Annotated in this window: 50 protein-coding genes (2 of these 50 only partly in view); 38 read left to right on the top strand and 12 right to left on the bottom strand. The window is 48.6% G+C overall.

The window, feature by feature from the left end; translation table 11 throughout:
• From QGP82_RS34860 to QGP82_RS34800, 13 genes are all read left to right on the top strand, one after another.
• Nucleotides 1–657, top strand: the end of a protein-coding gene (locus tag QGP82_RS34860) for a WD40/YVTN/BNR-like repeat-containing protein (protein ID WP_499062353.1). It extends 1,650 nt beyond the left edge of the window; the window shows 657 of its 2,307 coding nt (coding positions 1,651–2,307); the start codon falls outside the window, past its left edge; the stop codon is at nt 655–657.
• A gap of 42 nt (nt 658–699) precedes the next feature.
• Nucleotides 700–1,323 (top strand): DJ-1/PfpI family protein, encoded by a 624-nt coding sequence (locus QGP82_RS34855; RefSeq protein WP_163695907.1) that lies wholly within the window; start codon nt 700–702, stop codon nt 1,321–1,323.
• A gap of 121 nt (nt 1,324–1,444) precedes the next feature.
• On the top strand, nt 1,445–1,612 hold the full coding sequence (locus QGP82_RS34850) for a PCP reductase family protein (RefSeq protein ID WP_163659691.1): 168 nt from the start codon (nt 1,445–1,447) through the stop codon (nt 1,610–1,612).
• Between the two features lie 66 nt (nt 1,613–1,678).
• Complete coding sequence (locus QGP82_RS34845; RefSeq protein WP_163659689.1) at nt 1,679–1,882, top strand: hypothetical protein; 204 nt, start codon at nt 1,679–1,681, stop codon at nt 1,880–1,882.
• A 537-nt stretch (nt 1,883–2,419) separates the two neighbouring features.
• Entirely contained in the window at nt 2,420–2,773 is a 354-nt protein-coding gene (locus QGP82_RS34840) for a YlcI/YnfO family protein (protein WP_499062351.1), read from the top strand.
• 1,212 nt (nt 2,774–3,985) lie between these two features.
• Entirely contained in the window at nt 3,986–5,923 is a 1,938-nt protein-coding gene (locus tag QGP82_RS34835; RefSeq protein WP_499062350.1) for a phage tail sheath C-terminal domain-containing protein, read from the top strand.
• 15 nt (nt 5,924–5,938) lie between these two features.
• Entirely contained in the window at nt 5,939–6,460 is a 522-nt protein-coding gene (locus tag QGP82_RS34830; RefSeq protein WP_499062349.1) for a phage tail protein, read from the top strand.
• Nucleotides 6,461–6,467: 7 nt separating this feature from the next.
• Nucleotides 6,468–7,202 (top strand): T4 family baseplate hub assembly chaperone, encoded by a 735-nt coding sequence (locus QGP82_RS34825; protein WP_499062348.1) that lies wholly within the window; start codon nt 6,468–6,470, stop codon nt 7,200–7,202.
• Entirely contained in the window at nt 7,199–8,050 is an 852-nt protein-coding gene (locus QGP82_RS34820; RefSeq protein WP_499062347.1) for a hypothetical protein, read from the top strand. Before QGP82_RS34825 ends, QGP82_RS34820 begins: the two co-directional genes overlap by 4 nt.
• Before the next feature lie 3 nt (nt 8,051–8,053).
• Complete coding sequence (locus tag QGP82_RS34815) at nt 8,054–9,286, top strand: Pvc16 family protein (RefSeq protein ID WP_499062346.1); 1,233 nt, start codon at nt 8,054–8,056, stop codon at nt 9,284–9,286.
• Nucleotides 9,283–11,283: an ATP-binding protein gene (locus tag QGP82_RS34810; protein WP_499062344.1), complete on the top strand. Its 2,001-nt coding sequence runs from the start codon at nt 9,283–9,285 to the stop codon at nt 11,281–11,283. Before QGP82_RS34815 ends, QGP82_RS34810 begins: the two co-directional genes overlap by 4 nt.
• Nucleotides 11,280–11,672, top strand: coding sequence for a hypothetical protein (locus tag QGP82_RS34805; RefSeq protein WP_163695922.1), 393 nt, complete (start codon nt 11,280–11,282; stop codon nt 11,670–11,672). The genes QGP82_RS34810 and QGP82_RS34805 overlap by 4 nt, the downstream gene beginning before the upstream one ends.
• Complete coding sequence (locus QGP82_RS34800) at nt 11,665–13,593, top strand: eCIS core domain-containing protein (RefSeq protein WP_499062343.1); 1,929 nt, start codon at nt 11,665–11,667, stop codon at nt 13,591–13,593. Before QGP82_RS34805 ends, QGP82_RS34800 begins: the two co-directional genes overlap by 8 nt.
• A 77-nt stretch (nt 13,594–13,670) precedes the next feature.
• On the opposite strand, the gene QGP82_RS34795 is transcribed toward QGP82_RS34800, so the two are convergent.
• The gene (locus QGP82_RS34795) at nt 13,671–14,114 is read right to left on the bottom strand and encodes a DoxX protein (protein WP_163668127.1); all 444 of its coding nucleotides are present in this window, start codon (nt 14,112–14,114) and stop codon (nt 13,671–13,673) included.
• Between the two features lie 135 nt (nt 14,115–14,249).
• Complete coding sequence (locus QGP82_RS34790) at nt 14,250–14,783, bottom strand: TetR/AcrR family transcriptional regulator (RefSeq protein WP_499062342.1); 534 nt, start codon at nt 14,781–14,783, stop codon at nt 14,250–14,252.
• Nucleotides 14,784–15,024: 241 nt separating this feature from the next.
• Between QGP82_RS34790 and QGP82_RS34785 the strand changes: the two genes are divergently transcribed.
• The 14 genes from QGP82_RS34785 (at nt 15,025) to QGP82_RS34720 (ending at nt 33,662) form a co-directional block, all read left to right on the top strand.
• The gene (locus QGP82_RS34785; protein WP_499062340.1) at nt 15,025–17,007 is read left to right on the top strand and encodes an eCIS core domain-containing protein; all 1,983 of its coding nucleotides are present in this window, start codon (nt 15,025–15,027) and stop codon (nt 17,005–17,007) included.
• Nucleotides 17,008–17,279: 272 nt separating this feature from the next.
• On the top strand, nt 17,280–17,936 hold the full coding sequence (locus QGP82_RS34780) for a CIS tube protein (RefSeq protein WP_499062339.1): 657 nt from the start codon (nt 17,280–17,282) through the stop codon (nt 17,934–17,936).
• Nucleotides 17,936–18,256, top strand: coding sequence for a LysM peptidoglycan-binding domain-containing protein (locus QGP82_RS34775; RefSeq protein ID WP_163698195.1), 321 nt, complete (start codon nt 17,936–17,938; stop codon nt 18,254–18,256). Before QGP82_RS34780 ends, QGP82_RS34775 begins: the two co-directional genes overlap by 1 nt.
• Nucleotides 18,249–19,391 carry a hypothetical protein gene (locus tag QGP82_RS34770; protein ID WP_499062338.1) on the top strand — a complete coding sequence of 381 codons (1,143 nt, stop codon included), beginning with the start codon at nt 18,249–18,251 and terminating at the stop codon, nt 19,389–19,391. Before QGP82_RS34775 ends, QGP82_RS34770 begins: the two co-directional genes overlap by 8 nt.
• Entirely contained in the window at nt 19,391–19,924 is a 534-nt protein-coding gene (locus QGP82_RS34765; RefSeq protein WP_163668115.1) for a phage baseplate assembly protein V, read from the top strand. The genes QGP82_RS34770 and QGP82_RS34765 overlap by 1 nt, the downstream gene beginning before the upstream one ends.
• A 39-nt stretch (nt 19,925–19,963) precedes the next feature.
• Complete coding sequence (locus QGP82_RS34760; protein WP_163668113.1) at nt 19,964–20,287, top strand: PAAR-like protein; 324 nt, start codon at nt 19,964–19,966, stop codon at nt 20,285–20,287.
• Nucleotides 20,287–20,646 (top strand): GPW/gp25 family protein, encoded by a 360-nt coding sequence (locus tag QGP82_RS34755; RefSeq protein ID WP_006514835.1) that lies wholly within the window; start codon nt 20,287–20,289, stop codon nt 20,644–20,646. The genes QGP82_RS34760 and QGP82_RS34755 overlap by 1 nt, the downstream gene beginning before the upstream one ends.
• A gap of 1 nt (nt 20,647) precedes the next feature.
• On the top strand, nt 20,648–23,128 hold the full coding sequence (locus tag QGP82_RS34750) for a putative baseplate assembly protein (RefSeq protein ID WP_499062337.1): 2,481 nt from the start codon (nt 20,648–20,650) through the stop codon (nt 23,126–23,128).
• Nucleotides 23,125–25,794: a putative baseplate assembly protein gene (locus QGP82_RS34745; RefSeq protein WP_499062336.1), complete on the top strand. Its 2,670-nt coding sequence runs from the start codon at nt 23,125–23,127 to the stop codon at nt 25,792–25,794. The genes QGP82_RS34750 and QGP82_RS34745 overlap by 4 nt, the downstream gene beginning before the upstream one ends.
• Nucleotides 25,791–28,049 (top strand): hypothetical protein, encoded by a 2,259-nt coding sequence (locus QGP82_RS34740; RefSeq protein ID WP_499062335.1) that lies wholly within the window; start codon nt 25,791–25,793, stop codon nt 28,047–28,049. Before QGP82_RS34745 ends, QGP82_RS34740 begins: the two co-directional genes overlap by 4 nt.
• 42 nt (nt 28,050–28,091) lie before the next feature.
• Nucleotides 28,092–31,598 carry a DUF6519 domain-containing protein gene (locus QGP82_RS34735; protein ID WP_499062334.1) on the top strand — a complete coding sequence of 1,169 codons (3,507 nt, stop codon included), beginning with the start codon at nt 28,092–28,094 and terminating at the stop codon, nt 31,596–31,598.
• 12 nt (nt 31,599–31,610) lie between these two features.
• Nucleotides 31,611–31,904, top strand: a complete 294-nt coding sequence (locus QGP82_RS34730; RefSeq protein WP_163668103.1) for a hypothetical protein — start codon at nt 31,611–31,613, stop codon at nt 31,902–31,904.
• Nucleotides 31,905–31,925: 21 nt separating this feature from the next.
• Nucleotides 31,926–32,216 carry a hypothetical protein gene (locus QGP82_RS34725; protein ID WP_499062333.1) on the top strand — a complete coding sequence of 97 codons (291 nt, stop codon included), beginning with the start codon at nt 31,926–31,928 and terminating at the stop codon, nt 32,214–32,216.
• A gap of 666 nt (nt 32,217–32,882) precedes the next feature.
• Entirely contained in the window at nt 32,883–33,662 is a 780-nt protein-coding gene (locus tag QGP82_RS34720) for a DUF8692 domain-containing protein (protein ID WP_163668099.1), read from the top strand.
• A 98-nt stretch (nt 33,663–33,760) separates the two neighbouring features.
• Here QGP82_RS34720 and QGP82_RS34715 read toward each other — a convergent pair whose 3' ends face one another.
• Nucleotides 33,761–34,996, bottom strand: coding sequence for a hypothetical protein (locus QGP82_RS34715; RefSeq protein WP_499062332.1), 1,236 nt, complete (start codon nt 34,994–34,996; stop codon nt 33,761–33,763).
• 295 nt (nt 34,997–35,291) lie between these two features.
• Here QGP82_RS34715 and QGP82_RS34710 point away from each other — a divergent pair, with 295 nt between their 5' ends.
• The 5 genes from QGP82_RS34710 to QGP82_RS34690 all read left to right on the top strand — a co-directional run bounded on the left by QGP82_RS34710 (nt 35,292) and on the right by QGP82_RS34690 (nt 39,117).
• Nucleotides 35,292–35,720, top strand: a complete 429-nt coding sequence (locus tag QGP82_RS34710; protein WP_163700271.1) for a GFA family protein — start codon at nt 35,292–35,294, stop codon at nt 35,718–35,720.
• A 224-nt stretch (nt 35,721–35,944) separates the two neighbouring features.
• Complete coding sequence (locus QGP82_RS34705) at nt 35,945–36,370, top strand: hypothetical protein (protein ID WP_499062331.1); 426 nt, start codon at nt 35,945–35,947, stop codon at nt 36,368–36,370.
• Between the two features lie 105 nt (nt 36,371–36,475).
• Nucleotides 36,476–36,988 carry a GNAT family N-acetyltransferase gene (locus QGP82_RS34700; protein ID WP_499062330.1) on the top strand — a complete coding sequence of 171 codons (513 nt, stop codon included), beginning with the start codon at nt 36,476–36,478 and terminating at the stop codon, nt 36,986–36,988.
• Between the two features lie 575 nt (nt 36,989–37,563).
• The gene (locus tag QGP82_RS34695; RefSeq protein ID WP_163668089.1) at nt 37,564–38,451 is read left to right on the top strand and encodes a nucleoside monophosphate kinase; all 888 of its coding nucleotides are present in this window, start codon (nt 37,564–37,566) and stop codon (nt 38,449–38,451) included.
• Nucleotides 38,452–38,607: 156 nt separating this feature from the next.
• On the top strand, nt 38,608–39,117 hold the full coding sequence (locus tag QGP82_RS34690) for a DUF1993 domain-containing protein (protein ID WP_163668087.1): 510 nt from the start codon (nt 38,608–38,610) through the stop codon (nt 39,115–39,117).
• Between the two features lie 40 nt (nt 39,118–39,157).
• Here QGP82_RS34690 and QGP82_RS34685 read toward each other — a convergent pair whose 3' ends face one another.
• On the bottom strand, nt 39,158–39,298 hold the full coding sequence (locus tag QGP82_RS34685) for a hypothetical protein (protein ID WP_499062329.1): 141 nt from the start codon (nt 39,296–39,298) through the stop codon (nt 39,158–39,160).
• Between the two features lie 540 nt (nt 39,299–39,838).
• Here QGP82_RS34685 and QGP82_RS34680 point away from each other — a divergent pair.
• Nucleotides 39,839–40,180 carry a hypothetical protein gene (locus QGP82_RS34680; protein WP_163700246.1) on the top strand — a complete coding sequence of 114 codons (342 nt, stop codon included), beginning with the start codon at nt 39,839–39,841 and terminating at the stop codon, nt 40,178–40,180.
• Between the two features lie 121 nt (nt 40,181–40,301).
• Here QGP82_RS34680 and QGP82_RS34675 read toward each other — a convergent pair whose 3' ends face one another.
• Nucleotides 40,302–42,860 (bottom strand): CHAT domain-containing protein, encoded by a 2,559-nt coding sequence (locus tag QGP82_RS34675; protein ID WP_499062328.1) that lies wholly within the window; start codon nt 42,858–42,860, stop codon nt 40,302–40,304.
• 358 nt (nt 42,861–43,218) lie between these two features.
• Here QGP82_RS34675 and QGP82_RS34670 point away from each other — a divergent pair, with 358 nt between their 5' ends.
• Nucleotides 43,219–44,460, top strand: coding sequence for an SGNH/GDSL hydrolase family protein (locus QGP82_RS34670; protein ID WP_499062327.1), 1,242 nt, complete (start codon nt 43,219–43,221; stop codon nt 44,458–44,460).
• A 72-nt stretch (nt 44,461–44,532) separates the two neighbouring features.
• Here the strand turns inward: QGP82_RS34670 and QGP82_RS34665 are convergent, their stop codons facing one another.
• Nucleotides 44,533–45,396, bottom strand: coding sequence for a M23 family metallopeptidase (locus QGP82_RS34665; protein WP_490794937.1), 864 nt, complete (start codon nt 45,394–45,396; stop codon nt 44,533–44,535).
• Nucleotides 45,397–45,645: 249 nt separating this feature from the next.
• Entirely contained in the window at nt 45,646–45,849 is a 204-nt protein-coding gene (locus QGP82_RS34660; protein WP_163668076.1) for a hypothetical protein, read from the bottom strand.
• A gap of 278 nt (nt 45,850–46,127) precedes the next feature.
• On the opposite strand from QGP82_RS34660, the gene QGP82_RS34655 reads away from it, so the two are divergent.
• Nucleotides 46,128–47,315: a n-acyl-d-glucosamine 2-epimerase gene (locus QGP82_RS34655; RefSeq protein WP_163668074.1), complete on the top strand. Its 1,188-nt coding sequence runs from the start codon at nt 46,128–46,130 to the stop codon at nt 47,313–47,315.
• Here QGP82_RS34655 and QGP82_RS34650 read toward each other — a convergent pair.
• The gene (locus QGP82_RS34650; protein WP_163668072.1) at nt 47,312–47,521 is read right to left on the bottom strand and encodes a hypothetical protein; all 210 of its coding nucleotides are present in this window, start codon (nt 47,519–47,521) and stop codon (nt 47,312–47,314) included. The two genes, QGP82_RS34655 and QGP82_RS34650, sit on opposite strands and share 4 nt — an antisense overlap.
• A 1,452-nt stretch (nt 47,522–48,973) precedes the next feature.
• On the opposite strand from QGP82_RS34650, the gene QGP82_RS34645 reads away from it, so the two are divergent.
• Nucleotides 48,974–49,960, top strand: a complete 987-nt coding sequence (locus tag QGP82_RS34645) for an RNA polymerase sigma factor, RpoD/SigA family (protein ID WP_006514862.1) — start codon at nt 48,974–48,976, stop codon at nt 49,958–49,960.
• A 180-nt stretch (nt 49,961–50,140) separates the two neighbouring features.
• Here QGP82_RS34645 and fmt read toward each other — a convergent pair whose 3' ends face one another.
• The 4 genes from fmt to QGP82_RS34625 all read right to left on the bottom strand — a co-directional run bounded on the left by fmt (nt 50,141) and on the right by QGP82_RS34625 (nt 54,576).
• A complete protein-coding gene (gene fmt / locus QGP82_RS34640; protein ID WP_163700231.1) occupies nt 50,141–51,130 on the bottom strand; it encodes a methionyl-tRNA formyltransferase in 990 nt (329 codons plus the stop codon).
• A gap of 145 nt (nt 51,131–51,275) precedes the next feature.
• Nucleotides 51,276–52,292, bottom strand: a complete 1,017-nt coding sequence (locus QGP82_RS34635) for an OmpA family protein (protein ID WP_499062326.1) — start codon at nt 52,290–52,292, stop codon at nt 51,276–51,278.
• Between the two features lie 137 nt (nt 52,293–52,429).
• On the bottom strand, nt 52,430–53,971 hold the full coding sequence (locus QGP82_RS34630) for a DUF4335 domain-containing protein (RefSeq protein ID WP_499062325.1): 1,542 nt from the start codon (nt 53,969–53,971) through the stop codon (nt 52,430–52,432).
• Complete coding sequence (locus QGP82_RS34625) at nt 53,968–54,576, bottom strand: DUF3038 domain-containing protein (RefSeq protein WP_163664873.1); 609 nt, start codon at nt 54,574–54,576, stop codon at nt 53,968–53,970. Before QGP82_RS34625 ends, QGP82_RS34630 begins: the two co-directional genes overlap by 4 nt.
• 386 nt (nt 54,577–54,962) lie before the next feature.
• On the opposite strand from QGP82_RS34625, the gene QGP82_RS34620 reads away from it, so the two are divergent.
• Together QGP82_RS34620 and QGP82_RS34615 are read left to right on the top strand one after the other, a co-directional pair.
• Nucleotides 54,963–56,465 carry a DNA recombination protein RmuC gene (locus tag QGP82_RS34620; RefSeq protein ID WP_499062324.1) on the top strand — a complete coding sequence of 501 codons (1,503 nt, stop codon included), beginning with the start codon at nt 54,963–54,965 and terminating at the stop codon, nt 56,463–56,465.
• Nucleotides 56,466–56,564: 99 nt separating this feature from the next.
• On the top strand, nt 56,565–57,671 hold the 5' portion of the coding sequence (locus QGP82_RS34615; RefSeq protein ID WP_499062323.1) for a cyclic nucleotide-binding domain-containing protein. Its footprint extends 2,142 nt past the window's final position; only the first 1,107 of its 3,249 coding nucleotides appear in the window; its start codon is at nt 56,565–56,567; the stop codon falls past the right edge of the window.

Genomic DNA, 57,671 nt, shown 5'->3' with positions numbered 1-57,671 from the left:
ATTGAGATTTCGCCTGATTATCCCCAGGACCAAACCCTATTTGTCAGTAGCTACGATGGATTGTTTAGAACTACAGATGCAGGCGATAGCTGGCAGTCAGTTGAGATCGCAGATATTGCCCCCGACCGAGCCTTTTTAGAAGGCGTGGCGATCTCACCTAACTATGCCGCAGATGGCACCGTTATGGTGAGTTTACGCGGCAAAGGACTGTACAAAAGTGTGGATAAAGGAGAGTCCTTTGCCCCCATTGGCGATGCCAGCCTGGCATTTTCTCGGATGTACAATGTGCCCTGTGCTGGACGTCCCATCGAGTTTTCGCCTAACTATGCCCAAGACAACACCATCTTTGGCTTTGGGACAGCGAATACTGACATTTATCGCTCCATCGATGGGGGTAGCACCTGGGAGATTTTAGCAACCCCCGATGTGGAGGCCCCCACTGAGATTAGCACCCTTAAGACGGTCGCGATCGCAATAGAACTCTATCGAGGTAGAATCCTTAAGGTCTTGCTAGCCGTGATTGTAGCGATTGTGGCCTATTTTGCCGTCCGACTGTTGCGCATCAACAAAATAATTAAGCTGAATCGACGGTTACTACAATTGGGTACAGCGATGGTGAGCTTTGTAGTCGCTCTAGTCGTGTTACTAAAAATTTAGCCATCACCATGGTGCCAACGACGACGATAAATAGGAGAATCAGTGAAACAGCGTAATGTGGCAATTCTCGTTTTTGACGATGTAGAAGTTCTGGATTTCTGTGGTCCCTTTGAAGTCTTTTCGGTGACTGGCAAGCGAGATGGCTCGGACCCGTTTAACGTCTACACCGTGGCGGAGCATACGCCTATTGCCGCTAGAAATTCTCTCAGTGTTAATCCCACCTATACCCTCGATACATGTCCTCAACCAGATATTTTGGTTGTACCCGGTGGAGGGGGGAGACATGTTGATGGCACCCCCTTTGGCACTCGTAAGGAGATGCATAATGAGACGCTTTTGGCCTGGATAAATCAGTGTTATCCTCAATCTGAGCATATATTGTCAGTATGCACAGGGGCACTTGTTCTAGCTAAAGCAAGTTTAGTGGAGAATATGGCTGCGACGACTCACCATGGAGCCTTAGACGAACTGCAGCAGATTGCGCCGACTGCGGAGGTAAAGGCAAATGCCCGAGTGGTGGATAGTGGCAAGCTCATCTTTTCCGGTGGTATCTCAGCAGGAATTGATGCGGCCTTTTATCTAGTAGCCAAGCTTCTAGGTAAGGATGTTGCCTTAGAAACGGCCACCTACATGGAGTACGACTGGTCAGGAGAATCCTATGGCTAAGCTATCATCCCAGGTCATGACCTAGTTTATGAAAATTCTGATTCTTTCCTATTCAATGCTTTTCCGATGCAAAAGCTGAATTTATAGCTGTAAAGTAAAAAAGCACTGTATGCGATCGCCCATGAGTAACTCCATTGAATGGACCCCAGAAGCTAAAGCACGTTTGAAAGAAATTCCCTTTTTCGTGCGCCCTGCTGCCCGCAAAAAGATTGAGAAGCTAGCTCAGGAGTCAGGCGCTACCCAAATTACCATTGAAGTCTACGAGCAAGCCAAAAAGAAGTTCGGGTAATGCGATATTCAGAAATCTATATACGTTCCCTGGCCAATGTTGTTCTAAGCAATCTTAAAATTAAATATGCCTACCGTTGGAATTATTGGTGGAATTGCCCCTGCCTCGACAATTGAGTACTACCAATTCATTGTTTCTGGCTATCTTAAGCGAGAAAAGAGTGGCAACTATCCTCAAATTATGATCAAAGGAACAATCAAAGCTCTTCGAGTCACACTGGTCAAACCAGTAGCTTACCTCAGATATTCAGTTACAGCTGTGAGTGCCTGAATAGCCCTTGAAACGGACGCTTAGGTTAAGGCATAGCAAACTTTTCGGGATAGTTAGTCTCACGCCACTGAAGATGGGCGTTAGGCCTCTTCCCTCATCAAATATTTGAAAATTGCAGAGGTATTTTTTGATGTACTCCGAACAAAATCTCACAGCTTCATATTACTCGAATACTCAAGTGCTTAATAGCGTTCGGCTTAATCCAGGAAGCTCAAGCATTTTATGAATGCCTACAGAAAATTTATCAAGAAGACAGCGACCAGATTGGTGGTGAGACATTTCAATACTGGACAGGTGCGGTTAACTCTGCATAATGTGCTGGGCTGTATTGATTGTTGGATCGCTACATCGTTCCCTTTAAAAACATTAGCCATCTTAGCCTGCCCATTAAGAGCAACCTTAGGAATTATTTTCATGACTGCATAAATGCCATGACACTAAATACGGTGCTACAGTAGTGTCATAGCTACTGATTCATCTTTGCGAAATGACTCCAGTTGAATTGGTCGTCAAATTAGCAGGAAATGGAGGTGAAGCATGAGTAGATTAACCCTTCGATTACCAGAAACACTACACCAGCAACTGGCTAATTTGGCAGAAGGTGAAGGTGTTTCCTTAAATCAATATATTGTCTATGCTCTGACGCGACAGGTAACACTTGCCTATTCTGTTAGCTCAGTTCCTGAAGAAGAAATCCAGCAACAGAAGCTATCATTCAATTCTTTGTTGCAAGAACTAGGAAAAGCTTCTTCAGCTGAGATCACAACGGCACTGACTGAACGAGAAACGGTCTCGCCAGAGAAGGAACTGGACTCTGACACGGTTGATCTTCTTAAGCAAAGGATACAAGACGCTGCCAAAGCACCATCAAAAATAGACAGCGATGCCTAAAACTGCGTTGGTGCGGCAGAGCAAAGGCTATCAACTACAATCAAAGTGCTGACCGCCGCCCAATTCCACGTTATCAGCCTAAACATGAGCAAATTATTAAGTCTCGTAATCGTAACAGTATTTCTCGGTTGCCTTGGCTGTAGTCCTCATCAAGCGACAATATCTGATATCGCTGATCTACAGAGTCCATCCACGAATAAAGAAAGATCACTCTCTCTATTTTCAATCAACTCGTCTGATGGGACCATACTCATCACGACAAACAACATCGCATCATACGACTGGGAATCCCACACAATCACGTTGAAGCCAGGTGTGAAGGAACGGCTTTTAACAAGGCTAACCCCAGATCTTGTCGGTGGACATCCATTCCAACTTACAGCCAAAGGTCAGCCCATTTACCGCGGCAACTTCATAACATCCTTATCCTCAATTACTTTAAGCACCCCAGTCATTGATCTCCAACCGTTCGATAGAATCCCCCTTCGCGAAGATCAAATTCGAATAGATCTTGGATATCCAACAGAAGATTTTTTTCAAGGTCATGACCCACGAAATACGGATGCCATTTACGAATCGCTAAAAGAAGCAAACATACTCAAGGACTAAGCTGCGGCTGATAATAAGGCGAATGAACCGGACTGCATGACGTCCTCGTTACCGCCCGTGCGGCATACAGAAACGTCATCAAACTTGACTGGGCCACACAGAAACACAAGGCAGCCCAGAACCACAGAAAACAATCGCCCAAACTTATCAAACCCTTGGCATTGAAGAGATTTTAGTCCACACAGGGGCAAAAGAGGCAATTTTCGTTTCTTTTATGAAAATTTCCCTTCAAGCTGGAGATCACATCTTCATTAATGGAAGAATCATTAGTTAAACAAAAAATATTACGAGTCATTTAAAACTGATGCGATAAATTGCAAGTTCCTACAATTCAGTAGAGATGTGTGTCGCTATTTCTTAATGAGAGGTACTTCTTAAGATTAAAAGGTACATCAGCTTTTGAATGGGTTAACTATGGGGATTTTTGTCAGCTAAATTTATTAACTAGAGTAAATATCCCATAGAGTCACCTTCGTTACGCATAAAAGAAAACTACTGTAAGGTATCTTGTCGTAGATTTTTAATATTAGAGAGGGGTGCAATTGATACCTTTACCACGGTCACCACAATAATGCTGTAATTGAAATTCAAGGATTCCTTCCCATGCCAATTACGCCAACCTATCCAGGTGTCTATGTTGAGGAGCTTCCCAGTGGCATTCGCACAATTACAGGTGTCGCCACATCTATTCTGGCCGTTGTCGGCTACTTCACCAGGGGCCCTGTTGATAGCCCGGTTCAACTCTTTAATATAGGAGATTTTAATCGAGCGTTTGGCGGCTTAAACTCTAATAGCGAAGCCAGTTACGCTATTCAGCAATTTTTTCTGAATGGTGGGACAGAAGCATGGACTGTGCGGGTGACAACGGATGCAGCCAGTGCTTCAACGGCAGTAATTAATGCTCTCACTGTTGAAGCCATTAGCCACGGCACATGGGGAGATAATGTCCGGTTTCGAGTTGAACCAGTTGGTACGGTAGCCGATGAGTTTAACCTGATCGTTTCGGAATATCCAGCTGATGGGGGTCTGGTTCCCCTACGGCAAGAGATTTTCCAAAATCTTTCAATGACTGTAGATCAGAACAATTTTGTAGATGCCGTAGTCAATGATCCCAATACGGGCTCACAGCTGATACAGGTAACCGCATCCGGGGCATCGTTGCCTGAGACCAATGGCACCCTTTCTGCTGCCCATGGGGATGATGATCCGACCATTCCAGCATCACCAGCGGTCACGGTCACCATTACACGCCCCGACGGAAATGGCGGCACCATAACCTTGCCAGCTACTCCGGCAGCAGTTTCTCTTAATCTTGAAGTCGGTAGTCGCTCACTGTTAGAAGTTGCCCCTGCCTTAGAAGCTGCGATTCGGGCTACCGACCCGACTGAGCCAGCCTTTGCTGGCGCAACTGTAACAGTGGTAGGGGATCGCTTATTGATCCTAGCCGGACCAGGTAACCCCCGTGATGTAATCGGTTTCACGGCTGGTGCCACGTCAGATGCTCTGCTGTTGACAAGTGCGCCCACTGCCAGCGCCAATATCCAGGAATATGTTCTGGGTGGGGGTGCCATTGCTGGCAGTGGTCAGACTGCTGGGGCTGCTGGCGATAATGGAGCCTTACCCAGTAGCACCGAGTTGATTGGTGATCCGACGGCAAAAACAGGGATTCATGCCCTGGAAGATGTGGATCTGTTTAACTTGCTTTGTATCCCACGCAGTGCCATCGTTGACGGTACTGGCTCATTAACAGCAGAGCAGGCCGGGGCGGTGATGACGATGGCCGAAAGCTATTGTCGGAGACGGCGAGCCCTATTTCTGATGGATACGCCCAACAACCTGAGTACTCCCCAGGCAATTAAAGCCTGGCTAGGGGCCAACAACAACCTGAGGTCTGATCATGTTGCTCTCTATTTCCCTCAGGTCAAAATGCCTGATCCATTGAATAATTTTAAGCTGCGCACAGTGGGTGCCAGCGGTACAATTGCTGGGCTTTATGCCCGTACTGACAGTGAGCGTGGGGTGTGGAAAGCCCCCGCAGGAACTGATGCCACCCTCAGCAATGTGTTTGGGTTGGATGCCTCGCTGACGGATGCGGAAAATGGCACCCTGAATCCCCTAGCAATTAATTGTCTACGCACATTTCCGATCTATGGAACAATCTGCTGGGGAGCACGCACTTTAGATGGGGCCGATGCCATTGGTTCAGAGTATAAGTATGTGCCAGTGCGACGGCTAGCGTTGTTTATTGAAGAAACCCTCTTTAGAAGTCTCAAGTGGGTTGTTTTTGAACCCAATGATGAGCCGCTATGGGCACAAATTCGCCTCAATGTTGGCGCATTTATGAATAATTTATTCCGTCAAGGGGCCTTCCAGGGGCAAACGCCACGCCAGGCCTATCTGGTGAAATGTGACAAAGAAACAACAACTCAAAACGACATTAATCAAGGTATTGTCAATATTTTAGTGGGCTTTGCACCGCTCAAGCCTGCTGAATTTGTCTTTATTAAACTGCAACAGCTGGCTGGTCAAATTCAAACTTAATAGGAGGAGTTCACAATGGCACAGTTTAGTGTCAATGCTCAACGCTTTGACCCCTATAAAAATTTTAAGTTTCGCGTCAAATGGGATGGGCGATATGTAGCAGGTGTGAGTAAGGTGGGTGCCCTGAAACGCACCACCGAAGTGGTGGAACATCGTGAGGGAGGCGACCCGAGCACCGTGCGTAAGTCTCCTGGCCAGAGCAAGTTTGAGGCGATTACGCTAGAGCGTGGCGTGACCCACGATCTGGAATTTGAGCGGTGGTGTAATAAGGTGTGGAACTATGGTTCTGGCCTGGGGGCAGAGGTATCGCTGGCGGATTTTCGCAAGGATATCATTATCGAACTTATGAACGAGGCAGGACAGGTTGCGATCTCATACAAAGTCTACCGCTGTTGGCCCTCAGAATGTCAAGCATTGCCAGAGTTGGATGCCAGCGCAAATGCCATTGCCTTTGAAATGGTGACCTTACAAAATGAGGGATTTGAGCGTGACCTTGATGTGGTCGAACCATCTGAGCCTAGTTTTGTTGAACCATAGGTGACCCATGAAAGGGCTGACAGCGGCTAATTTGCTTACGGTATGGGAACAAGGAATCTCCCAAAGTACAGCTCAGCGTGGGTTGCTGTTGTTGATAGCAGCCTGCCCAGGGCAATCCCCTGAACAACTAGTTCAGTTAAGTATTGGTCAACGGGATAGTCATTTACTCACCTTGAGAGAACAAATTCTGGGGTCAAATCTGGTTAGCGTTGTAAATTGCCCTAGTTGCAATAATGCGTTAGAGCTTAACTTTGCCGTATCTGATATTCGGCAACCGTCGGTGTTAGAGTCAACATCAGGTCTACTGCTAACAACAGAAGACTATGAGATCAAGTTTAGGCTCCCCAACAGCCTGGATCTATGTGCAGTTGAACAGATGTCTAATGTTGCCCAGGCGGCACAGCAAATTTTAGAACGCTGTATTCTCTCTGTGCACTACCAGGGTCAGCCGGTTTTACCTAACCACATTCCACCTTCTGTCAATCAAGCCCTGCTTGAGAAAATGGAACAGGCGGATCAGCAAGCCGATATACAGCTTGCAGTCAGTTGTCCTGACTGTGGGCACCAATGGCAGGCCCCATTCGATATTTTGAGTTTTTTCTGGCAGGAGCTGACGGCCTGGGCACAGCGAATTTTACAAGATGTGCATCAGTTAGCATCTGCCTACGGTTGGCGAGAAGCTGACATTTTAGCCATGAGTCCTCAGCGTCGACAGTTTTATTTGGAGATAATCCATCAATGAGTCACTACCTCCAAACCATAGTCGCCAAAAATATGGGTCATCTATCCATGGTGCGTCCTCGTTTAGCGTCGAGGTTTGAGCCACCGGCGGACACTGTGTCGCTTCAGCCTCAGTTCCCCATGGAGGCTGAAGCTGAGACGTCTGAGAGTGGGCCAACCACAGCCAGCGAGCCTAATGTGCAGCCGCCTCAACCACATATGGTTACCTCTGCAGAGCAAGTTCCTTCCACGCTACTGCCTCAGCCATCTCAACCGCCTCAGTCATCGGTTGCTCCCTCTATACCTCCATCAATATCTGATGATTTATCAGTATCTTTGGTAAGACCTAGGCCTCTGCTAGCCCCCTTACAACCATCTGCACCCGCTCCAAAATTATCTGAAACAGATGTTCCTGTTTCAGGATCTGTTGTTGAGCCCGCAACCGAAACAAGTCTTCCTCGGCCCATAGCTGCAAGCATACCGATAACTCAACAGTCCCCACCATCGTTAGCCTCTTCTCAAGTGTTAGCTTCTCCTCAGGGCTCAACACCAACCAGGCAACAGTCTGCTGTTGAGCCTATTCAACCCTTGTTAGTTGGCCTTAGTCAGTCCCAAAACGTCGCTGATGACTCTTCTGCAAAATCGTTAGGTGCTCCTGAATTCTGTTCCTCACCTCGCTCTTTCTCTAGATCTTCTTCTCCTTTATCATCTGAGACCAGTGGTCCAACCATTCAGGTCACCATTGGGCGCATTGATGTGCGAGCTGTTATCCCAAAATCGGCTCCGCCTAAATCATCTAAGTCTCGCCCTGCGAAGCCGTCCCTACAGGATTATTTAAAGGCTCGAAATAGCTCGCGCCATGGAGTTTAAGCCATGAGTACTGCCCTTGCGATTGGTGCTGTTACAGCCGTTCTTAGAGGTGTATTAACCAATCGGCTGGCCAGTGTTTCGGGGAACTTGGGGGGAAGTACGCCAGATGTTTCTGTACTCCCACCTGACACTGTGCTGGCATCGAATGAAGTGAATGTGCCAGATACGCTGAATTTGTTTCTCTATCGGGTAATGCCCAATGTGGGCTGGCGAAATATTGGCTATCCAGCCAGGGATTCCCAGGGAGAACGGGTGAGTTGTCCACCGCTGGCTCTAGATTTACATTATTTGCTGAGTGCTTACAGTCAGGTGCCATTTCGCGCTGAGGTGATGCTGGGCTACGGCATGCAAGTGTTGCATGAAGCCAGTGTACTCCCCCGTGAGCTGATCAGTGCAAGGCTTTCGGACTTAGTTAATTTTCCTGAAAATATTCTGGCTGCATCTACCCTGGCAGAACAAATTGAAATGATAAAAATCACCCCTGAAGGGTTGAGTACAGAAGAGATTTCAAAACTGTGGTCAGCTTTTCAGACAAATTATCGGCCAACGGTGGCTTATCACGTCTCTGTAGTACTTATTGAAAGCGATCGCACTACTCGCTCAGCACTGCCTGTACGGGAAAGCCAGGTATTCGTTATGCCTTTGAAGCGCCCGGTAATCAATGCGGTACAACCTCAGTTGATTAATCCGAGTGGGACACTCACCATTCAAGGCTACAACTTGCAGGCAGATGAGCTCAGGGTACGAATTAATGGAGACACTCAGATAGCTCCAACAGCAGACAATATAAATGATACAGAGATTTCTGTTGAATTGCCCAATACGTTACAAACTGGCGTAAAAACCGTCCAGGTTGTTCACTACATTAATTACGAACCCAATGACGAAGATCCAGCAGACTTGCGAGAAGGCTTTGAGTCCAATACAGTTTCCTTTATTTTAAGGCCTGAGATTTTTAGCATTAATCCAGACCCAGTGGCACAAAATCAATCATTGACTCTAACCGTTGTTACCCCTGTCAGTGAGCGGCAACAGGTGCAGCTGCTTCTAGGCGATCAATCAATTTCTAATTTTCAGCTAGTGGGTGCTTTACCAACGACGACACTGACGTTTGATATTCCGGCTGATTTCACTCCAGGTGAATATTTGGTGCGGTTACGGATTGATGGTGCTGAAAGTGAATTACAACCAGAAACAGGTTCCTATTCTGCCCCAACCGTTACTGTAAGCCCATGATGCCAACTGACCAGGACTGGCAAACCACAAATCAACGCTTTCTAGCCACGGCGTTAGAGGATGTGTGTCAATGTTTGCGGACTTACATAAAACAGCGTCAGGGAGAATCGGTTAATCAGGAAACAGCGGCCCCTACAGAAATAGTGGAGAACTCTACAGCCAATCAGCCTGCATCTGCTCTGGATTATTTATGTGATGCCTTTGGGTTAACTCACTTTGAACGCCAGGTGTTGTTGCTCTGTGCTGGGGTAGAGCTGAGTGCGTCTTTGACCCAACTGTGTGGAGCGGCCCAGGGTGAACGATTTATGTACCCGACGTTTAGCTTGGCGTTGGCGGCCTTTCCAGAGGCTCGCTGGGACGCGCTGGCACCTGTGTCACCGTTGCGCCGTTGGCGGCTGATTGAGGTGGTTAACAGTGATAGTTTGACCCAGAGTCGCTTACGAATTGATGAACGGGTGCTGCATTATTTAACCGGAGTGCCCTACCTGGATAAGCGTTTAGATGGCCTGATCTATCGGTTGCAGGCTCCTGGTTATTTATTACCGTCTCAGCAACGGATCGCCCAAGAAATGGCTGATATTTGGTTGGAGAGTCAGCTATCGGTTCCGATCATTCAGCTATGGGGTGGACAGGATGTGGGTAGCGCGATCGCAACCACCGCCTGTCAAGCCTTAGGCACCGTCCTGTATCGTTTGCGGGCTATGGATATTCCGGGTGCGATCGCAGAGCGCGAAGCCCTGGCCAGACTGTGGGAACGCGAAGCCGTCCTCAGCCGGAGCATATTGCTTTTGGACTGTAGCCAGCTGCCCGCCACCACTTTAAAACAAACCGTTATTCCATTTGTAGAGAGTTTACAGACAGACCTGGTGATAGTCGGCACCGATCCAGTTGTCATCGGCGATCGGGCTATGATTCACCTGGAACTACCCAGGTCGAATTGGTCAGAGCAGCGACAGCTATGGCAGCAAGCCCTCAATACCCACGCCTTAGAGGTCAATGGCCACCTGGATAGTTTGGTCTCTCAGTTTCGGCTCAGTGCTGTGAATATCCAGTCTGTCTGTGCTGAAGTCAGTCGTTTACCTAAGCCTCATTTAACGAAGAATCTAGCTGAAAATCTCACCGAGAACCTAGCCGAAACCTTGAATGCAAGACTTTGGGAAACCTGTCGCCTACAGACCCGGCCCCAGTTAAATGATCTGGCCCAGCGGATTATCCCTAAAGCTACCTGGAACGAATTGGTACTGCCAGAGCGGGAACAACAAATGCTGCGAGAAATTGCCGCCCAGGTGAGGCAGCAGGCTAAGGTATACGACACCTGGGCCTTTACCACTCGGGGCTCCCATGGTCTGGGCATTACGGTTCTGTTTGCTGGCCCTAGCGGCACCGGTAAAACCCTGGCAGCTGAAGTGATTGCCCATGAGCTGCGGTTAGATTTATATCGCATCGATCTGAGCCAGGTGGTAAATAAATATATTGGTGAAACAGAGAAAAATCTGCGGCGGGTGTTTGATGGGGCCGAAGCGGGTGGCGCTATTTTGCTGTTTGATGAGGCCGACGCCCTGTTTGGTAAACGCAGTGATGTCAAAGATGCTCGCGATCGCTATGCCAATCTTGAGGTGAGTTATTTACTGCAGCGGATGGAAGCCTATCGAGGGCTAGCTATTTTGACAACAAATTTAAAGAAGGCCCTGGATACTGCATTTCTGCGCCGTCTGCGCTTTGTGGTGCAGTTTCCGTTTCCCAGTGTGGAACAGCGGCTGGAGATTTGGCGGCGAATTTTCCCGGAGCAGATGCCGACCCACGGGTTAGATTTTCATCAGCTGGCCCGCTTAAATATTACTGGGGGCAATATTCGTAACATTGCCTTGAATGCTTCATTTCTAGCGGCAGATGCTGATACACCAGTGACAATGCATCATTTATTGCGAGCAGCGAAAACTGAGTATTCTAAGCTTGAAAAGACACTGACAGATACGGAAGTGAAGGGATGGGTATGAGCGGAGACCACCAGGGGCAACAGCCGACCGTAGAGAATATGGGCAATATGGTTGACAGCTCCCATGGGTCTTCCTTTGAGTCGGTGCGGCAGCCAGTTGAATCACAGACGTTTAAGTCTCAATCCCTCCCTCCCTATTCTTTGAATCTGCATATTGATCGGCTCACGCTGCATGGATTTTCGGCTTTGGATCGCGATCGCATTGGGGCAGCGCTGCAAGCAGAATTGGCTCGGTTATTTGCTGAGCAAGGCATGCCGCGAGCGTTAGAGCAGGGAAGAAGCATGAATCAACTGAATGGGGGATCATTTGAAATGGCGACAGATATCCCTCCCCGAGTAATGGGGACTCGCATTGCGCAATCGATTTATCAGGGCTTGGGCCATGGGTAAGCAAGCACAAACACACATCAAGACAGAATTTCAGCCGTCCGTGACTTCAAAGTCATCGCATCTATTACAGCGCCAATGTGGGTGTGAAAGGTCTTCAGGGCTAGGGCATCGGGGTGGGTCTGGCGGTCAGTTACTGACACTGAAACAACAGGCAAGCGAGCGAACAGAAGCCAAAGAAGCACCACCAATTCTACATGAGCTATTAGGAACACCCATGCTAAAAATTCAGCCGAAGCTGAAGATTGGGGGACCGAATGATAAATATGAACAAGAAGCGGATCGCATTGCAGATCAAGTAATGCGGATGCCAGAACCTCAGATTCAACGCCAAGTTGACCTGGAGGAAGCTGATGAAGACATTGTTCAAGCCAAGCTCCGTTCTGCGCAAACGCCTCCTGCCATTCAGTGCAAATGTACTCAGTGTGAAGAGGAGGAAACGATTCAACCAAAAGCGACACCCTTAATGCAGAGGCAGGTCGAGTCTGAGGAGGAAGATGAAGAGACGCTTCAAACAAAAGAATTACCAGGCAGTACACCTGAAGTCACACCAAACACTCAGACTCAAATCAATACCCTGCGCAACCTTGGAAAACCTTTGCCAAAATCTTTACGGGCATTCTATGAGCCAAGATTCGGCATGGATTTTAGTGGCATACGAATTCATACCGAACCCTCTGTCAACAAAATTGCCAGTTCACTGAATGCGCGAGCATTCACACTTGGTCAGGATATTTTCTTCAGCCAACAAGAGTTTCAACCTGAGACAACTAGCGGGAAACAGTTATTAGCTCATGAATTGACCCACACAATACAGCAAGTTGGAGGACATTCTCGTCTGCGAGTGAGGCAATCTCGCGATGATGCCGCTTATGTGAATACCAATAACACTACGTCTGCAAACGATGAAGCCGCTTATGTGAATAACAATACCGCTACGCCTGCAAACAACACCACATTTCACCCACCATTATCTCATCATCCAACACTGTTGACAAAACCGATGATTATGCGGCTGTCACTAGAGCGCTTTAAGAAACGTCTTGATTATGCTGAGAAGAATGATGAGAATGAACTCGGCCAACAGAAACGTACAAAGCAAGAGCTTGTTATCAATGAGTTGTTTAACCATCCTACATTCCAAAATCTTTGGGACTGGTTAGGAAATTGTAAATGCCAAAGAGGAGATCACGGGCCAATCAAGCTGCGTATACGTCGTACATTCAGCGATAGTGCTCAGACGTTTGGTGGTTTCGATCAGAAACGTGGCATCCTGACGATTAATCCGAAGATACGGGCAGCCAGAGATAATCCTCTGGAACTGGTCGACACTATTGTGCATGAGGTAGTTCACGCTATATCTTGGGCCAGACGTAACCGGTTATGCCCTGGTCAGGCTCTACCGCTTCAAAAATTAGATATCATTAATCCACCGGGCGAGAAAACTCTACTAGAGAAGATTCAATCCCGTAGGGATCCCTGTAAAAGAAACCGATTTTCTACTGCTCAAGAACCTCCTAAAGAGCTTAATCTTGTGAATGTCAAAGGCAAAATAGCAGAATTAGATCAATTTGAGAGATCTGGACCGAGTGCAAGCGACCCATGTTATGGATTTCAAGACATTCGAGAAGAACCCCAAGTAAAAATTATTCAGATTATTGATGATATTCAGCAGCAGACCAATGTTGGAGAATCAACCAGAACAAAGGTCAATCAGATTCTTCGCGAAGATCTCCGGCAGGCAAGGCAAAAAGCTGATGCGTCTGCAGAATTTGCAAGTTTGACACAGAGAGGCGATCAGTTTTCCTGGATTCTTGAACGAGCACCAAAACTCCAAAAATTTATGCAATGTCGAGACAAAGAATGTAGTAAGCCGCGGCGCAAACGTGATACCGAACGCTGTTTTAACGAAGTGTCTGAATAAACAAAAGTGCCCTATTATTGTCTGTATAGACACTATCTGGCATTTTCAGGTGAATGCCAGATAGCATCCAATAAACTCTATAGAATTTGGCGAGATGCTGTATCCTCTTGAGACAGATGACGGCGACCTAAGACAAACAGCTGATCACGCTCACGCAATAGAAACAACGCAATTAACGCCGCCAATGTGGGAATGGCTGCCCAGAATAAATAATTAGGCGCTGTGTATGGATCAACCAAATTTTTGAGTGAAACGAGTACTGAAACAGCATGCATTCCCAGCAGCAAGCCATAGGTCCAGGTCTTCAATAAACCCGCCAAAAAAGTTAGAACAATCGCTAACTGTAGAATCCCTATAACAGCCGAAACAGATCCTGTCACAGGTGAGGAGTAGTAAGATTCAGCAACGGCTTGAGTGATTCCAGGCGCAATTATTTTTCCAATTGCCCAAACCAAGAAAAAGGCAGCAACACTAATGCGGATTAAGAACAGAGAGATTTCTAAAGGTTTGTCGGTTTTCATAATAGCCTCCTTTGGGCTCATAGAATTAGGGGGAGGTAGGGAAAAGATTTGAGGCCAGCTTTCAACAAAGTATGCGCCAAGTATGCGCCAAAGACTGACCTATATGTATGTAGATAAACGAGGCAAAAAAATCTATCAGTCGTAGATGAAACTCTTCAACGCTTGACCAACAATTTGAGGATCACCCTCAAGTCTTGCCAGCAACAAGGAGCCTTCCGCTGTGCTAACGAACCTGAGTGCCCTATTTTGAGCATCGGTTTCTCCCATTGCCACAAACTGCTTAGTGAGCCAGGCTTGAAGGTCCTTAAAATACAGAGTAAGGCGACTTCTCACGGCGGGACTCACTGATTGCAATTCTGCCGCCATCATTCCACACAAACAGAACTTCTCGTCCTGAATGTAGGCTTGAAAAGAATCGGCCACTGCTTGCAATCGTTGTTGTGGCGTATCGAGATTGTTATCGAAAGCATCAAGGGCGGTACTTTGGACTTCATAAACGCGCTCAACCAACGCCAAAGCCAGGTCAGCCTTAGCTTTGAAGTGGTAATGTATGCTTGAATTCTTGATGCCGATAGCATCAGCCAAATCAAGATAACTGAAGCCATTGAACCCCTTTAATTGGGTTAAGTGCTCCGCCACGTCCAAAATTTTTGTCCTCGTATCGCTCAAAGTGATTTCAGCATCTATCTACATGTATGTAGTTTACTGTGGATCACCAAAAAGTGCAAGGCAATAATTTGGGAGTGGTTTACTTTATCGTAGGAGCGACTTCTAGAGAAGTCACATTCCTGCCCATCCACAACTGGGCGGGATAGGCAAAGGTTTGTCACGAATGACGCGATCGCTCTACCTAACCTGATTTAATGGGGGAGGTTAGGGGATGGCTACAGATAGCCTGGAGGACTAGCCCATGCGATCGCTTGTTCAAGCTCAATCCTTACAACAACCATCTTTCACGCCTATGTCGCCAGGATTTCTGAAACGGAATTGTGGCTGTGATAAGTCAGTGGGAGTGTCCGAGAAGGAGAGCCAATTTCAGAGTCAGCAGCAGCATCGGCAACGTCCCTCTGTATGGCCCCCAGCGTTCTCTAAAATGTCACCTGTTTTGCATGAGGCGTTGCCATCACTCAGTCCTAAAACTCAGTCCAGACTGAAAATAGGACAGCCCAACGATAAATATGAACAGGAAGCCGATCGCATTGCTGATCAGGTTATACAGATGCCAGGACCTAGTTTGCAGCGGCAAATAGGCCCTGAGGAGGAGAAAGAAGCAACACTGCAAGCAACACCCATCGCTGGTCAAATTTCCCCTCTGATTCAAAGACAGGTTGATTCGGAGGAAGAGGAAGAGGAAGACGCAACCCTACAGACCAAACGTTCTTCTAACCCATCACTCAATGCTACACCTGCCATTCAATCTGGGGCTCAGGCTATACAGCAAAGTATTGGACAGCCCTTACCTTCTAAGGTCCGAACATTCATGGAACCTCGCTTCGGCCAGGACTTTTCAGGCGTCCATATACACACGACGGGGCGAGCTCCCCAACTCGCCCACAGCCTTAATGCTCGCGCCTTTACTGTGGGCAACCACATCGCCTTTGCGCAAGGAGCCTTTAACCCTCACACATCAGGTGGACAAAGCCTGATTGCGCACGAGTTAGTTCACACCCTACAGCAAGGCAAGGGAGCATCATCCCACAACACGTTACAGCGTGCCCCAGACAATACGAACGCCAGGCCAACTTGTACCCAAAGCGAAGAGGAAGAAACGGAGTTAAATCGTGCCCGCCGTCCCCTGATCCACTCCATTCTGACAGGATGGCTGCGCAAGGTTGAAAATAAAAACCTCAAAGTGGGCCCCTTACGCCGTTTACGAGCCAGACGTGCCCGCCGAATTTGCCTGCTATCTCTCTGTGGCGACTCAGACTTTAGCCTCACCGACAACGCATTAATCCAGAAACTACAAGCGTTTGATCTCGCAACGGATAAGGGCAAAGCCTACGGTGTCTGCAGCAGGCTCGGCAATGTCAGCGCACCCACAGACACTGCCACACCACAAGAAGATGCAGAGGAAACAGAGGAGACCATCTGCCCTGACTTCAAAATGCCACCAGCCAGCCAGGGCAAGACTCTCTGGGTTTTAGGAGATTTCAAAAAACCCGCTGTCTGGAACAACCAACATCGAGAAGCGAAAGCCATGGTGGGTGATCATACATGGAGCCCATCGACTGAGGATTTTCGAGCAGCAGCCGGTGGGAAAGGAGAGGTGATTGGTAGCGTTAAAGCGTTGGCAGATAAGATTAAGGCCCAGGGTAAAAAAGGCGTATCTGAACTCAACCTCGTCGGTCATGGCAATGACTCTTATCTGGCACTCAGCGGCAAAATCTTTCCCCCTGGGGAAGAAATTATTGACGAATATGGCGATGAAGATGAGAGGCCAATTAGTACAGCCAGGGTTAACTTTAATGAGACAGGTCTCGTAAATGGCTATGCGCTGAGCGTTGATGGTGCCGCTGGCATGGATTTGAAGCCATATTTTGCACCTGGGGCTGTCATTAATCTCTATGCCTGTAATACGGCAACTCTCTCAGTTCTGCCAGCTGGTATAGCCAAACAGCTCTGTACTGTGGTTTACAGGAGTGACGATACCATTAGTTACTGCCCCCACATCAACAACAAAAATCCGAAAAAGCTAAAAATTATAAGCCGTAATAAAGTTTATGTTGAAGGGACAGGCACTGAAACTAGTTCGAGCACCACTAGAACCTGCCAAAACAGTCAAAAAGACGGATTTGAGGCTTTAAAGCTCCGTCAGGTTAAGCCAGGAGCCTTAACACAAAAGAGACGAAAGCAGCCTATCAGTTTGGATTTTGATGATTTGAGTTCTCTGTAAAACTCTTCGAGAAAGGGGAAATCGACACCAGCAACAATGATTTGTTCTGCTTGATTAACGTAAGTTACGAATTTGTTCAATAAGTTTCATTTTTAGTCAAATTTGTAGCACTGTTTGTGGTTCTAAAGCAGATTCGGTAGCTTCTGAGTAAAGTTAAATCACACAGTTGTATGGCATTTTAGGTTTACACCTATAACTAGGATCATCAGCTCCCAGGGTTACATTTTCAGAGTCATTTGAGCAAGTTCTTGGCCCCTTAAGACAATCGTTTAATGACTACTCCAATCTCACCTCTCTTAAAAAAGGGCGGGCTTGCCCAGGTTGATGCAGATAATGGTCAACTGCTAAGGCTGATCAATTTTCAATTTAATCCCGAAACCTTCAGTCGTTCTTTGCAAGTGCTGCGGGTGGAGTCGGGGGATAGTAATCGGGCAGAAGCACTGCGATTAAAAGGCCCTGCTGCCGAAACCATTAACTTGGAAGTTGAATTTGATACGGCGGACCAGCGTGAATTTCCGCAGCAGAACCCGGATGCGGTTGAATTTGGCCTTTATCCGCAGTTAGCGGCGCTGGAAACATTGATTTACCCCAGCACCAGTCAACTTCAGGCTAATCATCGTTTGGCTCAGGCAGGAACGTTAGAAATTACCCCAATGCAGGCCCCGTTACTGTTATTTATTTGGGGAAAACAGCGTATATTGCCCGTCAACCTCACAGAGTTTAGCGTTACCGAAGAAGCCTTTGATTCTTTCTTAAATCCGGTACGAGCCAAAGTCAGTCTGGGTATGCGGGTACTCAGCATTTTTGATATTCCCGTTGAAAGCTATGGTGGGGGACTATTTATGAGCTATCTAGAACAAAAAGAACAGTTTGCAACCAAAATACCCCGTGGCAGTTTCAATAGTTCTGGCATAGGAGGCTTGCCCTAATGAATGACATATTTCCTCCCACCAGTCGATACCATACTATTGAAACCAAGACGCTTGAGGGTGAGACAGGCCAGTCTGTAGCGTATTTGTGTCGTCGATTTGTTCCGCCACCAGAACGATTTGCCCTATTGCAAGAACATACCGTCAGGGACGGAGAGCGACTGGATAATCTCACTGCCCAGTATCTAGGTGATCCGGAACAGTTTTGGCGAATATGTGATGCCAACGGTGCCATCCGTCCCAATGACCTGACCGCAACCACGGGGCAAACGCTGCGGATTACTCTGCCTGAAGGTATTCCAGGGGCAGCTAATGATTAGGGGTAGTCAGCACCTGCTTACCCTCATGGTGGGACCGGCTGTACCAGTACCAGTCCCACAAACTGTTTTGGATGCCTTAACAGAAGTCTCAATCAGCATTTCGGCACGCTCCGCCAGTGGATTTCAATTGAGTTTTGAAATTAGCAACAATTCCCCCTTGCAAACCCTTTTCTTGCTCTCTGGAGGAGCAACGATTCCATTGCTAAGAGTGGTTATTGTCGTCACAGTCAATGGCACACCTCAGGTACTGATTGATGGGGTAGTTAAGGAGCATTCAATTTCACCTGGCGTTGGCAGCCAGCCAGCCACATTGACGATTATGGGCAGCGATCTCACTGAAGTGATGAACTACCCCCGGTTTAGTAATCCGCCGGGTACGCCTTTTCCAGCGATGCCGCCATTTACCCGAGTGCTGACTATCCTGGCCAAATACGCTGCCTTAGGGATTATTCCTAAAGCATTACCCAGTGTTTTGTTAGATGTGCCGCTACCAACCGACCGGGTTCCCCAACAAAAAGGTACCGATCTGGACTATATTCAACAGCTTGCCGATGAGGTGGGCTATGTGTTTTACCTTGAGCCAGGACCAGCTCCCCTGACTAGCTGTGCCTATTGGGGACCTGAAATAAAAGTGGGTCAGCCTCAACCGGCATTGAATGTAGATATGGACGCTTACACCAATGTGGAATCTCTCAGCTTTCGATTTGATGATAGTGCAAAGATGTTGCCAATTGTGACAGTTCAAAATCCCACAACAAAAGTTCCGATTCCCATCCCTATTCCTGATATTACACCATTAAATCCTCTCCTGGGGGCCGTGTCGCCTATCCCTCAACAGTTTGAGGTGATTTCTGACTCAGCTAAATATTCGCCTGTACGAGCTACCATGATGGGTCTTGCCAAGGCAGCTCGTTCTGCCGAAGCGGTAACTGGCTCGGGCAGTCTGGATGTGTTGCGCTATGGCCGCTTGCTAAAAGCAAGAGAATTGGTGGGGGTGCGGGGGGCAGGTGTGGCCTTTGATGGATTGTATTACGTTAATAATGTTACCCACACCATCACCCGTGATGCCCACAAGCAAAGTTTTGAACTCTCTCGCAATGGTTTAGTATCCACTGTTTCCCAGGTGCCTGCATAATGAATGGACAGAAGTTTTATGGTAAATATCGCGGCACGGTGGTCAATAACGTTGACCCTGAACGACGGGGACGTCTTCAAGTATCAATAACGGATTTTTCGTTGTTGCCGTCTACCACCTGGGCCTTACCCTGTTTTCCCTGGGCTGGACCGCAAATGGGGATGTATTTTATTCCGCCAATTGGGGCTGGGGTATGGATAGAGTTTGAACAGGGTGATCCGGACTATCCGATTTGGGTGGGCTGCTGGTGGGGGTCTACACCGGAGGTGCCAACCACGGCGGCGGGACAAACGACGCCTGGAACTCCAGTAGCGGTGATGCAAAGTGTCACCCAGGGAGCTGTGGTGATTAGCGATGCTCCAGTTCCTCCGATGACGGCACCGGGGGTGATGGTCAATAGCGGACCGGCTTCTTTTATTACCGTTGATGCTAGTGGCGTGACGATTACAGCACCTACCATCACGCTCAAGGCGACGACGGTGAATATTACAGGCATTACGGATATTAATGCGGGGGCTTTAAAGGTGACTTAGCAGTACAGAAGGGAGTGTATAGGGAGGAATCAAAGAACAATGCCAGGATTTATTCTGCATCAAGGAGCAACGGTGTTGTGCAGCCATGCTGGACAAGCTCAACCCACATCGGTAAACCCTCGGGTGACGGTGAGTGGTCAGCCGATTGTGACTCAGCCGACGGTCTATGGAATTGCGGGATGTACGCTGCCGCCGCCGCCAGCGGCTAATGGTCCCTGTGTGACGGCCCAGTGGGTAACCGGTTCAACTCGGGTGACGTCCATGGGTATTCCTGTGTTGTTGTTGGATAGTCAGGCAATTTGTACCCCAACAGGCACTCCGTTGATCATTGCGGCCACCCAGGGGAGGGTAAGTGCGATCTGATGGTGACAGATTTTCCCTTCCACATTGATCGGAGTCGAGGGCGCACAGCTCTGACCGATGGGTCAGGTCACATTCGTGATCTAATCGAGCAGGTGTTGTTTACAGCGCCTGGGGAACGGGTAAATCGACCGGACTTTGGGAGTGGGTTATTACAACTTGTGTTTGCCCCAAACAGTGACATTTTGTCGGCGGCAACCCAGGCCACGGTGAGGGGGGGCTTACAACGGTGGTTGGGGGATTTAATCCAGGTGGATGAGGTGATGGTGGAAAACGAAGCGTCTACCCTGCGTGTCACCGTGCGTTATTTGGTACGCCGTACCCAACAACAGCAGGTTGCACAGTTTACGCGGGAGGTGTGACATGCTGCGGTATTTCTGTTGTGATCATCGCCGTCGCACTGCTGTTCTTGCCAGTGGTCTCAATGGCATTGATTATTTAGAGGTGCTTGATAATGATGCACCCAACAACAGTGATCGGCAGCTAATTTTATTGGTTTTTCTGTTAAAGCCGCTGGGGGCCAATGGTCTCGATGCTGACAATATTCAGATTGAGGGCGGCGAGCGAATCCGAGATATTCAGGTAACGGAGATTGTTACCGCTAATGACTCTGTAGAAATTCGACTGCGGGTTAATCAATGGGGAGATTATTCCACTTATACCCTCAAAATTGTTGAGGGTAACGGACCGCCCAACTGGCTAGATCCAATTTTGTCGGCGATTAATTTTTCGTTTAAGGTTGACTGCCCTAGCGATTTTGATTGCGAAACAGAACGAATTTGTTCTCCAGAACCAACGCCCACACCAGCCATTAATTACCTGGCCAAGGATTATGCTAGCTTTCGGCGGTTAATGTTGGATCGGCTGGCGGTGCTGATGCCCCAGGGATTTGAGCGGAATCCGGCGGATATCGGCATCGCCCTGGTGGAGCTAATGGCCTATGTGGGGGATTATCTTAGCTATGAACAGGATGCGATCGCAACCGAAGCCTATCTCGACACGGCCCGCAAACGCACCTCTGTGCGTCGCCATGCCCGCCTTGTAGATTATTTTATGCACGATGGCTGTAATGCCCGCACCTGGGTGCAGGTACAGGCCAGCGGCAACAACAGCATTAACCTACCCCAGGGCACCCAGGTACTCACCCAGGTGCCGGGACAACCCAGGCTGATTCCACCGGATTCCTCCCAATACGAAATAGCCCTCGGGCAACGGCCTGTCATTTTTGAAACCATGACGGAGGCCGTCCTATTTCCCACCCACAATCAATTAGAGTTTTACACCTGGGGAGATCAAGACTGTTGTTTGCCCAAGGGGAGCACCCAGGCCACCCTTAGCGATCATTATCCTAATCTGAATGCGGGCGACATTTTAATTTTTGAAGAGATACTGGGACCGCGCACGGGACACCCCGAAGATGCCGACCCCAGCCACCGTTGGGCCGTACGGTTAACCCAGGTCACCTTAATGGCAGATCCCATCGGTGGACAGTTTGCTGAGCCCCCCAACAATGAGCCGGTAAATGTCACCCAAATCACCTGGGATGATGCCGATGCGCTACCCTTTGCCCTATGTCTGTCTGCCCAGGCAGATGCCGTCCAGGGGGAACAGTTTTTAGCGAACGTTACAGTGGCTTTGGGTAATATTGTTCTCGCCGATCACGGGGCCACTATTGCTCAAGAATTTCTGGGTACCGTACCGTCGCCAACGCTGTTTAAAGTGCCCGTGGCAGCAGGCGATCGCTGTCAGCCAACGGTTCCCAATCCGGTTATTCCTAAGTTTCGCCCCGGTCTGGCAACAGGCCCTCTGACCCAGGTCACCGCCTACACATCTCCCCCATCATCTGCCCAGGTGGCCTTCCAACGACAATTGGGAACGGCCTTACCGGCCATTACGTTGCAGAGTGAACTCAGCAGTCAGCCAGCGACATGGCGACCCGTCAGAGATTTACTGAGTAGCGGTCGTCAAGATTTGAACTTTGTGGTCGAAACTGAGAATGACGGTAGTGCCAAGATCCGCTTTGGAGACGATCGCTATGGTTTACGTCCCAGCCCAGGTACCCGATTTAGTGCCACCTATCGCATTGGCAATGGTCTCGCAGGTAATATCGGAGCCGACACCTTAGCCCATGCGGTGAGCGAGCTGGGCACGATTCAACAGATTCGTAACCCATTGCCTGCCCGAGGAGGACAGGCCCCAGAAAGTCTTGAACAGGTGCGTCAAGCTGCGCCCTATGCCTTTAGGGTGCAGGAACGAGCCGTGACCCTGGCGGACTATGCTGCTGCTGCTGAACGGCACCCAGAAGTACAAAAAGCTGTGGCCACATTTCGCTGGACAGGGAGCTGGCGCACTGTGTTTGTTACCATGGATCGTCTGGGGGGGAGATTAGTTGATGCTGAGTTTAAAACAGAGCTACGAGAGCATTTGGAACGATTTCGGATGGCGGGCTATGACCTGGAGGTGGATGGGCCGCGATTTGTCTCTTTGGAAATTGAGATGTTGGTGTGTGTGCATCCCAATTATTTTCGCAGCGATGTTAAGGCAGCGGTACTACAGGTATTGAGCAATCGTAGACTGCCGGATGGTCGGTTAGGTCTCTTTCATCCCGACAATTTTACCTTTGGGCAGTCGGTGTATCTCAGTCCCATTTATGCTGCTGTACAGGCTGTTACCGGGGTGGCGTCAGCCCACATTAAACTCTTTCAGCGGCAGGGTATCCCCAGTAAAGAGGGCCTTGTCACTGGGGTGTTAGAGATGGATCGTCTGGAAATTGCCCGTCTCAACAATGATCCTGATTTCCAGGAGCAGGGAGTATTACGCTTGCAGATGGAGGCAGGGAAATGAACTCATTTTTGGCTCGGGAACTGCTGGCGTTAAATGACTGTGGCTGTTGTGATGGCATTGGCTTATATACGCCAGTAGAGGTGTTTAATCGGGCCGGGCTGAAAACTATCACCTACCGCGCTGGTGTCCATGGCCAGTTTAAGCAGAGCATGTTGGCCCAGCTATCTAGTGCGGAGCTGTCAGCCCTACAGGCGCTGACAACCCGAGATGATGATGACTTTGCGATCGCACTCCTTGACGCCTGGGCCACTGTTGCTGATGTGCTCACCTTCTACCAGGAGCGTATTGCTCAAGAATCTTATTTGCATACCGCCACCGAACGCCTATCGATTCGACACCTGGCTCGCCTGATTGGCTACCAGTTACAACCGGGTGTCGCTGCCAGCACCCAGCTGGCCTTTACCCTGGATACTGCACCCGGCTCGCCCGCCCAAATCACCCTGGACGTAGGGACCAAGGTGCAGAGTGTTCCCGGTAAAGATGAGCTACCCCAGCTATTCGAAACCTCAACCCCCATCGAAGCCAGAATTGCCTGGAACAGCCTGCGACCCCGATTGACCCAGCCGCAAACCAACAGTTCTGTTAATCAGAGCGTTACCGTACAGGGAATTGCCAACAGTCTCCAAAAAGGAGACAAACTCCTGATTGTCAAAGGCCCAAGCCGCAGTTTCAAAACTGTTTTTCGCGTAACCCTCGACCAGGCAGCCAATACCACTCGTCTGGATCTGATCTCGGGTGCGCCACCGGCACTGCCTGGATTTAATAATCCCACCTTTCCTCCAGGTGTGGAACCTAACCAGCAAGTTCCCCTTACCCAGGCCCAAATCGATAGTCGCATTATTGGCAAAAGCTGGTCCCAGGAAGATCTGTTAGCCCTGATAGAAAACCAGGGATGGTCTGTAGACAGTCTCACAGAAACAATCGTTACTCAACAAACTGCCCCCCCTCAACCGGCAGAGATTTACGTTTTTCGCCTGAGTGCGCCCGTGTTTGGCCATAATGCAGCCAAACGAATTGAATATGACGATAGTGGTGATTATTCCACACCTGTTATCGAAAATGGCACGCTTAAGCAGATAGAATGGCAGCCTGCGGGGGAATCTGGCAGCTGGTTATTTTTAGATAATGCCTATGAAGGCATTACCCAGGGTGGCTATGTGGCCATTCGCAAAGCCCCCAGCTCTAACCCTGTTATTGCCACAATCAACCAGGTGAGTACCCTGACCCGCAGTGAGTATAATCTCAGCGGTAAAACCACTCGCCTGATTTTGGATACCGACTGGTGGAAGGCCAATTCCAATAGTTTTCACATTATCCGACGGACCCTGGTCTATGCCCAAAGCGAAGCTCTGTCATTGGCAAATTTACCAATAACAGAAGCAGTGCAAGGAGACACCATTACACTGGACAGCTTTTACCTGGGATTGCAACCAGGGCAGCCTCTTATTCTCAACGGGGAACGAGCCGATCTTCCTGGAGTGACCCACAGTGAGGTTCTTACCCTAAAAACAATTACCATTCAAAGCGGCTACACCCAAATTATCTTACAAAAAGGTCTTACCTATCCTTACCGGCGAGATACCGTCACCATCAACGCCAATGTGGCCCCGGCCACCCATGGTGAGACTGTTCAAGAGATTTTAGGCAATGGCGATGCCAGCCAGGTGTATCAAACATTTACCCTGCGACAGTCGCCACTCACCCATGTCAGCAGTGATGCCACCCCCAGTGGTGCCCTCTCCACCTTAGAGATTCGTGTAAATGATATCCGCTGGCATGAAGCGCCCATGCTCTATGGCCAAACACCTCAAGATCGCAGCTTTATCACTCGCCTCACTGAAGCGGGTAACACCCTGGTGAAATTTGGGGATGGGCACACCGGTGAGCGATTGCCTACTGGCATTAACAATATCGATGCCCGATATCGTAAGGGCCTGGGTCTGGCAGGTAATGTCAGAGCTGATCAGCTGACCAATTTAATGTCTCGTCCCCTGGGACTGAAAGCTGTCACTAATCCCTTACCCGCTACCGGTGGGGACAATGGCGAGAGTTTGGCCAACGCCCGCGACAATGCGCCATTGACCGTACTCACCCTTGATCGGGTGGTGTCGCTACAGGACTTTGAAGACTTTTCTAGAGCCTTTGGGGGCATTGCCAAGGCCCTGGCCACCTGGACCTGGATGGGCCAACATCGGGGGGTATTTGTCACGGTGGCCGGTCCCAACGGAGAAGCCATTGAAGCTGAGCTGATTGCTAAACTGCTAAAACAATTGCAGAAGTCTGGCGATCCCCATGTGCCAATACAGGTCCAGTCTTATCGAGCGGCCAAATTTACGCTGGCAGGCAAGATTCAAATCAATCCTGATTTTCAGGCTGATAGCGTACTGGGTGCCGTAAAACAGGCTATGCGCAGGGCATTCTCCTTTGAAGCCCGTGCTTTTGGGCAAGGGGTGGCCCTGAGTGAGGTTTTGGCGGTGATGCAACGTGTGACTGGTGTGGTGCACGTGGATCTGGATTTACTCAGACGCTATGGTTTGTTGCTGATCAACGGTCTGAAAAGGCCACTACCGGCAGCCGTACCTCAGCACGATGGTTCTAACTTGCTGGCGGCAGAACTGTTGACCTTAGATCCAGCGGCACTCGATCAATTGGGGGTACTGTCATGACGTTTGATGCAGAAACCCTTTACAAACTGTTGCCTGCCATTTATCGCATCCGTGATGTCGATCAGGGAGAACCCCTGAAGGCGTTGGTTCAGGTATTGGCAAGGGAAGTAGCCGTTCTAGAAACGGATTTGGAACAGCTTTATGATGACCAGTTTATTGAAACCTGTGCCGAGTGGGTGGTGCCCTACATTGGCGATCTGATTGGGAATCGTCCCCTTTATACGAATCTGCCTGAATTCCCCAGTAATCGTGATCAAGTAGCAAATACCATCGGCTATCGCCGTCGTAAGGGTACGGCGGCCATGTTAGAACAATTGGCTCGAGATGTAACAGGGTGGCCAGCTCGGGTGGTGGAGTTCTTTGAGCTGTTGTCAACCACTCAGTCCATGAACCATGTCCGACAGCACAATCTTGTTACCCCCGATTTACGTCGCTGGCAGGCATTGACCTATCTTGGCACTCCCTTTGAAACAACGCCCCACCTGGCCGAAATGCGACGGATTGCCTCCCAACGGGGACGGTATAACATTCCCAATATTGGCCTACATTTGTGGCGGTTACAGCCCTACAGCCTCAGTCTCTTTCTGAGTGCTGCTCGACCCGTAGGCCCCCTAGCCGATGGCCGCTACCGGTTCCATCCGGTGGGGCTAGATGCCCCCCTGTTTAACCCGCCTTTACCAGAAATTTTGTTTACCCTGGCTGCCCCGATTAATGTGCCAGATCCCTTGCCTCGTCGTGTGCTCTATGAGGAGCTGGAGGCCTGGCGACAGGCCATTGCCAATGGACAATCGTTTCAACCTGAGTACTTTGCTACGGGTGATTCCAGTCAGACTGGGGCTCGACAGCCGGTATTTGAGGTTGTTGTTGTGGACAATGGTGTAGAAACATCCATTCCCCCTGAAGAAATTCTCATCTGTAATCTGGCTGATTGGCGACGTCCACCCACAACACAATCTTATCAGCCCTCTGATCCAGACCAGGCTCCCGTCTCGTTGCCAATTCAAGTGGCTGTGGATCCCTTGCTCGGGCGCATCTCTTTCCCACCAGAGGTAGTGCCGGAACAGGTTAATGTCGGCTACACCTATGGCTTTAGTCACGATGTGGGTGGGGGTCCCTACGACCGTGGAGACTCCGTTTTACCCCTGTTGGAGCGTCCGGTCACCTGGCAGCGGGGTGTGAGTCTCGCTGCTGAACCTGCCGATGCCGATGTCGTACCGACCTTAAGTGAGGCTATTAACCAGTGGAATGCTCGGCCCCCTGGCAGCTTTGGTGTTATTGCCATTATCGACAGCCAAACCTATGGAGAAGACTTTCCCACCATTAATATTCCTGAAGGGAGTCAGTTGTTAATCGTAGCAGCAGACTGGCCCCTGGTGCCCATACCGGATTCACCATTACTGCAGCGCCAGCTGGGAGACTTAGCACCAGAATTCTTGCGTCCCCATTTACAGGGTGACCTGACAATAGCGGGAACTGCTCCTGACGGTAACGACAGCCCCGGCGAGTTGTTTTTGAATGGTCTTTGGATAGAAGGTTCACTTACGGTGCAGCCAGGTAATGTGAATCGAGTTCAATTAGATCACTGTACCCTTGTTCCCTTTACTAACACTGAACCGGTACCCCGTAGTCTGGCTGTTCAGGCAAATAATTCGTTGCTGACCGTCCAACTGGACCATACCATTACAGGCCCTGTCACTATTGCTGAAACGATTGAAGACTTAAGGGTGGTAACCAGTTTGGTGGATGGAGGAGGAGAGGTTGCGATCGCAGCCCCTGACACCCCCACCCATATCCAAACCAGTACCCTTTTAGGCACCACCACGGTACGCAGTCTGGAAGCCAGTAACAGCATCTTTACCCACACAGTTACCGTCCAGCGCCGTCAGGTTGGCTGTGTTCGATTCTCATCACTACCGCTCAATTCACAAGCCCCACGTCGTTACCAATGTCAGCCCAATTTAGCCCTGGCCGCCCTGGCCACACAACTCAACCTGCCAGCCATCGAAGACCCCGATCAGCAAGCCCAGATAGAACGCCGTCTATCCCCCCAATTTACTTCGCGACGCTATGGCGACCCGGCCTATGGTCAACTAAGTCAGCGCTGTGCAGAGGCAATTCGTCGGGGAGCCGATGACGAAGCCGAAATGGGAGTATTTCATGATCTCTATCAACCCCAACGAGAGACCAATTTACGAGTACGCTTGGACGAATATCTACGCTTCAGCCTAGAAGCCGGCATTTTTTACATCACCTAGTGATTGTCTAGTACCTAGCGATGGATTTAACAGGAGGCCTCCATGAAGGGAGATTTTAGTCGAGATACCTTCGATAGCACCAAGCACTACAATATGGTGCTGTTGCAGATGGGGCGCTTGTTGTTAGACTCAGACTGGGTCGAACAACAACAGATCCATCAACATCGGATTGAAACCGAAGCCCGCGATGTGATTGGTCCATGTGGGGCTCCTAAAGACGATCCAGGGTTTGGCATTGAAGCCGTCGACAATGACTTTACCATCGGTGCTGGCCGCTTTTACGTTAACGGTATTCTCTGCATTAATGAGACCGATGTCGCCTACAGTCAACAACCCGATTTACCCAATCCTGCCGATTTAAGTAGCCTGTTTGCTGAGGCCGGTACCACTAACGCCATTATTTATCTGGATGTTTGGAAGCATCATATTCTGCCCATTGACGATCCCCAGATTCGTGAAGTGGCGCTGGGTGGACCCAGTACCGCAACAAGGCTAAAAACCCTATGGCAAGTTAAAGTCTTGCCCATTACCGAGCCGGTCAATCAGCTCAGCTGCGATGGTGATCTCTCCGAATGGGATGATCTGATCGCCCCCAGCACTGGCATGTTAAATGCCCGCACAGCTGCCGCCGAGGCCACGGACAATCCCTGTCTAATTCCTCCCGGTGCGGGCTACCTGAGGTTAGAAAATCAGCTATACCGAGTGGAAATTCATGCCGGTGGCGATGGCGACACTGCCACTTTCAAGTGGTCACGGGACAATGGTTCTGTGGTCACAGCCATCAACGGTATGGATGGCCAGGAAATCACCGTGGCTGATCTGGGCCCCGACGATGTGCTGGGGTTTGCCAAAGGCCAGTGGGTCGAAATCATAGACGATGCCCTTGAGCTGAATGGCCAACCAGGGGAACTGTTACAGATTGACGACTTTACCAATGATGCTGCCGGTCGTCCTGTGATTGTGCTGGCCTCAGCGCCTACCCCCTTAGCCGCTGAATTTCCCAATGGCATCAATCCTGATTACCATCCGAAGCTGCGTCGCTGGGATGGAGCAGCAACCGGTGGACTGCCAGTCTCAGCAGACTGGACATCCTTAGAAGGCGGGATTCAAGTGCTGTTTTCCGAGGGTACCTATAACACCGGTGATTATTGGCTAATTCCAGCCCGTACCGCCACGGGCCAGATCGAATGGCCGGTGACCGATACCCCTGTGCCTACACCCATTCCCCAGCTGCCATTGGGCATCGACCACCAATACTGTCGGTTGGCCATCGCTCAGTTTTTAACCAATGCCGCTGGCGATGGCGAGCTGGAAGTTCTGGAGATTTGCGATCATAGCTTTTGTCCCCTGACCGAACTAGACCCTGGAGAATCCTGCTGCACCGTTGTAGTACAACCGGGAGAAAGTATTCAAGCAGCCCTAGATTCACTCCCACCCCAGGGAGGATGTGTTTGCCTCAAAACGGGGACCCATACTATCCAACAAGCGATTTGGATCAGACGATCCAACGTTGTTCTTAAAGGAGAGAGTCCTGGCACTCGCGTGGTCCGCAACAATGGGCTCAACCTGTTGCGAATTCAGCGCCTTCGCAATCAACAGGTGATCAATGTCGTCGTCCATCAAATTCGATTTGAAGCCGCCGGTATAGACCCTGAACCTTCAAATTTGTTGGATCTAACCGTGGCGGTCATTAGTAACGGCCTCAATGTGCAAGTAGACCATTGTCAGTTTGAGGTAGAGCTAGCCCAGGATACCGACAACACTGGTTCAAACCTACCCATGGGACCTGCCTTGGGATTTGCTGTGGTCAACAGTGAACAAATTACCCTACGGGATAATGTCTTCCGTTTGATGTTCACGGGGATCTGGGCAGAAGCGATCGCAACCTGCAATTTTTCCAATAATCAGTTTATCGGCCCCACAGCCCAAATTGATGACTTTACCTACCCGGTGGGGCTCATCTGCATTTTGTTAAACCTACTGACCTCGGAGAATGTGTTACTAGGTGACAACTGTCAAATCACAGATAATTTAATTCAGGATAGTTTTATCGGCATTGTTACGGGCGTTCACAGTGACTACTGTCATATTATTAACAACCAGATTCGTCGTCCGGCAATTCGACAGCTACCCATCGAAGAATTTGACAATCAATATTTAGCAGGGAGCGATCCCTATCTCTATGGGATTATCACCTACGGTAATCACTGCATGATTGCAAATAACACCATCAATCTAGACTCTCCTTCCTGGGGAGGGATTCGAGTCTTTGGAAGCCACACCCGAGTGGAAGACAACACTATAATTTCCAATTTGGATCGAGGGCTTCAGATCGGCAACACCCAGCTACCCCTATCAATTTTCTTAGGAGAAGTTGCCGAGAACGATGATGCCCCCCTGCCTGTCCTGGAACTCAATGCCAGCGTTGTAAAAGGGAACAAAATCACAGGAATTCTCACGGGTATTGGCGCAGCTAATGTGGAAGGGATTGAAATTTCAGCAAATCAAATGACAGTGTCGGGGAATTTCTCCGCAGCTGTTCCCATGGGAGTGGCGCTGGCCAATACCCAGCGGACCGTGGTTCAAAATAATCACATTAGTGGTGCTGAATTTGGTGTTTTTCTGTTGGGCACACCTCCCATCCAAGGTGTAGGTAATCGCGTACTTGACAACCACATTAGCGATGGCACCTACGGTATTGGTGCAGTCTCAGAAACAGCCCTGGAGATTTCTGGCAACCAAATTGATAATATGACGGTGGCAGGTATTGCGGCTAGCAATTTGATTGAACAGGCTTACTTAGCCAACAACCGTTTAGATCATTGTGGCTATCGACCACCCACATCTAACGCCACCAGTATTGCGGCAACAACCGCTGTGGGTGCTGGTATTTTTATTATCTCAGTGCTAGGAGACCTGACTCTACAGTCTTCTCAGATTATCAATACAGGCATCTCACGCCAGGGAGAAGTAGCCGCGACAGCGGCATTCTGGGGCATTGCAATTGGCCTGGTGTTATCTTGCGATATCACTCAAAACCATGTGTTTTACAGTGATACAGAGGCTGTAGCTCAGATGAACCTGATCCCCACCCATCGGTCGCTGTTGCTATTGGGATGGTTTGCCCCAACGAATGTTGATGTTCGTTTTCCTCAAGTCGGCAATGCCATGGTCAATGATAATATTTTTCAAGGGATTGGCTTACCCCATCTTGTCGAGTTTTTGCGCAATCCGAATGAGCCCCGGGTGGGCTTTGAACAGGTTAGTTTTAGTCAGAACCAATGTTTCCATTTGCGATCGCAAACCTCTCAGCCCCCTACAGACTTTATTACTAGCCGCCAAGGCAATGCGACCGTGGTGACCTGGGGACGACACTTGGTGGTGATGGGTAATCAGGTCAAGGCTGCGGATAATCCCAATTTCCCTTCCATGGATCTATCAAATCCAGAGAGGATTACTGTAATGGGTAATATTGCCAGCGGATCAATTATTAACTTTGGTTCTGGTGTTACCCCGCCGAACCCCGGTGACTTTAATGTTTATTCATAGCCAGGAGGTTTTATGGAAATCAAACGTATCGAAGACATATTGTCAGCGCAGCAAAAATTTGCGCAGCAACTCCAGCAGCAAATGCAGCAATTTAGCCAACAAACAAGCCCTGGCAGCTTTACCCTAGCCGACAAAAAACGTCAGCTACAACAATATGAGCAGCGTTTAAATACTACAAAGAAAGCCAGAGAGGCTTCGATTTCACGGTTTGATACTGATATTCGCCGTTACGATCAGGAAATAGAACGTCTAAAACGTGAAATTCAAGCAAATGACACTGGCGTGCGCCGTAAACAGCAAGGTTGATGACAACATCGTTTCACATTTTTGTTAATTTATGCCTTTAGGAAAGTTGGAGTAGAGTCAGCCAATACCGTCACCAGTCTTTGGGCAGAAACCTTTACACAGGCCTATCAAGATCTCCATAGCCCAGAGAACCTTCGCACATGCTGCGCTAAAAACTATTCCAATGAGGAAGCAATTAGCATTTTATCGCCTGATCAGTATGCTTGCATTATCGCCTACCGAGAAGCTGCACCTGTAGGTTACTACATCCTGAACTATCAGCAGTGCCCAAAAGATTACCTAACAGTAGCTACCAGCCCTACAACACATTAATCAGATGTAATGATTCTATTGTGCCAGCGATAATTCTGGCATTAGCACTCTTTCTTGTTTGCAAACTGTTGCCAGGTGCTAAATTGTCCTCAACAAGTGTTGAAACGTCTTAAAAATTAGATTTATATTCCTTAAAAAATGGCCTAAATCGCTCAGCTACGATGAAAAATGCCCAAAATTTAAATACATATCTATTCATAATCTAAAACTGATTTATCGATCACTACATTCCTTACAAAACAGCTATTTCTGCCATTATTTGTCAGTCCAATAAGACTATAAATTGTTACAAAACACTTCCATGGGCAAGGGCTTTTTTATGGTTTTTGCCATGACATAAGAAAGCTCTCATATGGCTTTCATAGGATACTTACCTACAGGTGAGACCCTTAAACAATAGTTAACCTATTCTTAATGCTTATCCGATGCTCACCATATGCAATGTGATGCTAAAAGCCCTTTATTGCTATGGTCAGGCTGCAATAAGTCTGTAGTAGCAGCCAGTGTTAAAAGCTGCCACAATGGTTAAGGGAAATTTAAGCGAAGTTAAACATGATAGTTAATTACAGCATAACTTCTGACTTCTGACACCTGATTCCCCACCCAGCCAAAATTTCCCAACTTAAATGCTCTACCCTACTAATATTTTTTATCTACAACTCTTCCATGATCACAAAAAGAAAGAACTTTCTAGGCTCTCTTTATATACAGTTTAGGGGGAATTTGCCCTTAATCGGATTAATCGCAGCTATTTCAACTATTTTCTTAGGCAAGGTAGTATTTATTCATCTCTGGTATGACGTTCCCATCGATCAGCTCACCAGGGATATAATTGCTGTCGGTCGCATTCCTGTCTATGCAGGATTTCTTTCTCAAATAGGTCTCTTCTGCTGGGCTGCCGCAGCAATGCTCTGTTTTTTTAGCGCTAGCGTTATTGAAAACAATGGCAATCACCACAAGATCAAGCAGTTTTTGTTGGCTTCGACGTTGCTAACCTTAATCCTCGGTTTTGATGACGCCTTCTTACTCCATGAAAAAGTTCTGCCCAAACTGGGCATACCAGAAGGTGTCACCTATGCAAGCTATGGTGGGTTACTACTTTTTTACTTACTTAGATTTCACCAACTTATTCTTAAAACAGATTATATATTTATAGCTCTTGCACTCGTTTTCTTTGGTCTTTCATACACATTAGATTTTGCATTAGCCATAGTGTATCCTGCCGCTCCCATCCCACTCCTGACATCAGGTCGAATCTCGTATCTGCTTGAAGATGGTGCAAAATTTATCGGTATTATCAGCTGGCTTGTTTATTGCTTCCAAATTGGCAAATACTCAATTAGAGTCAGTGCAGCCAAACCAAACATTGAGCTGCCCTACTATTCTGATGGAATTGCAAAACAGCAGATAATACACAAAGGTCTCCATATTGGTCAAGATCGTTAACGATGGCACTTTAAACGCATCACCTAACTGCCACGGAGTGTTGCTACTATCATGACCATCATGCGCGTCGGATTTGAATCCTCATCTAGTTGAATAACTCATCGGGTATTTGCCACGGGCTGCGCTGTGCCGCAGTGATGACAGTAGGGTAAATACTTGTATGTGGGCTGGTGACAGTGATTGCACTCCTGGTGCTGATGATAGCCACAGTGTGGACAATGGCTGTCATGGGCCTGTAGCTTTTTGGCGCACTTAATACAGCGTGACTTTTGTATACGCCCTGCAGCTTGGAGTTTAGGGTTAAAGATAAACCGTTGAACGAACTTAATCATGCCAAAGCCTAGCAGCGGAATCAGCAAAATGTAAATATAGCTGACCAAAAACAGAAGTCTGCCAAATAGGACGGTAACAATATTAAATACAGCGGTAAACAAGACTCCCATTTGCATAAACTCAAACGCTTTGAGAATCAATGGGATAAAAAAGATGACCAGGAGATGCCAGCTAATCAGGGCAATGAGGCCATAGCGTTTACGCTGAGCGATGGTGTAACCGCCAAAAGCCACCAAAATCAGCGGCACAAGGAAAATCGCCTGAAAAGCTAGCTGAATACTGGGATACCAGAAACTAGCTCGGTCATACCCTTGCTCAATGGTTTGAAATGCAGAATCTTGGTTGAGCAGGGTGAGAAAGGCTGCACTTTCTGAGCTGGACAGAAGCTCATCCTTAAGGGTTGTAATTTCCGCTTTGAGGGCCGTAATCTGAGCCTCATTCTCTGTTAGTGTCACCTTGGCCTGGGCGGCACTGGTTAGATTAATGGACTGATCACGGGGTTGTTCTGCAATTTCTTCTAGGAGCGTAGAGTCATACTGCTGGCGAATGGTGCGATTTGTATTTTCTAGGGTTGCGATCGCATCTTCCTTCCCATTCAACTGCTCCAATCGGTTAGTATTACTGGGTTGTTTAATGGCATCCTTAGTATCCGCGTACTGTAAACAGACACTGTTTATTTCACCCAAACGATCAACAGCCGTCCACCCATACTGCTGCTTCAAGCCAACATTGTTTTCATCAGCTGCCCATCGGACCAGATTAAAGTCTTTATCCTCAGCAGTCTGATCACGATAGCTATCCCACTCGGCATAGCAAGGATAGACTTCAGAAGGAGCCATGTACCACTGACCAATATCGTTTAAGCCAATAAACACATTGGTCAAAATAAAAATATCAATCAGGATAATGACCACTAAACTAACTTTGTTCAGCGGTTCATTATTGATAGTTCGAGAGCGATGAAAGAACCGTCGCAGGGAACGACATAATCTATAAAACATAAAACTAATTGAGCAAAAGCCCCGCAAAGATAATGTGTGTCTGTGCGCCCATTGTGCCACCGTGGGCAATGCATCCTCCATGAGTATCTTGCACCCCCCTGAATCAATCACGCTGCCGGAGACATAGGGCGAAGTTCATCGAAGTAATACGAAGTAAAAGCTACAAGGCTTAGCATACAGGCTGTATAAGTTCTGTGAATAGACAGAATAGCAGGCTAAAACCGTGGTTAAGATCGGGAAGAGTTCTTTGCTCAATCACGCTGAAACTCATTAACCAATCATAGCTTCGAGATAAATGACAGATCTAATGACAGGAACAGGAAGTTGTCTTTGCGGTGCCATACACTTCACCGCAAAGACTATCCATAAAAATATGGGTGCCTGCCACTGCCACATGTGCAGAAAATGGAACGGTGGGCCTCTTATGGCCGTCAGCTGCGGTACAGAGGTTGCATTTGAAGGAGCGGAGAATATATCGGTCTTTGACTCATCGGAATGGGCCGAGCGCGGCTTTTGCAAAAAATGTGGTAGCCATCTTTTTTACAGACTCAAAGGCAACAACGAATATAGTATGTTGGTTGGGCTATTCGATGATGATAGTCAGTTTATCTTTGAGCATCAAGTATTTATTGACAAAAAACCTGAATTTTACGACTTCTCAAATAAGACTGAAAATATGACAGAGGCTGAAGTGTTTGCAAAATATGCACCACCTTCGGCATAAGACTGCTTTAGGGGATGCATCACATAGCAAAATAAATCTTGCACGGGTGATGGTTAACAGCTCACAACAACAGGATCTGATTAAGCTTAAAGCAATAAAACTCAGCTGCATGGCTCACCATGGCCCACCTCATGCGGTGATTATGTTCAAAGTTCAGCCTATATAATATCGATGCTGAAATTATCGGTTCAGCTTTCCTGAAAAATTGAGCATAATACTTAAACATGGATATTGAATTTGGTAATCTCGACAACCTAGATACCAATGGCACTGGCTGGTTTATTGGGTTTAGTGATTGGACCAAGGCAGATCCTGCTAAGGATGTTAATCTACGATTCAACCCCCATGGTCAAGAATTTTCAAATTTATCTGCAAAGTGGATGCATCATATTGTTGGAGAAACGAGAGGGTTAACCAAACCCATTAGCTATGGTCGTACCATAACTATGCTAATGAGTGACAGCGGCGGTTTTCGGATAGAGTTCTCAAGCCGTCCTGACTTTAAGGCTCCTGACACGCACAACTATTTGCTTGAAAAACGAGGAGATTTTATTGCCTGGGGTACAAATGTATATCATCAAGCCTTTGTCGAGCGTGAAAGCACAACGCTGACCATACGGTGGGAGCCGTCAAAAAAATTACCACACTAGACTCACCATAGATTTTATTTACGAATAGTTCTGGTCAAGGAATCTGTTTGCTAGGCTTTAGATTAACCTTCGCACTAACTGGATTATTGGTTTAGTTCCTGGGTCATGCAGCCAATCAACACAGCGCGATTAACAATTCGCGAGTTCATCTTTGCTGATGCTGATGCCTTTATCAGCTTTATGACAGATCCTGAGTCGACAAAATTTCTGACGTTTACAGACGAACAAACCACCAGGGAGGGTGCTAAACGTCTGATTGAGTTTACGATTGCGTCCTATGGTTCTGAGCAACCGATGCTTGCATTTGCGGTTGAAGAAAAGAACAGCAAACGGTTTGTGGGTTTTTGTGGGTTGAATCCCCATGATGATGAAGCAGTGGAGGTTATGTATGCTGTGATGCCAGCGGCGAGGGGACAGGGGTATGGGACGGAGATTGCGATCGCAATCTCCCACCATGCTCTTAACGACCTTGGTTATCATCGGGTAGTCGCTCCGATTGCGCCAGAGAATAACTATTCGCAGGTTGTTGTGAGAAAGGCTGGGTTTGAAGATTATGGGGTAGTGAGGCAGACAAACTTTCCGAAGCTAGTGCATCACTTTGTACTACAGAAAAAATAACAAACGATGCGTGCTAAGGGGACTGCACAACAATAAAGACCCAGGTTGGGGCTGTAGATGGTGTAGATGAGTGATGGGGTAATGGGGTAATTATTTAAGGGCAAGCGCCTAAGGCTTTCTAAAAGTTACGCTAATAGTTCTGGCCATAGGGTTCAGTAATTCAACAGTTATAGCTGTGGTAACTGCAAAATGGCGATAGGGTTGCTCAAGGCTTTCCTCTCCGAATCTCTCCTGTTCGTGGGACCTAACCCCCACCCCCACCGCCAGGGTAGAAGAATGGCTGTAGTTCGGATTACAAGTCGCAGAATCCTGTAGTTTTCGTTAAATAAACACTTAGATAGTCAAACGATTCGCTACCGATTCCTGACTGTTTGGACCACGGACATCTGTAGCCTTAACTTGCTTCGCCCTGATCTTTGAACTCCAGCAGCCATCGGCGAAATCTAAAAGAATATGCAGCAAAATGAGGACAAACTGGGTGCGTAAAACATACTGGTGAGCTGTAAGCGCAGTCTATGGAAACATCTCCATGCCTCCATAGACTGCCAACGTTACGGTTTGCTAAGGTCTATTCCATGAAATTCAAGCAGCTTATTCTTTTAGGACCTCCTGGTGTAGGGGTTAAGGAACAGGCAAACACACTGTCCAATCGCTGGCATATTCCCCATGTGTCCATGGGGCAGCTCATCCATGGGGCTATTGCTAAACAGTCGGCCATCGGTCTGGAGATACAGTCTTACGTTGAAGCGGGTGAGCTAGTCCCCGATGCTTTAGCAATAAAGTTGCTGCGAAAGCGGTTTGAGCAGCCGGATGTGATGCTACAGGGGTGGGTGTTGGATGGGTTTCCCCGCACCCTGGTTCAGGCCCAAGGGCTGAATGAATGGTTGTTAAAGGTAGGTCAACCTGTAGCAAAGGTGGCCTACTTAAAGACCATGACGGGGCTATTGATTAACCGATTATCTTCTACAGAGAATCATGAGCCGATCCCAGCTATCCGTCACCGGTTAGCCCATCATCAACAAGAGACTGCGCCCGTACTGGAGTATTATCGGCAGCAAGAGCAATTAACAACTGTTAATGCTAGCCTCTCGTTTGCAGAAATAACCCAGGCATTGGCTGAGCTATTTGCAGAAGAAGCAGGGGCAGCCCGCTTTATTCAGGATGAATCAGAACTGAATTCTCTTCTGGAACAAGAACCTCTGCTGGTGGTGGATTGCATGGCGTCCTGGTGTGGCTCTTGCAAACTGATAACGCCCCTAATTGATCAGCTGGCCAAGACCTATAAAGACCGTGTCAATGTGATGAAAATAGATTTTGATGTCAATAAGCAGGTACCCAAACGGTTTGGGCTCAAAGGCATGCCAGCGGTTATGTTTTTTAAGAGTGGTGAACTGGTGGAGACACTGACAGGCGTAAAACCTTACCAGGCCTATAATGCGGCGCTAAGTCGCTGTTTGGAATAAGATGGCTAGGGGCCAATGAGATGGCTAGGAGCCAATGAGATGGCTAGGGCCAATGAAATGGCTAGGGGCCAATGAAATGGCTAAAGCCACAGATTCATTCATTAAGTATGGTGTCAGGGAAACAGGCAAATTAACTGAACCTTAGGAGGGTTTGTTATGACAATTTCCATGTATCAAGCCTCGGTGCCGTTATTAATCCGCGCCCTTAAGAACATGGTTGTCATTCTCAAAAAGGGTGAAGACTACGCAGAGGCCAAAAATATCGATCCGACGGCTTTGCTCAATAGCCGCTTATACCCCGATATGTTTCCCTTTGTTCGACAGGTTCAGGTTGTCTCAGATCTGGCCAGACGAGGTGTGGCCAGGCTTGCAGGTGTTGAGGTGATTGCCATGGAAGACACAGAGACCACGTTCCCTGAACTGATCGAGCGTATGCATCAGTCCGTGGCTTACATAGAAACCTTTACCCCTGAACAAATTAACAACACAGAAGAGACAATCCTCACGTTGCCCATTGGTGAAGGTCAAACTATGGATTTCAGAGGATGGGAGTTTCTGTCATTTTTTGTTTTGCCCAATGTTTATTTTCATGTGACAACGGCTTACGATATTCTTCGACACAATGGCGTCGAGATTGGTAAACGAGACTATTTGGGCCGACCATAATCAGCCTCACGCCAGCCAGTATAATTTTTAAATTAGTACCCTACTCAGCCTCAACCACCTTTACTTCATAGCGCTTATACGCATTAGCCAACTCTTCAATCACATGAATCGGGCGCACCTCACCTGGCAACAAGGCGGCATCGCCAAAGTTCATATCCCGCTCAGGCAGGTCCAATTCCACCTCAATCTCAGGCTGATCCAGGGGGGGCAGGCTAGCCCACCTGGATCAGTTCTTCAATGGCATCGTCAAAGCAATCGTAGTCGATATAGTTTTTGCCCCGTGATAGGCGATCTTGGGCCTGTTTCCGTTATGAAAGGTTTATAGTCATCATCACCAAAGTCTGCCAACGAACTCCAATGTTCGGCTGTAAAACATTTCGTGAAACAGCTGCATTCTTTACAGGATTTTCATTTGGCACAGATAGTTACCCCTTAGTGATGAAGGCTACAACACTTTTCATCATTTCGTCACAACAACTTTACGATTGCCCCAGCAGTATGCATGGCAAGGCATAGATAATGACAGTGACATCACAATCACGCCCCCTGGCTTTGGCCCCATAGCGCTCAAATGGATTGAAGGACAATGGAAGATCACTTCATCAGATATCATGAATAAGCTATTGGCAACAAACGCTTAATTTAAAAAGGGCCGAGAATATATCACTCGCGCGCTGTGCTTGATGACTTGATATTTACCTGAGCACTGTGGTCAAGACCCATGGAACGATTACTTGAGCGTGTCAATAGAGATCTTCAGCTGGACATTTCTTCCCTAATTCGTACCGTTGAGGAACCAGGGCAAACCCTGGTTCAGCTAATTGCTGAGATCTCTGTAGATATCGAACAGCTTCGACAGTTTATTGACCATCGTATTGCACAACAGCCTTTTGCAGAATCAGCAGCAAATGCAAAAGATATGCCTAGGGATGCAGAATACAAACTTAAAAAACATACTCATCAAGTCACTAAACTCAGGTCTTCTCTGCTGAAGTTAGAGGCTAAGGTGGCTGAAGCTAAATGGGTTTTAGCTAGGCTTGGAGAAAGTTCTGAGGCTGAATAATCTTTTGGGCTAATTTATAGCCGCTCTCGGTTGGAATAACTATAGTCTGTCGGTGTAAGTGAGTAGGCAATAGGGAGTGGGGTGAATGCAATGTGAGGCTCTACAAAACTCAGAACTAGTCTTAGAGCCCAATCAAAAAGAATGCGGCCCAGTCGCGAGGATCGGGATGATCTGCCAATGTATGCAACATGGCCTGTCGCAGGGCAACGGCCTTATTTGGTTCAATTTGTAGCTGCTGATAAAACTCAGTCATGAGCATTGCCGTTGCCTCATCGGGTACGGCCCACAGGGAAGCCACCAGGTTATTGGCACCCGCTGCTAAAAATGAGCGGGAAAGTCCCACAACACCGTCACCCGTAATCTGCCCTCGTCCTGTATTACAGGCACTGAGCACCACCAGGTCGGCCTTGAGATCAAGCTGCATTACTTCTTGGGCAGTTAGCAACCCATCGTCAGGCTGGTCACGGTCACCTTTTTCACGGGTGGGGGTCAATGCGATCGCACTACTCAACCCATGGCGTTCGTCCAGTAAACCATGGGTGGCTAAATGGATAATATCGGCATCGGCCAACCGTTCACGCACGGCGGTTTCTGTCGCCGCAGTCCCCAATAAGGGAACAGTATTGAGAATGGGTGCGATCGCAACGGCCTCTGCCTCTGCCCCCGGTAAATCCGTCAGGGGCATGGGTGGCCCCCCCACCCTAAAGGGCACCGACGGCATTTCAGGATTGCCCACGATCACCGCTGATGCCGCTTGAGCACGGTCAATTCCCACCACCAGGGCCTCACCGGATTGTTGCACCAGGCGTTGTTGTAAAAAATGCAGCGTCTGTAGCGACGGTGTTGTGCCTAACGTATGATTCTCAATCAGATACTGCCCCTGGGCATTTTGCAAAGCCGGAAAAGGCACCAAAAATAGCTCCCGATGGGGAACAATGATGACCTTTTCCGCTGGGGCCTCGGGTAAATACTGAGCGATTGGAGCAATCAGCAGATCGTAAAGTTGTTTCAAGTCTGCCTGGGCCATATCTTGGCTGGCTTGGGTCGTCTGCCCCACCCCACCCCACGAATTAAACCCACGCACCCCGAGACTATCCTGGCTAGCGGTCAACTTATCCCTCAGGGCATGGGGCTGCTGAGTCAGATTCACCTGTTCAAAGGCAATCTCTCCATCGGGGTTAACCACCCAAATAAATAGGGCTCGATCGTTAAACTGGCTGCGCCCAGGGGACGGTTGGCGAATAATGGAATACTGCACCAGTGTGGTCCCCTGCTTTTTAGCCAGTGCCTTAATGTGAGCAATCGTTAGGTCTGCCACAGGCACAGGTGTGGCCGTCTCCAGGGTTTGGGCAGCCAGTAATTCCACAAAGGCCCGCGCCCGTCCTCGCTCTGCCACCACCAGGGCAGCCTCCATATCCCCCTGCTCAATCAGCACCTGCTGTAGCTGATCGTACCGATAAGATTGGGTCTCAAACAGCGAAACCTTATTACTATCCTGTAGACCAGGCTCTAGGGCTTCAAACTTATCCAATACTCCATACAGCGTTTCTTTAGCCTGAGATAGATTGCCTTTGGCCCGATAAATCTCAGCCAGGCCACTGAGGGCATTGATCTGCCCCACTTCATCATGGTGATGTCTGGCCCAGGCATAGGCGTCATTAAAGTACTCAAGGGCTGTTTCCCGATCCTGCCTGACGTAGAGCTGCCCTAAATGATTTAGGGTGCGGCTATATTCTGGCCCGACATACTTGTCTCGATAGCCCAGGGCTTCAGTAAACGTTTCCAGTGCCTTGTTAAACGCCCCCTGCTCGGCATAGAGCTCTCCCAAGCTGTTGAGAATATTGGCTAGCTCGTGCCACTGCCCCTGGGAAATGGCGATGTCCTTTGCCTCTAAATACGTGGCCCGCGCCTTGTCATAGGTTTGCTGCTGCCGATAAACATGCCCTAAACCATTGAGATACCGAGGTATGCCCTCCCAATACCCTACGGATCTGGCTTCCCCCAGGGCGGTTTGATAAGCAGACTCTGCCTGGCCGTAGTCCCCAAGCATGTAATAGAGGCTGCCCACTTCCCCCAGGGCTCGAGTGCGATCCACCCGGTCTGAGCTTCGGGACAGGGTAGCGTGTAGCGTATCCAGCGCCCGACCGTATTGCCCCGTGTGCCGATAGACCTCTCCTAGGGCTAAATTAAGCCGATTTTGTTCTGAAAAATCTTGCAGGAACCCCCGCTGCACCTGACGCAGCTGCTGCCAACTACGGGTAATATTTCCCTGTTCTAGCCAGATCAACGCCTGCATTAAAAAACCTCGATGGCGTTGAGCAACGGCTTTAGAGGCGGGTATGGTTAGCTGATTTGCTTGATTCAGGGTCTGCTGGGCCCGGTTGAAATCGCCCAAACGATAGTGGGCAAAACTCAGGTCCACCAGGCTATTGTGCTCGCCGATCGGGTCTCCTGCACTGCGGTATAGCTCACTGGCCATGGTCAATGGACGCAGCGCGGCTCGACTGCTACCACCCATACGTAGAAAGTTTTTTGCTTGTTGATACTGGATCTGGGCAGCCTCAACAGATTTGGCCCTGACAGGCCCATTCACTGGGGCAGTTCTAGCCTCTCCTGCCTGACCCACACCCAGTAACAGACTGATGCCTAACAGCCAGCTAACCGTTCGAAAACCCGTCATACACACCTAAATCTATGACAACCAACCATAAAATCTATGCCACCTGACGGATTGATAAAAGCATCAATCTTTCCGTGTCTACAATCCCACACTGGCAATTTAAGGACGGTTATCCATTTAATCGCCCGTGGGGCACATTGCTTACTCTGACGAATACAGTATGAAATTTGATTCATCCAGTCCATGGACATGGGGCCAGGCCAGCAAATTTTTGCGGGGTTTCGCCACAGCGAAGTGTCCAACCTTAACCCAACGTTTACAAAAGCTGTTGCTATCCTTTGAGAAATAGTCACAATCAGAGACCACCGCCGTCACACTGTGGTTATATATACCGCTGGTGGGTTAGCAAATTGACAGCATGAAAGTTCTAGATAAACGACACCGGATCATGGCCTTGCTATTTGGCTTGGCAATTTTGGTGTCGCTGGGATTTTGGTTCAGCCGTGGCGATGTGAATGGTCCCAATACTGCTTGGGCGGCAAGGAGTAATTTTTGGGCCGACCGACGCGTGGCGGCAGCCCTGGAGTCTGGGTTTGAGCAAGCTGATAAGGCAGCGGAGTTAGGCCAAACCGCCAGTAACGCTGACCAATGGGATCAGGTCGTTAAAGCATGGACAGATGCGATCGCAACCTTGCAAACCATTCCGGCCCAAAGCCCGGAGCGCTTCTTTGCCCAGCGTAAGCAGCAGGAGTACTTACAAAATCTGGCCTTTGCCCAACGGCAGGCCAACCAACTCAGCTGGCCCAATGTGTTTCCCAGTTTAGGCAGCCCCGTCTTAGATGAACAATTGCGGCTCTACCTGAGCTATTTAGCCACGTTTGGCCCACCGGACATCCTGGTGATTGGTAGCTCCCGCACCATCCAGGGGATAAACCCACAGATCCTCCAAACAGATTTAGAAACACAGGGATATCCCGTGCGGGTGTTTAACTTCAGCATTAACGGCGCTACGGCCCAGGTGATGAACTTTGTCCTCCAGCGACTGCTCACCTCAGATCAACTGCCCAGACTGGTGATTTGGGGGGATGGTTCGCGGGCATTTAACAGCCGTCGTGTTGATGCCACCTTTGCCAACATTCTCAAGTCACCGGGATACCGGGCCGTGCTGGCAGGGGAAAAGCCAGGGTTTAGCAATCGAGCCTCTATCCCCAGACCGCCTAGCAGTATTAATGCCTATGGCTTTTTGCCAGTTGCCGATGTATTTGACCCGGCTGCGTTCTATCAAACCTATCCGCGCATTAGCGGACGCTACGATGGGTTTTATAACCCGTTTGGTTTGACAGGGTTACAGCTGGGGTCGTTGCGATCGCTAGTGGGCTATCTCAAAAGCCGCAATATTGAATTGGTCTATGTTCATCTTCCCCTCAGCGGCGACTACCTAGATGACTTTCGCCTCCCCCTTGATCAACGCTTTCAAAGGTTTTTACAAACCCAAAGCCAGCGTCAGGGGTTTGCCGTCATTGATCTGCTTCTGCAATGGCGTCAACAAAATGCCTTCTTTGCTGACCCCAGTCACTTAAACCAGGCAGGCGCAGCCAGCATCGCGCAACAGTTAGCGCGCGACCCATTAGTGCTAGAAAAATTGAATGCCTTAGAATAAAGAAGAAAAGAGCAACTATAAAATCTCAATAACAACAACCAAACTCTCTTCCTAAAGTAGGTCAGCTGCCCACTACTCAAAGCCGTTATAGCGCCAGGGTACGGGATCAACCGCCACCTGATTCACATAGAGCCCCCAGTGTAAATGGGGGCCAGTGGACGCACCGGTGGAACCAATGGCCCCCACTTGCTGACCTGCACTTACGAAATCTCCCTCATTCACATCAATGCGACTGAGGTGAATCATGATACTCAACAGCCCCTGACCGTGATCAATGCCAACGGTATTACCATGGAGCTCAAATCCATCACTCACACGCCCCACTAGGCGGATATACCCAGCCGCAGGAGCTACTACCGGTGTTCCAGTTCCCGCAGCATAATCCACACCACGATGGTAGTAGTTTTCGGCAAACTCACCATTGTAATAACGCCGTACGCCATATTCTGAACTCACCCTGCCCTGACTCGGACGCAACAATGTGCCCCGCCAATGGCGCTCAGGACTCACCAGTTGCTTAAAGGCATCCACTCGATCAAATTCATGGTCCGTGCCCAGGCTACCGCTACCCCGCAGTGTGATCCGCTGGGTCCGGAAGCTACGGTTGCGTAAACCGACGGCCAGATTGCGGGTTTCTTCATCACCACTGACCTGGATCACGATACGCCCCGGCGTATCCAGAGGACTGGTGGGAACAAACGCGCGAAAGCGATTATCGGATAGGGGAAAACTGGGATATTCTTTACCATTGGCAATAACTGTGGGAGGAGAGCTAGCACCGTTTCTAGCTTTCACCATGACAGAAATGGTATCGCCCAGCTGAGGATCGTTGGGCGTAATAATAACATCATAGGCATGGGCCGCTTTGCCCATCAATCCCCATGACATCAACCCACCGGTTACCAATAGCCCTGCTAATACCTCTCGCCGCTGCATCACCATACTCTGCTAATTCCTTATGTTCTGTCTGGTTTAATCTGACCTTTGATTTGGTGAGAACCTGGCCGATATCTCACCCAACTAGGTATTAATCACCAATATCCCCTGACGATTGATTTACCACTAATGACATGTCGTCGATACCATGCTCTTAGTGGCTAGGTTTACAGAATAATACAGAGATTTTTTATCTGTTCGTGAATATATGCCATTTAAAATAGCCCAGTGGGAGCAGTTGGACTAAGACTACCGTGGATGTTTGCGACTCGGTATAAATACCTTGGCACAACACCCCATTATCAGGCTTGTCATAATCGCTGTCCCTAAGCAAGCCATCTGGGTGTCGATCACATCAAATGCAATACTTTCCATGGCTGCATTGGTCACCACGTCCTGGTATTCCACAATCTCTTGATATTTCAGTTCGATCAAGTCCTCGGAGAGCAACATAGACATTCATCCAGTCATCAGCAGTTTTACTAAGTAGATCCCTATTGGATGCTTTCCATAGACTGCCCGAGGAGATCGGCAACTCACCAAGTTACACTCATGTATCAAATTAGCGCGCCGAACCAGCGGGTCAAACCAGTGCGTCAAACCATAGGTAGTCCTGTGCAGTGGCCTGTAGCTTGGTGTAGTTTGTTCCTAAAAAACTTCAACTTTCTCTCCAATTACATCCAGACAAAGAGTGAGATAGTGTTCCCTATCTAGTTATCAACATTTGACTGATGCTGATCGAACGTCTATCCCACAAGGACTTTAGCGCCCTTGCCCAACTCTACAAATCCACACTGCTAGAGACAGTCTTGCCATTTTGGCAAAACCACTCATTAGATCGTGAGTGCGGCGGCTACTTTACTTGTCTAGACGTACAGGGAAATGTTTACGACACCGATAAGTTTATCTGGCTGCAAAACCGCCAAGTCTGGACCTTTTCCATGGTGTACAACCGCCTAGAACAACGTTCAGACTGGTTAGAGATGGCCCGCCACGGTGTTAACTTTTTGACCCAGCACGGTCGTGATCTTGAGGGTAACTGGTACTTTTCCTTAGATCGCCAAGGCCGTCCCTTAATACAGCCCTACAATATTTTTTCCGATTGCTTTGCCGCCATGGCCTTCAGTCAATACGCCCAGGCCTGTGGAGATAGCGAAGCTAAGGAAATTGCCCTACAGGCCTATAACAATGTTTTGCGTCGTCAAGATAATCCTAAAGGCCAGTACAACAAAGCTTACCCAGGCACACGCCCCATGAAGTCCTTGGCCATACCCATGATTTTGGCCAACCTCACCCTAGAAATGGACTGGTTGCTAACAACAGAATGCCTAGATGTAGTATTAAACCAAACCATTCACGCCGTTATGGAAGAGTTCCTAGATCCTGAGAGCGGCTTGATATATGAACACATTGCTCCAGATGGCACTCCCATCGACTGTTTTGAAGGTCGATTACTCAACCCTGGCCATGGCATCGAAGCCATGTGGTTCATGATGGACATTGGCCAGCGACGCCAGGACAACACCTTAATTAATTGCGCCATCGACACCACCCTAACAATTCTTGAACGGGGTTGGGACAATGAGTATGGCGGTATTTTCTACTTCTTAGACCGCATGGGCCATCCCCCTCAGCAACTAGAATGGAGCCAGAAACTGTGGTGGGTTCATTTAGAAACCTTAGTGGCCCTGCTATTGGGCTATCGACTCACCCAGCGAGATGACTGCTGGCAATGGTATCGCACCGTTCATAACTATGCATGGTCCCGGTTTAATGACCCAGATCACGGTGAATGGTTTGGCTATCTAAACCGCCAGGGCGATGTACTACTCCCCCTAAAAGGAGGAAAGTGGAAAGGCTGTTTCCATGTACCGAGGGCTCTATACCTGGGCTGGGAACACACTCAAGCAATGCTCTAACGCTTCTTCGTTTTATTCTTCATCCGAGACGGGAGCGGACCTAAAAGCTCGTTAGCACAATTAATCCACTGTTCCGTCTGTTGGCGTAGCTGCTCCTCATCCACACCCTCAAACGGAAAATCCCTAGACAACTGTCGCCAAAATTCCGGATCCTGATTATGACTGGTGTGATCATATGAATTGTTGACAGGTTTGTTCGAAGCCATAAAATTCCTTGATCAGCTGAATAAGTCATGGGTACTCAACCAATCTCAAGGTGCCCAATGATACATAGCTTTTTAGGGTACTGAGGAAAATCAAGTGATATCGACGACAAACCGATTGCGGAAACCACGTGGTTTTGACCAGGAATGTCCTTATTTAACAACACTCTGGCACCCTGGGTACGTAAATATAGCTACCAATACACATTACTTATGCACAAGGAACTTAGACGGGGGCTGCCCAAGAACATCGGAGCAGAAAACCAGCAATGGTGATGCCGCCCCCTATGCGCGCCCCCACGACATTATGAGTCGCATTTTTGGAACAGAAAAATCACCAAAAGTCTTCCAAAGCTTTGACTGACAAGGATAATAAAACATATAGACATGAGATAACCGCTGTATCAGGTTATTTCTAACGCCAGGCAACCCATGGGCCTTAACAAGCATCTAACATCAGAAACCTCTATCTCTTAGAGAATGATTAGCAATAACTTTAAGTACTGTGACACTCTTAGGGATAGTCATAGGTGTCACAGTACTTATTATTGCTGCTTAAAAGTAGAGCTATAATGTCGCCAACCGTGTTCTCCTTGCGTTACCTGGACTGCATTATTACGTCTTATTCTCAGTAATATCCCAATAATGGGGAAATTATGAGCGTTACCTACGTCCATACCAATAGTCCTCTACTTATTTTTACGCCTCCTTCAGTACAAATGAACTAAATTATGATATCATCCACCGATATCTATTAACCCTGGCAAGGTCTTAATTCTGTTTATAAAAAAGGGATTTATTTATTTCATTCATAGACCTCATTCATCCCACATATGGTGGATGTTAATTGCTAGGTTTAGTCTCGAAACAAGACAAAAGTTGTTCTAATGACTACAAAATTGTTTCTAGTTCGCCCCTAAACTTCATAGTCGCTTAAGTTCTCAAACAGACAGGTATAAGAATTTGTGGATACGTGCATAAATAATCCATAATCAGCCCATTCGGTTCGGTTATCGCCCAAGGAAAACCTCACCCAAACGCCTGAAAGCTTGAGGCATACTAGCACTACGGAGATTGTCGTTTACCCGCTCTTCTCTCAGCCAACTCTAATCTGAGACTTCTTAGATTTCTCATCTATTTACCTTAAAGTAACGAAATAGAGATGTGTTTATGAGAGTTGTTTAATCAAGTGTAATCATTTGTGTTACTTAGGGTAAAATTAAACTCATAATGAATCCGTTTTAAGTTCGTTTTTCAGAAATATAGGTACATGTTCAGCCTTGACCTAGGCGTTTGAAGCGGATTGTTAGAGCGATTCCATTAATTGCAATCCGATTTGTTGTGTTCTGCGTATTACCAGTAAAGTTCAACCTTTCGAATTCAACTCGTGGTTAAGGGTTCATAAATACCCTATACCTGGCACACTTTTCCAGCAGTGGAGGTCCATTACAAGCTATGTCGAAGCTGAAAGCCCCAAAACGAACTTCACCAGTTGCCTACAGTACTGATACCGTACGCACTTATCTTCAAGAGATTGGTCGCGTACCTCTACTCACTCATGAAGAAGAAATTGTGTTGGGTAAGCAGGTACAGTGCTTGATGGCTCTGCAGGAGACTAAAGATAAGTTAGACGAAGAACTCGGTCATGATGCGAATCGAGTCGAATGGTCGCAGGCTGCCGGTATTTCCGAGACAGAACTCGTCCATCAGCTACGGCACGGTGAACGGGCAAAGCGCAAAATGATCGAAGCTAACCTGCGCCTTGTAGTAGCAGTGGCTAAAAAGTATCAAAAGCGTAATTTAGAATTCCTAGATTTAATCCAGGAAGGTACTTTAGGTCTGGAGCGCGGTGTCGAAAAGTTTGACCCCATGAAAGGGTATAAGTTTTCCACCTATGCTTACTGGTGGATTCGTCAGGCAATTACCCGTGCGATCGCACAGCAGTCACGCACCATTCGTCTACCCATTCACATCACCGAAAAGCTCAATAAAATTAAGCGTGAGCAGCGCGTACTTGCCCAGAAGTTAGGCCGTAGTCCATCGGTTGGTGAAATTGGTCAGGAGCTTGACCTCACCCCTGAACAAGTACGGGAATACCTAACCATGTCCCGTCAGCCCATATCTCTGGATGTCCGCATCGGCGACAACCAGGATACAGAGCTACAGGAGCTACTGGAGGACGACACCGTGTCACCTGAGGATTACACGGTTCAGCAGTCCTTGCGTCAAGATATTCGCAATATGCTGACAGAACTCACTCCTCAGCAGAAGGAAGTGATCAATCTACGCTTTGGCCTGATCGACGGCACCCAGCTCTCCCTAGCTAAGGTAGGACAGCGGATGGGTATCAGCCGCGAGCGGGTTCGCCAGCTAGAACAACAGGCCCTTAAGCATCTACGTCGTCGTAAGGCAACGTTCCAAGGTTATTTGGCAGCTGGCTAAGGCCAATGTTCAAGTAACCTTGGCGGACTTTCCCAAGGTTAGACTAGCTTTTTCCTGGACATCTACAAACAAGCTCCTGGCCTCAGCCAGGAGTTTTTTTTGTCCCAAAATTGATACACAATCCTGACCGATAACGCCCGGTATCGAAGGGCAACCATCGACGACCAGCAGCCCCTATGCCTAACCTAAGTTCTCTCCTAAAGCTAAACGACTGCCATTGGCAAAGGCCCACCCAGACTGAGATTTTTTACCCGCTGGCTGAACCTGACGGAGCAATAAATATCCATCACCTGTGCCAATGACAGGGCCATGATTTTTCCAAACAGCCATAACTTTGCCAGGCTCGGCAGGCTTTAGAGCCCCATAGGCATCTTTTAAAGTCCGATAGTCCTCAGGCAGTTGAGACCAGACGCCATCAAACAGAGGAATCGTCTCACTAATTTTAAGCGGCGGCTGTTGTAGCTGAGTGACACAGTTGGGATAGAAGCCCCGGATTTGGTTATGGATATCCAGAGCCGGACGCTGCCAGTCAATGACATAATCAGCTTTCTTAATCAGCGGCGCATAGGTGGCCTGCTCCTCAATTTGAGGAATGGGACGAATGGCTTGGCCATCTAGCTTATGAAGTGTGCTCAACAGCAGCTCAGCTGTGAGTTTAGACAAGGTATCAGCAATTGCCCAGGCGTTATCCAAGAGCCCAATGGGAATCTTTTCCTCTAGCAACATGGGGCCTGTATCCATACCGGCATCCATCAACATGGTGGTTACACCGGTCTCCGCCTCACCGTGGTATAAACTCCACTGAATGGGAGCAGCCCCACGGTAGGTGGGTAAAATCGAGCCATGACCATTGATTGACCCCAGTCGCGGCATATCCAAAATTTCTTGGGAAAGGATTTGGCCATAGGCAACTACCACAAAGGCATCAGCCTGACAGTGGCTGAGGAAGTCTAGAGCCTCAGCATCTTTTTTGATTTTTTGGGGTTGCCACACAGGAATCCCGGCTTCGGTAGCCACTGTTTTCACAGGGGAAGGGGTCACTTTACTGCCGCGCCCCCGCCGCTTATCTGGCTGAGTAACGACGGCAATAATATCAAAATCAGGGTCTTTAAGCAGACGAATAAGGCCAGGTACCGCAAATTGTGGAGTACCAAAGTAGACAACTTTCATTACAGGAATGGACACTGAATAAGTGAGTTGATTATCAGCATGCCCCTAACGGCGATCAATAGCAATTTCAATACGGCAAGATATCTCGGATGTCGCTAACGGCGATCAATAGCAATTTCAATACGGCAAGATATCCCGGATGTCGCTAACGGCGATCAATAGCAATTTCAATACGGCGATTGCGCTGACGAAATTGAGGGTTGCTATTGTCAGTAATGGGCTGGCTTTGGCCATAGCCGATGGTAACCCAACGGTTTTCGTCTGGTAAGTTGCCAGCCAGATAGGCCCTGAGGGCGTTTGCCTGTTGAAATGCCAAGCTCATGCTTTGGGATGGCTCCATCCGGTCATCGGTGTGGCTACCAATTAAAATCGTAGCCTTCGGATATTGGCGAAGATCTCCAAAAATGCTGTTGAGGAGTTCTGGAGCAGTGGCCAACAAACGTGCTTCTCCAGGGGCAAACAGTGCATCACTCGGTAGGGTGATCTTCAGTTCGGTGGTTTCTAATAGGGGATGATGCACCTGTGGGGTATTTTCTTCTAGTTGCGGCTCATCGGCAATGGCGGTTGTGGAAACAGGTTGCACACCTGGCTCATCAGCCTGGTCAGGGATAAGGCGTCGCTCTAAATTTGCCAGCCTACTCTCAACATCTGCAGTGGACTGCGCTCGACCTAGTTTGCTTTCCAAGTCATACAAACGCTTACGAATGGTTTCAAATTCTTGCTGAAGAGCGGCGAATTCTTCCTCAGCGATCTGACGTTCTCGATTATTCAAAGCTGGTGGTGGTGTCGTTAAAGGCTCAATCGGCTGAGTGGGTATGGGTATCGGTTCAATACGAGTTTCTAGAGGGGGCGCAGGTCGCCAACGGCTAGGCAAGCGATAGATTTCTGTAAACACTCGATTGGTTCGCCGCAGCACCACTTCCTGCAGAGGCATCCGTTTGGTGGGGGCTGAGACTACTCTAGATGCACCAATTCCCAACAACCAGGCAGCTGGGACACCGGCTAACAATAGTCCTAATGCCAGTAAGCCATGTCCTGCCCGGTTTATCCAACGACGACGACGAGAAGGCGACGGCGGCACAGCCTCCATGGTAGGAGCCGTGGGCGAGGGGTCAGGACTTGGATAGAGTGAAGGAAGTTCAGGGTATTGCTCACTAGACACAGCAATGCTCCTTGAGTCGTGATTAGTGCCGAGGATCCGGTAAAGACCAGGATCAAGGCTGTTCCAAGCTGTGAGCTTAACCCAAAATACTCATGGATAAGAGTAAAGCCCTACAAAATTTAGAACTAAGAACTGAGTTAATTCTCAGGCCAACCATCCCAGGGATTAACTTCCACGATATTGCCGTCACTAATTACGACTAAAAAATCCAGCTGCGGCTGCTCGTCACTAGAGTCTTTGACCAGACTCGGTAGATTGAAATCATCTACATACCGCTCGGCGACTGCATTAGTGGCTTCATAACCCGTCACATTACCTTCCTGGTCGAGACGAATCCGATAGCGAACTTCTGGTCCGGTTCGATCTGGGGCACGGTTTTGGATAATGGTACGTCGCAGCCCTTGATTGAGAGCATCAATACGATCTACGTCTTGAATGGGTGTAGTTATTGCCGCAAGGGTTTCAGCCGCCGTTTCAGCACTCCGCCCTGTCACAGTCTCACTGTTTGGCACGGATGATTGCTCGGATGTTTCATTGTCAGACTCTTCTGGCAGATCCTCGTCTTCTACCGACTCCGACTCGACCACCTCAAGATTCACCGCATCAGGGGTCACCGCCTCGGATTCAACTGTGCTTAGCTGGTCAGACACCACTGCAACGGTGCCATCTGGTGCGAAGGCAACCTCAAACTGAGCCACTGATGCTACAGATGTTTCATCCACTGGAATGTAGGTCAGTTCAGGTAGGGGAGTACTATCCAAGTTTTCCAGGGAAGCGCTATCCACTGGGTTATAGCCAACAATATCGCCGTTGGCAGCAACGGAGATCTGATAGCGCAGTGGTTGATCAAAGGTTGTATCACTGGATAAACCGTCGGTAATTTGCCCTTGCACCTGCTGTTGTAGAGCTGTTAGCTGTTCAGTATCAGTAATAAGAGGGGGTTGAGACGATGTTTCTGCATCTTCGCTGATCTCACCATCCTCAGCCCCCTCTTCCGGCACCTCGGATGTCGGTGCCGTTCCGTCTGCATCGGTATCAATGGCGATTTCATTCTCTATTTGCTCTTCCAATGCAGCAGAATTCTGCTGCAGGCCTTCTGGTTCAGTCAGTTCTGGCACCGGCAAGAAGAACAGCCCCAGAGCAGCCACAGCCAATGTGCCTAAGCCTAGAACTGGCGGGACAGCTCGTTTCGCTAGCGGTTCCTCAGGCCTGACATACTTACGAGGCAGAGGCGCAAGGGGCACTGTCACATCGGGTAAGGTTTGAGTATCCGCGTAAAACTGATCGATAGCCTCAGCCATATCAAACAGCTGTACCGTTGAAAGCTTAATGTTTTTGGGAGCCTTCCCATCTGTCTCATCACCGGATGAGTCGTTGAGGCACTCAGGCTGGACGATGAGACGATGGTATTGGCCTTCATCCGCTTCAACCGTCACCAGAGATGTCTGGGATCCCATGTGCTCGGGATGGTCGAGACCACTCAGCAAACGTTGACAGTAGGCGCTAACCGCACTGTTGAGCGCCTTAAAAAACTCCGTCCCCCCCGATAGAGATTGTTCAATTCCTACGATCTTAAACTCAGCATTGGCCAGTATTGAGAGCACATTGGAGGCATCTGCACTGAGGCCTTCTAATATTAGACTGCAGTTTGGCAGCACATACTGTCGTTTAATGGTCATGATATCTCCCCATCAAAGAGGCTGGCCCAGAGTCGTTCTTCACCGCGAGTGCCTGTACAGATCAGGAGCTGAGTTAGTAGCGAGAGTGCCAGCTGATCGAGTTTTTCATCTTTGCTGTAGGTAATCACCATCGCCCGTTTGGGATTCATACGAGCCCGGAAATGGGAGCGAAATCGCTTTAAGTATTTAGCTAAGCGAAAATGGTGATCGAGAGAAAGCTGGTGATCTTGGAGTTGTTGGTAGCCCAAAAACAGCTGGCGAATCAGCACCGTTAATTTACGACATAGATAGCAGACCACTAACACCAGAGCCTTAGCTTCTTCTAGAGTGAGGGGCTGACGCTGATTAAATTTTCGCAGCGGATTGGTACTACGCAACCGCCAAAGATGAACGCGACTCCTAAGTACATCTTGCAGCCCCAGATCTTTGATGGCTGCCAACATCACTTGAGATGCATTAAGTTCAAGGGCCTCAACGGCAAGCATGATAAAGTCTAGCTGCGTTTTTGCCCGACGGGGGCATTCATCGCTTTGGATTCCGTAGTTTGGCAGCTTGTCCAATATCGGAGATCTGAGAAGTTTCTCTGGTGGGCTTTTAACGGTCATTCCCTATAAGGCTCTTGATGAATTTAGTCGCTGCGGTGAATGTAAATGGATGTGTACGCGTAGTCTAAAAAGACCAGCTCCTATCAAAACATAAACCACATCCATGTTGAAACCCTGAGTTTTCCACTAGAAAAACTTAAGTTCTCACAGTTAATATGGCTCAGCTGAACTAGACCAATGGCCCTGTCTATAGATTAGCCATGGGCTGCGAATACCACATTTATCATCAACCCTTATTCATATCTTTTATGAAAGTACCCGGTGACTACGGCAGAATCAACGCAACTCACTTAAACACCTGCGCATTATGGCGGGTTGAGTAGCGATTTTACGATTGAGAATTAGGATGATACTCTATGGTGCAATAGTAAATCTGTACTTAGCCTATGCAGTGGCCGGTAATTTTTCTGGCAGGGGCAGGGTTGGGCTGTCTAATGAGTTGGCTTATTTGGCAGTCTCGATATCAAGCCGTGAGGGAACGTGCCAAGCATGATCTGGTGGCAGAACGCGCCACCATGATTGAGCAGTTACACGCTAAAGATGAACAGCTCAGCGCTCTGCAACAACAAATCCACAGTTTGCAGACCAGACTTGAACAAGAACGGCAAACGCTGACCCAGGAGGCTGCACAGCGGGCGGTGGCTGACAGTAAAGCTGCTCAGACCGCAGCTTTGCAAACAGAAAATCAACGGTTGCAGGTAGAGAAGAGCCAGCTCACAGTGCGACTGGCCCAGAGCCAAACTCAGTTACAAACGCAACAGCAGACCACCGACGAAAAGCTAGCATTGTTAAACCAAGCCCGAGAGCAAATGGTGGAGGCATTTAAGGTCCTTTCAGCTGAAGCTCTACGGACTAACAACGAGACGTTTTTGAACCTGGCCCAAACAAAACTAGGGCAGTTTCATACTCAGTCGAGCAGTGAGTTACTGCAACGACAGCAAGCCATTGATGGCCTGGTGCAGCCGTTGCAATCGTCGTTGAGCAAAGTAGAAACCTACTTGCAGGATTTAGAACGTAATCGGCTGTCGGCCTATAGTCAGCTGAGCGAGCAAATTACTCAACTGGCCACAGGACAGTTGCAGCTCCAAACGGAAACTGCCAATTTAACCAAGGCGCTGAGGGCTCCCAATGTGCGGGGTCGCTGGGGAGAAATTCAGCTGAAGCGGGTGGTAGAAATTGCGGGGATGGTTGAGCACTGTGATTTTGCCCAACAGGTCACGACCGGCAACGGTGCACTACGCCCTGATATGGTGGTGCAACTACCGCAGCAGCGCCGCATTGTTGTGGATGCCAAGGCTCCTCTGGCAGCTTACTTGGAAGCATTGGATATGACCGATGAAGCCCTGCGGCTGAATAAACTCAAGGAGCATGCCCAGCAGGTGCGTCGACATATTCAGCAACTGGGTCAAAAAGCCTACTGGGATCAGTTTCAACCCAGCCCTGAATTTGTGGTGTTGTTTTTACCTGGGGAAATCTTCTTCAGTGCTGCGCTGGAACAAGACCCTAGTCTAATCGAAGCCGGTATTGCCCAGCGGGTGATTTTAGCCACCCCCACCACACTGATTGCTTTGCTTAAGGCCGTGGCCTATGGCTGGCAGCAGGATGCCATTACAGAAAATGCTCAGCAGATTAGTACCCTGGGTCGAGAACTGTATGACCGGATGCGGGTATTTACCGGACATCTGCAAAAAATGCGGCGGGGGTTGGATTCTACCGTCGACACCTTTAATAAAGCAGTGGGATCTTTAGAAAATCGGGTGCTGGTGAGTGCGCGTAAATTTAAAGCCCTAGGAGCAGCAGCCGGTGATGACTTGGACACCATTGAACCCATCGATCGGTTACCCCGTTCTGTACAGCCTTTAGCATTAGAGGATATGGGGGAAGATTAGACCCATTCATAGCCATACACCAATACGAGATAACTAAATTCTTCATTTTTTTGTCATGGACGTTTAATAGTATGGAAAAGCTATGAACTGATGTCGTTGATGCTAACCGCGTTTAAATCTTTACAGGATAGCCGGCTGACCCAGCTGTTACTGCTTGCAGTGACGGTGTTGGTGCAGAGTGTGATGGCGATCGCGGTGGCTAATTCTATCTTTGTCAGCCAGCTGGGGGCTGAACGGCTACCGATTGCATTTATTTTGATTGGCCTCTGCTCCATGCCTGCCTATATCTGCATCAGCCAGGTGGTGCAGCGGGTTCGCAGCACTGAGCTGTTTTGTGGGGCACTGGTGGTATTGCTGATGCTGGTGGTCGCTCTGCGGCTGGCTTTGCCCCTGGATATGGCTCCTGTTTACTATGGATTACTGATTGTCAGTTTTTTTCAGTGGGATATTTGTAACAATATCCTTTACCCCAGTTTGCTGACTGACTACTTTAATACCCTGGAGTACAAGCAGTATGCTCCCTATATTGGTATTAGCCAGGCGGTGGGTGCCTTAGTTGGCGGTAGTTTGGTGGGTGGGTTATCGCGGTGGTTGAGCACCCAGAATTTACTGCTGTGTTTGCCAGTGGTGATTGCGATCGCACTGCTGCAACTCACCTATCTCGACCGTACCCAGCGCCCCCTCAGCAAACAGCCCAGTGAAACCGTTGGTGTCATCGAATCGCTCCAGTCATTTCCCGAACTGGCCAAACGCTATCCACTGGTTATTTTTCTGGCGGCCAGCAGCTTTCTGCTGGTGATCATTTACCTCAGCTCTGAATTTCTTTGGTTTAGCATCTACGGTCAGGAGTTTACACAACGGGCCCTGACTGGCTTTTTGGGCCTGATGCGAGTGGTGGTAAGCATTGTCCAAATGGTGGTGCTTTACGGTCTGACTCGGCCTCTACTGCGCTGGCTGGGGGTAGCTCGCATGAACGTGGTCTTTCCATTGACCACCCTGGCCGCATTTATGGGGCTGGGGGTCAACGGCCAGCTGCCAGCTGCCATTGGTTTACAGCTCAACAGCGATGCCCTCTATAAAGCGATTAATCTACCGGTCCATCAGCTTAACTACAACGCCATCCCCAAAGAATTTATGGGGCGGATTCGCACCTTGAGCGACGGGTTTATCTATGCCGTGGGGCTAACCTGTGCAGGCGCATTTTTA

Origin of the sequence: Leptothoe sp. LEGE 181152 (assembly GCF_032906605.1) — a bacterium.
Taxonomy (GTDB): Bacteria; Cyanobacteriota; Cyanobacteriia; order Phormidesmidales; family Phormidesmidaceae; genus Leptothoe; species Leptothoe turfae.
The sequence above is the reverse complement of the archived record's forward strand: the minus strand, read 5'-3'. Positions and strand labels throughout refer to the sequence as shown.

What these genes read in the sequence shown, in the direction of transcription:
- QGP82_RS34850 (WP_163659691.1), top strand. Translation starts at nt 1,445, where the DNA reads ATGAGTAACTCCATTGAATGGACCCCAGAAGCTAAAGCACGTTTGAAA.
- QGP82_RS34845 (WP_163659689.1), top strand. Translation starts at nt 1,679, where the DNA reads ATGCCTACCGTTGGAATTATTGGTGGAATTGCCCCTGCCTCGACAATT.
- QGP82_RS34840 (WP_499062351.1), top strand. Translation starts at nt 2,420, where the DNA reads ATGAGTAGATTAACCCTTCGATTACCAGAAACACTACACCAGCAACTG.
- QGP82_RS34835 (WP_499062350.1), top strand. Translation starts at nt 3,986, where the DNA reads ATGCCAATTACGCCAACCTATCCAGGTGTCTATGTTGAGGAGCTTCCC.
- QGP82_RS34830 (WP_499062349.1), top strand. Translation starts at nt 5,939, where the DNA reads ATGGCACAGTTTAGTGTCAATGCTCAACGCTTTGACCCCTATAAAAAT.
- QGP82_RS34825 (WP_499062348.1), top strand. Translation starts at nt 6,468, where the DNA reads ATGAAAGGGCTGACAGCGGCTAATTTGCTTACGGTATGGGAACAAGGA.
- QGP82_RS34820 (WP_499062347.1), top strand. Translation starts at nt 7,199, where the DNA reads ATGAGTCACTACCTCCAAACCATAGTCGCCAAAAATATGGGTCATCTA.
- QGP82_RS34815 (WP_499062346.1), top strand. Translation starts at nt 8,054, where the DNA reads ATGAGTACTGCCCTTGCGATTGGTGCTGTTACAGCCGTTCTTAGAGGT.
- QGP82_RS34810 (WP_499062344.1), top strand. Translation starts at nt 9,283, where the DNA reads ATGATGCCAACTGACCAGGACTGGCAAACCACAAATCAACGCTTTCTA.
- QGP82_RS34805 (WP_163695922.1), top strand. Translation starts at nt 11,280, where the DNA reads ATGAGCGGAGACCACCAGGGGCAACAGCCGACCGTAGAGAATATGGGC.
- QGP82_RS34800 (WP_499062343.1), top strand. Translation starts at nt 11,665, where the DNA reads ATGGGTAAGCAAGCACAAACACACATCAAGACAGAATTTCAGCCGTCC.
- QGP82_RS34795 (WP_163668127.1), bottom strand. Translation starts at nt 14,114, where the DNA reads ATGAAAACCGACAAACCTTTAGAAATCTCTCTGTTCTTAATCCGCATT.
- QGP82_RS34785 (WP_499062340.1), top strand. Translation starts at nt 15,025, where the DNA reads ATGCGATCGCTTGTTCAAGCTCAATCCTTACAACAACCATCTTTCACG.
- QGP82_RS34780 (WP_499062339.1), top strand. Translation starts at nt 17,280, where the DNA reads ATGACTACTCCAATCTCACCTCTCTTAAAAAAGGGCGGGCTTGCCCAG.
- QGP82_RS34775 (WP_163698195.1), top strand. Translation starts at nt 17,936, where the DNA reads ATGAATGACATATTTCCTCCCACCAGTCGATACCATACTATTGAAACC.
- QGP82_RS34770 (WP_499062338.1), top strand. Translation starts at nt 18,249, where the DNA reads ATGATTAGGGGTAGTCAGCACCTGCTTACCCTCATGGTGGGACCGGCT.
- QGP82_RS34765 (WP_163668115.1), top strand. Translation starts at nt 19,391, where the DNA reads ATGAATGGACAGAAGTTTTATGGTAAATATCGCGGCACGGTGGTCAAT.
- QGP82_RS34760 (WP_163668113.1), top strand. Translation starts at nt 19,964, where the DNA reads ATGCCAGGATTTATTCTGCATCAAGGAGCAACGGTGTTGTGCAGCCAT.
- QGP82_RS34755 (WP_006514835.1), top strand. Translation starts at nt 20,287, where the DNA reads ATGGTGACAGATTTTCCCTTCCACATTGATCGGAGTCGAGGGCGCACA.
- QGP82_RS34750 (WP_499062337.1), top strand. Translation starts at nt 20,648, where the DNA reads ATGCTGCGGTATTTCTGTTGTGATCATCGCCGTCGCACTGCTGTTCTT.
- QGP82_RS34745 (WP_499062336.1), top strand. Translation starts at nt 23,125, where the DNA reads ATGAACTCATTTTTGGCTCGGGAACTGCTGGCGTTAAATGACTGTGGC.
- QGP82_RS34740 (WP_499062335.1), top strand. Translation starts at nt 25,791, where the DNA reads ATGACGTTTGATGCAGAAACCCTTTACAAACTGTTGCCTGCCATTTAT.
- QGP82_RS34735 (WP_499062334.1), top strand. Translation starts at nt 28,092, where the DNA reads ATGAAGGGAGATTTTAGTCGAGATACCTTCGATAGCACCAAGCACTAC.
- QGP82_RS34730 (WP_163668103.1), top strand. Translation starts at nt 31,611, where the DNA reads ATGGAAATCAAACGTATCGAAGACATATTGTCAGCGCAGCAAAAATTT.
- QGP82_RS34720 (WP_163668099.1), top strand. Translation starts at nt 32,883, where the DNA reads ATGATCACAAAAAGAAAGAACTTTCTAGGCTCTCTTTATATACAGTTT.
- QGP82_RS34715 (WP_499062332.1), bottom strand. Translation starts at nt 34,996, where the DNA reads ATGTTTTATAGATTATGTCGTTCCCTGCGACGGTTCTTTCATCGCTCT.
- QGP82_RS34710 (WP_163700271.1), top strand. Translation starts at nt 35,292, where the DNA reads ATGACAGATCTAATGACAGGAACAGGAAGTTGTCTTTGCGGTGCCATA.
- QGP82_RS34705 (WP_499062331.1), top strand. Translation starts at nt 35,945, where the DNA reads ATGGATATTGAATTTGGTAATCTCGACAACCTAGATACCAATGGCACT.
- QGP82_RS34700 (WP_499062330.1), top strand. Translation starts at nt 36,476, where the DNA reads ATGCAGCCAATCAACACAGCGCGATTAACAATTCGCGAGTTCATCTTT.
- QGP82_RS34695 (WP_163668089.1), top strand. Translation starts at nt 37,564, where the DNA reads ATGAAATTCAAGCAGCTTATTCTTTTAGGACCTCCTGGTGTAGGGGTT.
- QGP82_RS34690 (WP_163668087.1), top strand. Translation starts at nt 38,608, where the DNA reads ATGACAATTTCCATGTATCAAGCCTCGGTGCCGTTATTAATCCGCGCC.
- QGP82_RS34680 (WP_163700246.1), top strand. Translation starts at nt 39,839, where the DNA reads ATGGAACGATTACTTGAGCGTGTCAATAGAGATCTTCAGCTGGACATT.
- QGP82_RS34675 (WP_499062328.1), bottom strand. Translation starts at nt 42,860, where the DNA reads ATGACGGGTTTTCGAACGGTTAGCTGGCTGTTAGGCATCAGTCTGTTA.
- QGP82_RS34670 (WP_499062327.1), top strand. Translation starts at nt 43,219, where the DNA reads ATGAAAGTTCTAGATAAACGACACCGGATCATGGCCTTGCTATTTGGC.
- QGP82_RS34665 (WP_490794937.1), bottom strand. Translation starts at nt 45,396, where the DNA reads ATGCAGCGGCGAGAGGTATTAGCAGGGCTATTGGTAACCGGTGGGTTG.
- QGP82_RS34660 (WP_163668076.1), bottom strand. Translation starts at nt 45,849, where the DNA reads ATGTTGCTCTCCGAGGACTTGATCGAACTGAAATATCAAGAGATTGTG.
- QGP82_RS34655 (WP_163668074.1), top strand. Translation starts at nt 46,128, where the DNA reads ATGCTGATCGAACGTCTATCCCACAAGGACTTTAGCGCCCTTGCCCAA.
- QGP82_RS34650 (WP_163668072.1), bottom strand. Translation starts at nt 47,521, where the DNA reads ATGGCTTCGAACAAACCTGTCAACAATTCATATGATCACACCAGTCAT.
- QGP82_RS34645 (WP_006514862.1), top strand. Translation starts at nt 48,974, where the DNA reads ATGTCGAAGCTGAAAGCCCCAAAACGAACTTCACCAGTTGCCTACAGT.
- fmt (WP_163700231.1), bottom strand. Translation starts at nt 51,130, where the DNA reads ATGAAAGTTGTCTACTTTGGTACTCCACAATTTGCGGTACCTGGCCTT.
- QGP82_RS34630 (WP_499062325.1), bottom strand. Translation starts at nt 53,971, where the DNA reads ATGACCATTAAACGACAGTATGTGCTGCCAAACTGCAGTCTAATATTA.
- QGP82_RS34625 (WP_163664873.1), bottom strand. Translation starts at nt 54,576, where the DNA reads ATGACCGTTAAAAGCCCACCAGAGAAACTTCTCAGATCTCCGATATTG.
- QGP82_RS34620 (WP_499062324.1), top strand. Translation starts at nt 54,963, where the DNA reads ATGCAGTGGCCGGTAATTTTTCTGGCAGGGGCAGGGTTGGGCTGTCTA.